Source organism: Rossellomorea aquimaris, assembly GCF_003315075.1.
Classification (GTDB): Bacteria; Bacillota; Bacilli; order Bacillales; family Bacillaceae_B; genus Rossellomorea; species Rossellomorea aquimaris_C.
Genome location: NZ_QNRJ01000010.1, coordinates 1 through 57671, shown reverse-complemented (window position 1 = coordinate 57671; position 57671 = coordinate 1). Strand labels below are relative to the sequence as shown.

Below are 57671 nucleotides of genomic sequence, written 5' to 3'. Positions count from 1 at the left end.
TCCTCCTGTGATGATCGTACCTCCCAAGAACAGATGAAACAATCCCAGGTGCACAAGAATGAGAAGCGTTTGGATAAACTGCTGCCCCCATATAATGAATAACCTTGGTGCCAGATGAGGAAATAGATGCGTCCACAATAAATGACGATTAGTTCCCCCTAAGAGCTTCGCCGACAGAACAAAATCCTGTTTTCCTAATAACTTCAGTTCATTCCCTATTAAAACCGTCGTTAACGGGAGCACAAGTATCGTTAACACGACAGCTTCAAAAACGAGTCTTTCAAAGATGGAGTGATCCCATCCTAACACGGGCAATCCCCAAAGTACCGGCCTTAATAGAAGATACGCAATGAGGCTCAGTGGCAGGAAATGAATGGAATCGACCATACGATCAAGCCAATTCTTCCTGTTCTCTTTCAAGTGAAAATGATAGACTATTCCAAGATAGAATCCACCTATCACCCTTAGGGACGCGACAACCAGTGCAAAGAGGAGGGTATATTTTGACCCGACAATCAATTGATCGAGAATGCTATACCCGAAGAAATCGGATCCCAATATCATCTCTCCAAATGGCTTATGTGGAGGTGCACTGATGATTCGTCCCTCATCGTTCTTCATGAACTGAATTTGTTTAATCGGATCTTCTTTCATCATTGGATAAAGGAAACTGACAGCAATCAAGAGAAAGATGACACTAAACCCTATGGCAAACTTCCCATTATGCATATGCTGCCACCAAAGCCGTCTAATAGTAGAAAGCCAGCTCCATATCTTCCATTCTCTCCACTTTATTTTATCCTTTTTATATTTGGTATGATCGACGCTTCCCTCCCGATTGATCCATAGATATACACCTTGATACACGACAAAAAAAGGCGTGTATATCATAATCAGTGAGATGGCTATGACCATTGGTCTGAAGTCCTGAACGATATAATACGTGATTCCTCTCATATTGAAAATCGTTTCAATGATGAATAAGCTCGAAAGCATCCCCCATATGATCAGCTTTCCATGATAAAACAGGCTGGGAGAAATATTTTTCAATACGTGAGCAAAGAGAATTCTGCCTTTCGACATTCCTTTACTTTGGGCAAATTCAATATGCGGTTTAAGCATTTCTTCTTCCATAATAAAAAGAAGAATTCGAAAGAAAGAGATCATGGGAATGATCGATAATGTGATGATTGGTGCAAGAAAGATCTTTTCCTCCCCATACTCCGTGAAATTCATCAGTTCCACGCCAAAATATTTAATGACATAGACAATGAGAAGCTGAAGCATAAACGCAAACATTAAGTCAGGCACCGTCTCAAAGAGGTTTAATACTTTCTTTAGAGAAGACGTGACCCATCGGGGCAAAAACACTGTGAATATGGTAAGGGTGAAGGCTATTCCCAGGCCTAAGCCCAATGCTCCACCGATAATCTGTAAAGAATACAGATAAGGTCCCCAAAGCATGTCCAGAAAATCGACGGTTATCCCTTTATAGGAATAGCTCCAATTTTCCCCGTCCATAAATACAAAAACAAACTTAAAAAACTCTTCCAAGAACCCGACAAAATTGTACAGACCCTTCTCCTTAAATACTTCAGGAGCAATACTCACGGCTAAAATACCGATTAATCCGAGAATATAATAGAACATAAATTTCAGCGGAAATGTGAGAAGCCTCATACCCTGATCCCCTTTTTTTCTCTTTTTCCTCAGTTTAATGGAAATGTTAAATATTTTCAATTTTATTTTAATTCGGACAATCTCGCAGCAGATGTCCACGAAAAAAGGTGACTCCTACATTTCAGAGTCACCCTTCCTGTTTAAGCTAATAATCGACTCGGCCTTCCCAGATAATAGCCTTGCCCGATTGTAATCCCAATATCCTTTGCCACTTGCATATCCTGTTTGGTTTCAATGCCTTCTAACACAATTAACGTATCCTTACCGTAGAATTGATTAAAAAAGGAAAGGAATCGTTGTTTCTTATCATCTTGCGCAAGATTCAAAGCAAAATAACGATCGAGTTTAATGATCTCCGGTTCATATTCAATGGATTTCTTGATGGAGGAGGTCCCTTGCCCGAAGTCATCAATCGCATACCAAACACCATATTGCTTAAGTTCTTTAAGAGACTCTTTTAATATTGGGTTCTGCCACAGCTCCTCCGCACTCGACTCATTAATCTCAAGCACTAGACGCCCCAATATGTCGGGATGTTTCTTCATCAGGTCATAAAAATAGGCATGAAAGCTTGGGTGAAGAATCGTTGTGATATAAATATTAAGAAATAACTTACAATTCTTCAGTCCATTCTCTGTAAAGCTTTCAAGAGCTTTTGAAATGGATAAGGTATCAAGCTTATACAAGATATTGGCTTTCATCGCAGACTGAAAAACATTTTCGGGATTTTCGTTATACTTGTTTCGTAACAGGCCCTCATATGCATAGAGGGATTGATGCTTGCCCATTTCATATAAGGGCTGAAAATCATGATAAATATAGTCGTTTTGAAAAATAGTAAAGATATTCATAGGACCCCTATACTCTCTATAGTTTATAAAAAAAACCACACAAAAACGTATTCCTACGTTCGTATGTGGCCGGTTGCGCTACTAGCTCCCCTAAATGTAAGCGCCCATCTATCATTTAGGTTCAAAGCTCCCATTCGAATTGTCAGTATATGATTTTATCTTATAAGAAAAATATACCACAAACATAGTACTTATGGGTTATTTTTTAATTGATTATTAGAAAATTCCTAAAAATGATTATCTTGATACATAAGGATTGCCTTTTACCCAGAACCTCCAAGGATAATCCCTGGCTTCTCCCGAGTTATCGATTCCAATTCGTTTTCCTTCCACGATGTCTTCAGGCTGGTATCCCTTTGAAATGATGAGAGGGGGTTCCAGAAAGCTGCCACCGTAATCCTCCATGGTAATGCCTAACGCTTTTGTCAGCTTTCCTGGACCACTTGTCCAATTTTTTCTCACATGACCCGGTCTTCTACTTTCCATTAGCTCCAAGCCTTCAAAGGGTTCGACCGCTCTAATGAGAATCGCTTCGGGTTTTTCTTTTTCCCCGCTCACTACATTGACCAGGCAGTGAGTATGCATAACATATGTATAGATCCTGCCGGCTTCCTGAAACATGACTTCCGTCCGCTTCGTCCGTCTATTTCCATAGCTGTGAGCCGCCCGATCCGTTGGCCCTAAGTACGCTTCCGTCTCCACAATATAACCTGAAGCTGTTCCCTCCTCCGTCTCTTTCACTAACACACATCCCAACAAAGACTTTGCAAGTTCCAAAGTGGGCTGTTGGAAAAACGAAAGAGGCATAGGGGTATCATTCATGACTGTCACTTCCTTCAACCAAATAATTCGTACGCATATGTATGGTATACCCCATTTATTTGATGGTTAAATAAATTTCCATTAAAGAAAAAATCCTGAATAGGTTACACAGTTTCTTATTTCGTCAGTCCATCCCTGAGCAAATCTAAAGATATCGCTTCCACTTTCCTTCCATTCCTGCCCGTTGTGGTTTCCGCTTTACAGAGAGAGTTCCATATGGCTTCTTCTACGCTATCGACTGTCATTTCAAATAGTGTAGAGATGATCGGTCCGTCTTCTTTAATGAAACTGTAAGGAACCGTGTTATCACTCGAAGGCTGATGTGGAATACGATGTGCAGTAGAAAACGCAAGAACAACATCACCACTCCCATGGGCTGCATATGAACCCGTTCTTGAAAGGCCGAATGAAGCACGTTTCGCCAGGCGTTTAAGCTGCCTTTCATTTAGGGGTGCATCTGTCGCCAGGATGATCATGATTGATCCATCCGGTGCATTCTCCTCCTCCCCGTTGTTAAGAATGGGACCCCTTAGATCTTTCCTCTGTCCGAAATTTGTTAACACGAGGGCACCCACCGTATACTTCTCACCTCCAAAAGCATACTCCCTGGAACTCGTCCCTATTCCACCTTTATAACCGAAACAAAGCATTCCCGTCCCCGCTCCAACGCACCCTTCATCGACTGGCCCCGACTGTGCATGAAGAATGGCTTCCCGGGCATCCTCAGGCTTCACATGAAGGCCACGGATATCATTGAGGAAGCCATCATTGCATTCTCCCACAACGACATTTACTGTCCCCGTTGTGTCTCCGATTTCAGGTGTCTCGTCCAGCATATATTGAACCGTCCCTTTCAACACATCCCCTACTGAAAGTGTATTCGTCAAGAGAATCGGACTTTCAAGGACACCCAGCTCCTCCATTTGAATCGTCCCGACTGTTTTTCCAAAGCCATTGATCACATGGCAACCCGCCCATACTTTATCACGAAACAGATTGCCGGAATGAGGTAAAATCGCCGTTACACCCGTTCGCACCACGGTATCGTCTAGCTCATAGTGAAGGGTTTTATGTCCGACCTTCACTCCCTCAATATCGGTTATGCTGTTATACTTCCCACTTGAATAAGAACCGATACTGCCTCCCATTTCCCGTAATCTCTTTCGTTCCATGGATGAATTACCCCCTTTTTTTCTTATCAATACTATTCGTGCCTAAATCACAAAACCCTCTTTAAGAAAGAAGCAAACCCTATTTTTAACAGGATAAAGAGCACCTGGAGAGTACATATTAAAGACTGTTAAATGCTTGTAAAAGGCAATTAAAAATATTGGAGGACCTGACATGAAAAAACGATTTTTTTCCATTACAGCATGCGCTGTCATCCCGTTTATGCTGATGACTGCCTGTAACAATAACGATGCAAACGATAACCTGATGGATACACAAAACGTGAATTACGATCCTGTTACTTATGATAACGATGGCAGAGATCGAATGAATGGAATGCAAGGAAACCAAACTCCCCTTCACCGTTTCATGGCTCCAATAGACCCAAATGGTGACTTACGCGAATTTACCCACTTAGACCCCGGTGAGGAAAATGCGCCAGGTAATGAAGAAGCACGTCAGCCGAATCAGCCTGCACAAGAGCCAAATACAGCACAACCGGAACCACCTGCAGAGGGTCAGCCCAAACAGGATGCACAGGCATCCGATGCAAGTGGATTTGTGAAGCAGGTAGTTGATTTAACCAACCAGGAACGTAAGAAGAATGGACTTGGTGCCTTGAAAATGGATGGAGAGTTAGCGAATGTGGCGGAGATGAAATCAGAGGACATGAAGGAAAATGACTATTTCTCTCATACATCCCCAACGTATGGATCTCCTTTTGAAATGATGGAAAACTTCGGGGTGGATTACTCCACGGCAGCGGAGAACATTGCCGTTGGACAAAAAACACCTGAATCTGTCGTTAACGCTTGGATGAACAGTCCCGGTCACCGCAAAAATATTTTAAACAAACAAGTCACTCATATTGGCGTGGGGACAGCGAAGGATCCCAGCCAGGGAATATATTGGACGCAGATGTTTATCGCAAAATAAAGGCTAAGACCGGTCACCTAAGACCGGTCTTTTTCTATTACATAACCCACACCGAACTCAGCCTCTGGTCTGATTCAAAAATAATCGCATGGCTCATTGTGATGAACCGGCAGCTGCTTTAAAATAAAACTATAAAATGGAAAAACAAACCAAAGCGAGGGATTTTAATGAAAAATGCTTTTGCCGTGATCATTGCACTGCTTGCACTTGGAACGCTATACGTCATCCTGAATGACAATACATCGTTGTTTGCTAAAGAAAGTAAGTCAGGGGAACGTATCGGGGTAACGGACAAAATCGATCACATCGATCTTAAAATGGAAAGCAGCGATACAGAAGTCATTCCTACAGACCAGAATGAAGTCAAAGTTGATATGAAAGGAAAAGGAACACTGACTTTAGCTGAAAAAGGTGACACCATTGAAGTGGCTGTAAAGCATAAATGGTATGAATGGGTAGCATTCAACCGCAAATCGAACGTAACCGTGTACATTCCAAAAGAATATGATCGAAGCATGGAAATCGAGATTGGTTCCGGTAACCTTCAATTTGCAGGAAAATCCGATGCGAATCGAATGAAGCTGGATGAGTTATCCGTGGAAATGGGTTCCGGAAACATGACTCTTGAAAACCTTGAGACGAATGTATTCGAACATGATGGTTCTTCCGGAGACTTGGTCGTGAATGCTCTCTCTACAAAAAAAGGTAATGTGGACATCAGCTCCGGGGAAGTAGAATTGTCGAACTACGAAGGTCCTCTGGAAGGTGACTTATCATCTGGTGAATTAACAGTCTCCATGGACACTCTAAAGGGAGACCTGAATTTTGATGTAAGCTCTGGAGGTGTCAACCTGGATCTGCCTGAAGACGCGAGCTTTAAGCTGAACGGAAAAGCAAGCAACGGAGATATCTCCTGCAACCTCCCATTAAAGAATCAGAAGGTAGACAATGGAGACCTTTCTGGTGTGGCAGGGTCTGGTAAATACAACATCAATGTTTCCGTTTCCAGTGGGAATGTCGATATTTATTAAGAAGAAGAGTGTCAGGCCGAGGCCTGACACTCTTTCTCTTATTTATGGTGAAAAGGGCATTTACCTTCAATCGGCTCCACATCGTCTCCAATGAAGTATTGCTTCCATTCACGGTGTTCAGGATCCCCGTAATGGCTGATATTCGGATGCTTCGGCAAGCCGTCCCACTTCTCGACCCGCTCCCTTACTTTCTCACGGGACATAATGCCACCCTTTGACGTTCCTTCCAACCCTTCAAAGATCCTTCTCGGCTGAAAGCCTAATACCAAACTATTCCCAAGGTCTCTCGTCTTTCGCTGCTTATAAGCAGGAGCATTCCCAAACACGAAAAACGGCTCCCCGGCAAACGAAAACGCCCACAAATGATGATCCGGATCCTCCGGATAATCCTCTGGCCAAGCCTCCTCATCCTCCTCATGAAGAAACTGCAGAATCTTCCAGAAATACTCACGATAATGAGGGACGGACCTCTCCTCACCCTCTGGTTCCACAAACAAAAAGAATCCGTGACGAATCAGCCGCTCTCCTTCTGGTACATCGAACAAGTCGATAAACTCTTGAATCGTTTCGGGCAGATGCTCCCAATTATCGTGACTTATATACGAATACCGAAGCTCTCCTTTTTTCTCTCCGGTCATGCCGAAGTAACAAGGAAACGTTCGGTCTGTTACTACCTCGTGAAAATTCTTATATTCTTCCATCACCCATTGGGGAACAAGATCAGGGTTCTTCATATCTTCTTTGGTCAGCAATAAGCTTTTGTCTGCCATTTCCTCCACCTCACCATCATATAAATGTATAGATGGTATGGTTTTCCCGAAGAGTGACGGGTTAAAACAATTTCTGACAAGAAGTTATCTAAAACGACTATCCCGACAGGTGAAATAAGCGCAATAAACAAAAGGGTAAAGCGGATTCGCTTTACCCTTTTGTTTGAGTTTCCTTCACTTCCGCCCCCAGTTCCTCTCCAAGTGCCACAATCGATTGATTGATTTTCCACACATAGTAGAGGTGATGAATCAGATCCATTTGTGACTTCAGTCTGCTCGGTGCCAGAGTTTCGATCTTTTCCCGTTCCTCACTTAAACTCCAAAAAACTCGTGCGCTCTCTTTTTCTTTTAGCAGCTCACGTAACGTTTCAATGTTATGAGTAATTTTCTCTTCTGTCTGCTGAAAAACGCTATTAAGTTCATCAGAAACCTTTGCAGGTACTTTTCTATGGGACGAAGCAAGCAAATGCTTTGCATAATAGTTTATGGCTGTCACCACCGTGACCCAACGTCCAATCCCCGATCGTGTCATGGAACCAGGTCGTTGCAAAAGCGATTGTGCTTCATCCTTTATACCCTGAAGCTTCTGATCGAGATCAAAGGCTTGATCTGTTAATGGTTTATCCTCAATATCCGTAAAGGTTTTTATATAGGAAGAAACATATCCTCCAAGCTCTTCAAGAAAATCATCAAAGGCATCTGCCACCTTGTCCTTTGTTTTCTTTGGAAATACAAACGCCGAGACAGAGAGGGCAATCGCCGCTCCAGCAATGGTATCAATGACCCGTGCCCCCATCAGCTGCATACTGATTCCGCCCAGGAGCAGGTCATACATAAAGGCGATGAGCATGGTTATGAACAAGCTCATAAGAGTATACGAAACCGTGAAAAGATAGAAGGCCAGGAACAGTACGACAAACAAGAGGAACACTTCAAGCTCAGAATTTCCTGAAACGAGCTTTGCCGCTCCGAATCCAAGTATGGCCCCGGTCACCGTTCCGACCGAGCGCTGAAAGGCCTTCATATAAGTTCTTCCTACTGACTCTGTACCAATTTGAATAATAAAGGTCGTTAACAGTACCCAGTAGGGCTGTGCAGGTGCAATCAGCTCCCCTACAATAATCGCTAACGTACCCGCAACAAGAGCTTGGATCGCCTTACGGGTAGAAGGGTTTAAACTCCTGGTCTCTTCTTCAGGCTTATCCTCTTTTTCCTCATCAAGGGACTCGTCATTACTCTCTATGTCCGTTTCCTTGCTTTCTGAAACCTTCAGCGACTCTTGAATGGTGATGGCTGCTTCCAGCACATGATTGGCAATGGACTCGATGCGCCTTAGAAGATACACCCAGCCTTCAGGCTTTTCTTCCTGATTCAACATCTCTGATAAAAGAAGGCGAAGGCCCTGTATGGCTATTTCTGCTTCTTCAAGAGAACGGGGATCATAATCCTGGGCCAGTACCTCGGCATCACGGAGCGAACGGAGAACCCAGACAAGCAAGCGTCTAAGCTCAGTAACCTCTAAGGCATCCAACTCCTTGAGCCGCTTCAAAGAATCGGTTAACGTCTGTATCAACATCTCTGTATCAAAAACATAGAGACGCAATTGGGAGGGCTCGATACCTGGCCAAAGCTTCTTCAAATCATTCTCATTGATATCACCGGCTACGATCCTCGCATACTCATTCAGCCTTCGAACATTTCGATCGAGAAGCTTCCTGCGTTTACTACTCGTGTCCGGATCCTCAATCATCTTCATCAAAATCGTAAACGTCAAGTTGGATTGAATATGAAACGAACGCATACTCCTTCTTAACACATGAACCGAGCCTTTAAAAATAATGAAGTTATAAAGAAAGGCGTACATGACACCAATCACAATCCCAATATAGAACCATGATAGATGCGCCACATCAAGCTGAAGAATCGACGAAATATAAATAGACATAAATCCTGCCATTCCCATGGAAAAATACCGGATGGCAAATCGGGAGAAGTAAAAAGCGCTGAATATCGCTCCCACCAGTAGGATATTCACCACGAGACTATAATGGGCAAAGGCGGAGCCCAATGTGATTCCAACCGCTACCGCCACACCGATCAACGGGGTCGTGACCTTCTTTTTAGCCGTTGTGTCATCCATAACGACGAAGATCCCGAGCATCCCTACCATCCCTGACACAATGGCCGGCGTAATCGCTGTGTGATCGAATAGTTTTAATAAAAAAAGCATCGTAAACACAGCCGATATTAAACTGATCGTTGCTTTACCGGCCTGCTGAAATCTCTTCCGGCCCGGGTCAGACGCGAGGATCCTCCCCAGCCATACATGCTGTCTATGTAACTGTTTCATTTATCATCATACCCTTACTTTCACACCGTTTTTCATTCTCTATTATCGTACCCGTTCCAATAAAAAAGTAACCTGGACTGCGGAAGCAGCAGGTTACTCTTTATTCGCTGGTGCACGAAGAGAACTTGAATCTATTTGTATGATTATAAGGGTTTTACGTGGTTGGGTAAAGGAAAGTGCTTGGTGCTAAGGCTGATTGGCACCTCTGACTAACAAATACGTTGCTTTCAATCCTTTTCCTATCCTTTCTTTATATAAGAAGAATATACTTTTTATATAGGAAGACCTTTGATACTCTACGTTTAATTCCGTATAAATGTCCGTCTTTCTAGGAAAGCACCAGCTGTACACCTCTCTCAAGCAATGTTGAAAAGTGTCATAGCTTAAAAATTGAAAATCGATAAAATCCAAGTAATGAAACAATCGTCCCTTTCTCCGCTTCTTCATACTTCGTTTAACAGGCAGTTTCATAACGTTCTCCAGGATCGGATACTCTTCATACACGATGGAAAGAGTACGAACCATTCTTTTCAAGGTCCCATCTTTTTTAGCTTGTTGAAATAATCGATGAAGATCTACTCGATTGTTCAACCTGAAAATCAACTGAATAATATCAAGGTAATATCGTGGAGAGTCTAAATTATGCCTCCACCCATGCAGACAAATCATATAAAAAGTATGTTCATCCGATAAACTTTTAATATAGGAGCTTCCCTTTACAGCTTCAGCCTCTTCCCAGAAGGTATCAATCTCCAAATGAGAGGTCTTTTCCTTCACAATACCCCAATGTATCTCCACTACTAGAGGCACGGGGGACCCAGGAATACGTTTACTAAAAGAACAGTGAAAATGCTCTGGTATCCATTCTTCCTCCTGTTCAAATCCTAAGGATTTAACTAGTTGAACCGTCTCTCCTACCGATTCTTTTTTAATGAGAATATCAATATCTGATGTCCCTCTGGCAGCCAGATGACCGAAATATTCTTGTGCAAAATATACACCTTTTAGAGGAATGGCTTCTATTTTCGCCTTTTCGAGCCTGTTAAGGATTTTGTCTGTTTCACTTTTGATAAGGATATTTTGAAATAGTGCCTCATCGTATTTTTGCTTTAGGCGTACTTGAAAGAATAGTGGTGTTCTTTCAAGGTCTCCCTTTTCTTTTAAAGAGTGATAGATCTGGGGGGAGATGGAGTGGGATTCTATTTGTTGGATGGCTTGGTGGTAATATGTGATTTTGTGAGGAAGACTGGTGTTTCTGTCATACAACGAGCTTATAAGTGGTGTGAGCATGTATTCCCCCCCTTTTTACTATGTTAGGCATTCATCACTAAAGTTTTTGAAATGGTTGTCTCTTTAAAAAATTGACGGTTGTTCAATTCCTTGTACAAGCCCTCTTCCCTTGTCAGCTCCTCATGATTGCCTTTTTGAACTACCTTACCTTCGTTCATAACATAAATGATATCTGCGTGTTTAATGGTAGATAAACGATGAGCAATGACTAAAGTCGTTTTATTTTGCATTAGCTTATAAAGAGCTTCCTGAACCAAGAATTCTGTTTCACTATCAAGAGCAGAAGTGGCCTCGTCTAAAAGAAGGATAGGGGCATCTTTCAATATCGCCCGTGCAATGGATAGCCTTTGTCTTTGACCTCCAGATAGCTTTAACCCTCTTTCGCCAATTTCTGTGTTATACCCATTGGGCAAACCTGAAATAAAATCATGTAGATTCGCTTTCAGGGATGCTTCAATCATTTCTTCATCGGAGATCTCCGGACGGGCAACTTTTAAATTCTCACCAATCGTTCCACTAAATAAAAAGGTCTCTTGCGGAACGTAGGCGATGGAATTTCTCCAATCAGAAATTTTGGTATCTCCTAATGTTTTTGAATCCATTGAAATCACACCAAACTGTGGAATGTAAAAACCTTGTAATAAATTAAATAAAGTGGACTTCCCTGCACCACTTGGCCCTACAAATGCGACTACCTTTCCAGAAGGAATATCCAGGCTGAAGTTCTTTAAGACGTTATGCTCTCCATCATAGCTAAAAGTCACATTTTGATACCTAATACCTTCATGGAGATTCTGGGTTGGTAAATAAGTGGGTAATTCTTGTGATTCTCTGGGCTGGTCCAATAAATTAGTAATACGATCTAATGCAGATATAGAACGTTGATACCCTGCCCATTGACCTGCAAGACCAGTCAGAGGATATACGAGGTGATTCACTAGATTAATGAACGACAATAAAGCACCTATCGTGATTACTTTATCTGAAACAAAAAAAGCGCCTATTAGTAAGCTTGCTAAAAAAGTGATGGATCCTACAGCTTCTCCTCCCGCATAAAAAGCCCCACGCAGTTTCGCGTCTTTCATTTCGAGAGAGAATAATTCTTCGTTCTGACGGGCGTATTTAGTAAAGAAAATCTTCTCCAACGTAAAAGAACGAATCACTATGAACCCTTGAAAAGTATCATTAAGGCCTCTATTAATACTGCCAATCAAATTATGAATGACTCGACTATTGTTCCGAAGCAGTAACCCAAATACTGCACCCCCTATTACCGCAACAGGAGCGATAAGAACACTGATTAACGAAAGCTTCCAACTGATCTGCACTAAGTAAGTAAAAGCGGCAATCGTAATAAGTGGAAAGCGTATTAAGTTAATAAGTCCACGTCCAACAACGGCATCTATATTGTGAAGATCATTTGTAAAATGAGATATTAGTTCTCCGGAATGGAGATTTGAGAGAGTGTCTCCTGGTAAAAGTAAAATATGTTTATATAAGTCCACATTAAAATCACGCTTCACTGCATTAACAGCAATCGTCTCAAGATATGTATCAATAAAATTTGTCACAATACTGATCATCGATAAGCTAATACCTATCACCATTAACCATTTCAAACGGGGAAAATCTCCCTGAATCGCTGCATCCGTAATATTTCCAAAGAACCAAGCAAAGGACAATGTCATAGTAATATCTATAAATAAAAGCAAAAAAAGACCGATATAGACTTTTTTATGCTTCAAAAGAAAAGGTCTCAACAACAAAAAAGTTTTCTTTAATTCCTTCAAAGAACCATATTGTTGAATATCCAACTTTTTTGTTAGTCTTCCAATCATTGTAAGCACCTGCGCTCATCTTTTATTTAATATAAGTTGTAAGAATGACGATAATACAGGGAAAAGAAGAATGAGTTTACTCCAGCCTTTAGCAATAGGGTGAGATAAAGATAACACCACATCTCCCTTGCGTATTTTCACTAACTTTCCGATCATCTGCTCGTCTGATATCGGCACGTCGAAGCCAACATTCGTATCTCCTTTAAATAGATACATTCCAACATTTTCACTGAATTGAATGCAAAGGAATCGATGAGCAACTAACTTACCCGATGAGTCTTGAAATAAAATGATGTCCCCTTTTCTCACTGTGACTTCCTTTAATGAAATAAACCGACACACATCTCCTTCTTTAATCAAAGGATACATGCTCATTCCTTCAGCGGGGACATCCATCCAGCCTTTCTTATCCATTACTCCCTTTATCAGCGTGGACGAAATCGAATTAGCCTGCATGTTTTTCAACAAGTCCGCATTGAAGCAAACACGATAAAAACGATATTACATCTTCTTCAATAGGCATTTCCTTTATATCATATTGATTCTGAATAGCATGGATCATTTCTTGCACAGAACATTTTGAGTCAAGCAAGGACCAACAAAACCCCCCTACCTCGTTCAAGACAGTGACCGTAAAATCAGCAGAATTTAAAATCATCCATTCATCATCCAGTTCAAAAACCTCGTATTCACCCTTACGGATATAATTTGTCATCAGGAAATCAACTCCCAAAATGTATTGTTCTTTTGAAAATGAAGTTCATAAGCTGGAACTTCTTTCACTAACGCCGTTAATAAATGAAAAATCCTGCTGCTCTCTTCAGGTTTATGACACCAAAAGAAAACCTTATCTGTTAACTCAACAAGAGCCACAGATTTCTTCAGATGTACTCTCTTATTGGTTAATGATTGGGTTAATAATTGAATACTCCTTAAAGGACATGGTTTCTGATTGTCTGCAGACTCCAATTCACTTCGAAAAGGAGAGTTGAAGACTTCCATAGCACCTTCAGTAACCTTCAAAATTGTCGCTTCATCTGATAAGAGATCTCTCGGTAAAGACAGCTTTGCTGCAGTCGATTTACCTGCTCCTGAGTTACCGGAGAAAATATGCGCCTTTCCATTTTCGATCACACAGGAGGAATGGATTAAGATGCCCCAATTATGATGAAGTATAAAAGCACTATATAAATTCATTAGGGCATGTTTGAGTGCTAGTTTGTCTTGAACATAGATGTTTGCACTTTTAAAATCATGACTCGTCTCTATTAAATAGTCCGCTCTTTGATAATAGATTTTGTCAGCTTTTTGGTTAATCGTCACATGATGATTGATAAATGAGGAACCGTAACCCTTTTCTATGTTTATTAATAAGTCTGACTGCTTGTAACCTCTGTAGATAAAAGGTTTATAGTCCCTCTTGAATTCACTAAAAAACTCGCTTTTCTTTCCTGTTATTTGTAAGAGATGTTCTCCAATAATTAAATGGAAGCCTTCCATAATAAACTCCTTAATAATAAAATTAAAAACTAATAAAGATACAATTAACTATTTATTCTTATGAGGCTTCTTAGGCTTATATGGATCATGAGGATAATTACCTCCATTACTGTTTCCATCATCTCCTGAGACAGGGCCACGCCCTTTATTCCAGCTTTGTGAGGTTTCAAAAGTAATAGGTTTATGATTTAATACTTCTGGTGCTTTGTAGGTCAATTTTTTCATGATATTATTCCACCTTTCGTTTTATATAACGAACAACTAGTTCAAAAAAATAATTATCTTTTATTAAATCACAAAGTCATGATCAATATCTCTCTTATTAAATATTTTAATACATTCGCTGTTCTTTTTGAAGAACAACATTTCGACAAATTTTATGTTTATAAAGAAGTTCCTGTTTGTTTCTCAAGGAGGTTTCTGAACATACTCTTTTTTTCCTTAGCCAGTTGAGTAAACGGCCCGGATTGAACGACCCGCCCTTTATCCAATACAATCACTTGATCTGCTTTCCTGATTGTTGATAGACGGTGGGCAATAACAATGATCGTCATTTTGCCTTTTAACTGTTCGATTGCCTTTTGGATTTTTGATTCGTTTTCACTGTCCAGTGCACTAGTCGCCTCGTCTAAAACGAGAATGGACGGTTTCCTTAATATCGCCCTGGCAAGTACTATTCTTTGCCTTTCGCCCCCGGATATACGGATTCCTCGATCGCCTATCAGTGTATCTAGTCCTTCTGGTAAGTTTTTTACGAATTCTGCGGCTGATGAAAATTCGAGGGATTCCCAAATATCCTGGTCACTTGCGGTTGGTTCAATCATCATGAGGTTTTCCCGTATGCTTGCATTGAATAGGAATGGATCTTGTGGAACATAGCTGATTGATTTTCTTAGTGACAGGAGGTTTTTGGCTGTAAGTGGTATCCCGTCTATCAGGACTTCTCCTTTTTCTGGGCGGTTTAGTCCCATCAAAATATCAATTAATGTGCTTTTACCTGCTCCGGATGGGCCTACTATTGCGGTCATTTGATTGGATGGTATGGAAATGTTGATATCTTTTAAAGAATAAGTATTTTCATATTTAAAAGACACATTCTTACAATCAATTCTATGGTTAAATCTTAAAGGCTTTCTTTCCGTATTGCTACCTTGCAAACTAAGTTCATGGGCAAGATTACATTCGTATTGAAGCTGAATAATGGAATGAAACGCTGGAATTGTAGAAGCAATTTGCTCTAAGTTAGATTGTATTCCAGTAAAACGCGGCCACAACCTGGAAAAAATTAAAATAATGATTAATAACTGTTGCGACTGACTTTTAAACAGGCTAACGGAAACAAAAAGAAAAACAGCAATCAAAATTGCAGATGTCACTTTGTATACCAGCTGAGAATTCGTTCGAACTATTAATTTTGCTTCTTGTTCTTTTTTTATCGTGTCACACCATTCTCTGAGCCATTCATGACGGGGCTCTTCCAAAGAATTGCTTTTTATATCTTTGATACCGTTAAAATGATCGGTTATTCCCGCTAAGTAATTTTTAGCGATTTCTGTGGTTTGATCTCCTATTTTTCTTGATTTCATGATGAACGAACGTGAGAAAAATGCCAGTATGATTCCTGCGGCTAGAACGAATAAGGTCATTGAAGGAGAAAGCCAAAAGGCCACGCCAATCTGAATGATTGTGAATACAGCTGAAGTTATAAGTTGGAGAAACATATTTGTCCCTCCGCTAACTCTTCCAAGCTCCGTTGTTAAAGAATTCACCAAGTCAGACTTTCTCTTCTTCATGAAAAATCCCCAGTTTGCCTGCAATAAACCTTTATACGTCTCCATACGTAAATGATTGATAAAATCTACTTGAATCATCATATTTTTTCTGGCGATCCTTCTCTGAAATAATGCCTGCCCGGCTACTAATAAAATGTATGTTCCAAGGATTACACTTAATCCTGCGATAGGAGAAATGGATTCCAAAAAAAATAAGTAATGTAAAAAAGGTATGTCTGCTGTATCAACCTGAAGAATCCCACTAATACTCAGCATTGGTATAAGTAATAATATTCCAATCCCTTCTAGTAAACTGACAAAAACCATGCCAATTAAATTTAAAATCAAAACATACCTGGAAAAAGAAAATAATTGCTTTGTAAAATACAAAAGAGCTTTCATTGGTTTCACTCCTATAAAACTGCTTGCTTCTTCGCTTTCCTCCAGAACCATAAGGCCGGTCTCAGTGGAAAATACAAATAGTGAAGCGATTTGGGTAATGGCAAGGTTTCAGCATCTTCAGGATATGGATGTAAGAAGCTTAAAATAAATATGACCTTTTGTTTTAGCGACTTCAGAGAGAATAAATAACTCTTGTGATAGCTGGATACTTCTAATGGTAGGGGCTCAGTATGCAGATTCACCAACCGCTCGAAGTAAAAAATCGTTCTTTTGGCCAACCTCACTGCTTCTTGTTTCCTGGCACAGCCCTCCATCTCTTGATTAAGTGGAGTATTAAACAGGTTTGAGCTGAGAAGAAGCGCCTGTCCCGTCAGATGAACCATTTCATATTTTTCCAGAATAGAATATAAACACTTCCAATTTTGACCTTGTAGAACTAGTTGATGAATATCAGCCAGCCACCGAAGCCTGGACCATCCATGCCTTGCCCCGTGTGAAATAAGAAACATAAATAAATCTTCTTTTCCCAACATATAAATAGGCACATTTGAGATAGTGCTATGCCTTTTTCGGTTCCACAGATCCATAAAGCTCGGTTCTACTCCAGGACCGGGGCTTAATCTCCAATGAATCTCCAGTTTTATTTGTTTTATGGGATGAAAATAGGTAACATGATGATGCCTCCATTTCCAATCATCTAAAATCGTTGAGAAATAGTCATCTTTCACGTAACCCTCTTCATACAGAAGACGGTCAACAGTCTCGATACTCTCCAGAGGAACCAGGACATCTATATCTCCGGAGGTTCTAATCGAGATATCTCCATAAAGTTCTTTTCCTAGAATTGGCCCTTTTAAAAAAATCGTCTTCACTTGATTGTGATAGAACAATTGACTGACTCTATTCATTTCTCCAGTTAAATGAAGCATGTGAAAAGTATTACGTTGATATAGTCGGAGTAAGCTTTTATTAACGGCAGTCGGAATAGATATATTCAGCTCTTTTATCTTAGAAAATAATTGAGGGTAAAGCCGGTGGTGTTTAGCTAGTTCCACAAACCGTTCCCAATTAAATGCTTGCGGGAAACTGAAAGATTCTGTACCCTTATCCATCTCAATAATCTCGAGTAATGTTATTAATTCATTTGGTATGTTGTTGAAATTAAGACTGGTATCTTTTATCAATAGATTCACCTTCATTTGTTAATTTGCAGTGTTTTGCAAACTTGCCAACCACCGTAAAATTCTCCATGCCCTCAGCTCCAGTCAAATAGAAGGAACCGCTTCTTAACCATGCATGGGCAATAAGTAAACCCTTCTCATCTCTGCCCGTGCCCAAATAAAGAGTACTTCCTATTTTTCTTCTCTTAAGCATTCTCATCGCTGCGATTGCCTTTACTAAACACTGACTTTCCCAAAAAGTATACCGGCTCACAATGTTTACAGCATTCGAGATATTCTTTAATGCTTTTTGATCATTCACTCCATTAATAAAAGATGTTTCTTCCATATGGCATCCAAGATGGGGGGAAAGCTTTGAAAAAGGGACCAACTTCATCACCCTTGCCACCCCCAATTCAATAAAAGCTTCACCTAGGAGGAGTTTCGTAGTTAAATCCATTGATAAAAACAGTCTAATACGTCTCATATACTCACCTAATGTAATTTGACATTTTATGAACGAATCAAGATGATCTCTTCTTCAAGTAACATTTCCAAAAACGTTAATACTTGTTGCTCGCAGGTCTCTCTATCTACCTGGTATTCATTTAGAAGGTTATCAATTAGTTCACTGAATGATAACGGCTGCTGAATAGCATCCCAAATGACGCCACCTATCTCACCTAAGTTATAATACTTCCCATTGGAAATACTAAGCATAACCTTCTCTCCACCCATATCGCTTACGATATTTCCTTCTACTTGACCAACGATACTTTCTACAGAAATCGTCTGACTATTAATCATGAACAAGCTCCTCCTTAAGCACTGTTTCTTCAATCAATGTAGCTAATTCATTTGCTGTGAATCTTGATGTAGGTCTGATTAATCTGTACATTTGTATGTCTTTAGCGAATCTTGCTGTGTAATTTAAATGCCATTCCATCAGCCCTAATCTTTTAACAATGAAATTCCGGTAAGTATGATAATACAAAATTTGTAAACGTTCTAAGTTTTCAAGCGAATGAATTTTCACTTCTTCCCCATCACTTTTAACCAACTCGAATACACCTGCTAGGGGCAATGGAGTATTCAGAAAATGGCTATTAACTGGTACTGCAAACTTTGCTTCTCGTTCAAAAAGAGGAAGGAGATTAGTGAAATCCACCCCAAATGCTTTCAAACTCTGGTCCCAAAGTTTTTGTTGTGGATAGGCTGGATAAACGTAAGGAGCTCCATTTGAGTCTATTGATAAAGCAATTACATCATCTGTGAGAATTTGATATCCTCTATTTATTAAAGATGAAGCTAGTGTAGATTTCCCCGCACCAGAGTCCCCAATGATGGCGTAAGCATTACCATTCATGGCTATTACACTTCCATGCAGGGGAAGAGTCTTTCTTTGAATTAATAAAGCACCCATACAGGTTCCAAGAATATAAAGTCGAAGTTGATTTTCATCAACATTTTTTATTGGTGAATATGTAATTCTTGTGCCATTCTGTATACAAAATTCCGCTACTCCTGGTATGTTAAAACTAATATTATTTTTTTCAATAATACTATTACTCTGCATCGAATTTAATTTTGTCGGTATATTTGTTATGTTACTTTTCTGGATAAGAACATCGCATTGATTTGAAAATTTAATTTTAGCGAGTTCAGGGAACGGGATATCACTCACTACATTTAGTCCAAAAGCATTATATTTTAACTGTTTCACTTGCTGTCTCACCTCAGTTCAATTGTAAGGGTAATATAAAGCCCTTATTCACTTAATCTAAATGGATAAGGGCAACAAGCTCATCAATATTAACTAGCTTAGTAATTAACTCTTATGAAGAAAACCAATTTCATCTTCATCTTTATAAGTAAAATCTACATCTCTAATCCCAGGTCCTTGCATTGTCATGTTAATATTTAGCACTTCTAATTTCGGCTCTTCCCAATTCTTTTTCATATTATCACCTCCTTTAAAATTGTTTTTTTATAAATCGGTATACAATTAAGCTTCTCATTAAAATTCTTAATTCAGGATTAAATGCTTGTTCTGGTAAAGGTTCACTACGATACTTAGATAATATTGATTTAATTTTTTCAACATTAAAATATTCATACATTAAAGGGTCTTTAACCAAACTATCCATATCATTATTAAATCTCCCCCAATCCGGAATCAGCCGGTAAAGCCAATCTGCCCCTTGTATACCTCTTTTTTGCTGATTCAATCTTACTTGATCAGGTAAAAACCCCTCTGTTGCATTCCTTATAAGAGAACGATCCATTCCATTTTGAACGTACTGCTCCTCTGGAACAGAAAGACAGTATTTAATGACCCTCATGTCATTCGTTGGATCACGATTCCAAATGGAATACCTTAGAGACAACTTTGAATTTGAAGTACCGGTGGTATTCCATACATAATTTTGTTCAAAGTGCTCTTTTCTTAACTCATATATATTCTTTGTACTATTTAATTCATACCCAAGACTATCTAGCTTCTCTTTTACTTTATGACGTGTTACAAAATCATTATTAATTACATCTGGAAAATTGTAGGGTTGACTGGAATCCAGGACCTTTTTCATGATTGGAAAAGCCTTTTTACTAATTAAGGAGTATATCCTCTTCTTATCCAAAACACCCACGTTTGTACTATATTGGTTGACCTCTCTGTTAAGGTGAACCCATTTAAACTTTTTAAGTAGAATTGCATAATAATCCAAAGCTGGCCCCCATGACACACCTAAATTCCCTCTAGCTCCATTCAACATTACCCCAATACCCTGTTCTTGCCCTTCTTCTAAAATGCCTTTTACCCAGAATGAGTTCTCAAAGAATTTATAAGGCATTTCCATTACATCAAGCCAATCATCAATTTCTTTTAAAGAATTTCTCCCTTTGAAGCTTAAAAATTCACTCTCTACATTACCTATGTGATTAATCGTTTCGCTAATTTGAGGGGTCTCATTTGCCACCCTGTATTTTGGTGTCCAATCAACAAAGTTATCCTCTGGTACATAGCTATATGTATATAATTTTTTATTTTCATTCTTTAATGAAGCTGCTGCGAAGCTAGCAACTGAACCTGAATCTATACCGCCACTTAAGTGTGAACCCACTTTACGAAACGTGCGTAATTTCGAATTGATTGACTCTTGAAATACTTCTTTGAACGCTTCTACGTATTCACTGGTATCCTTCAATTTTAATTTTCCTTTACCAACTACTCTACAATACCTTTCTAAATTTACTCTTCCCCCCTCAATTGTAAGGCTATATGCAGGGGGGATTTGCTTAATGTTTTTATGGATGGTTTTGGAGACGTCCACTACATCAATCATATCCTGTATAAAAAGAAATTCTGCCAGCCATTCCTCATCCATATCTCTCTTAATAAATGGAAGAGATAGTAACGGAGCCATTACTGTACAAAAAGCAAAACATTGCTGGTCGAAATAGTAATAAAGAGTTCTAGCTCCTGAAAAATCTCTTGCAGCAAATAATTTTCTTTTCCTTTCATCCCAAACAACAAATGCAAAATCACCCACCAAGTACTTTGGACAATCCTCTTCCCATTTTTCATATGCGAGAAGGATCAATTCACTGTCTGACATTTCTTTTCTAAAAGACTGCCTAACTCCTAAGGTATTAAACAAGTCTTTTCTGTTATCTATAATGGCATCAGCGGTTATCGCTAATTTTCTTTCATTGTCATAGAAAGGGAGAACTTCACCGATGGATTCAGGAGTGATCCACTGAGCGTGACAGCCCAGAAAGATATGATCTTTCTTGTAAACTCTCACGTCATCTGCTGGGAACTGTTCCAATGAACCCATCATTGCGTGTATATGCTCCCTAGATACGGGTTCATGGTTTTGATGATATATCCCAGCAATCGCACTCATAATTGACACCTCATATCCTTTTATATAATTCTTAATAAAGAACAACAAGGGTGTATTTTATTGTTTTTGAAGAAAATCCCCTTGTAATACTCTGCTTTTTCGTTTGTGTAAATATCGAACCAGCATCCACATCAGAAGGATGCCAATTACATTCTTAATGAGATCACCTATTGAGGAGGTGCGGAATGGAACATAAAACTGATGTATCTCATCAGTAAGTGAATATAAAAAAGAAAGGATGATTGCACTAATCTCTTTGCGTCGGTTAAGGTTACCAAAAGACAGCTGAAAAAGAACAATGAGTACATATAAAATGCCGAATTCAATTAAATGGAGTGATTCCAATATTAGGCCAGCAAATAATATAATACGTGGATCAAGAGTGAGACCGGTGTAATAGATAATTTCAGGATTAAAGTGACTTGATTGGTACCAGATGAGTATCATGTAGCCTAAAATGATTAATGCTAAAATTATTCTCTTTAGGAAAAGGGTCAAAATGTACTCATCCCCCAAACTGGTTATAAATACCTAATATGTACTATATAAAGAACAATACTACAGTTTTATAGAGAACGCAAGATGTATTTATGATTCTGTCAAAATAAATTAGGCTATCCTTTTTTCTCTATTCATTAACGATTTATTGATTCTTAGCTGCTGGATGATCCGGTATGATTTCTTAAATATGTAACGGATATAAAGGGGTATGACTATACCTCCAACTAAATAGACAAACCAAGGAAAAGCTACTCCTGGTAATATAAAATGATTGATGTAACTCACCAGGGGAAATGAAATTCCTGCATGCAGGATCAAAATATACGCAGACTCTCTTCCAATATGACTAATGGCTCTAAACCAGTGGTGTATTCCAGTTATTCCCTTTATAATTTCCAGACTAAGCAGACTACCCGAAACTCCGCTAATATAAAACAGTAAGAGGTTTCCATACTCTCTTAGCCCCATACTGACAGGCTCATTGATAAGAAAAGCTGAACACAGGACCAAGCTCAACCCAATGCCCCCAGGAAATCGCGATCCCTGTCTTAGGCGATCCCCTATAAAGATGAATAGTAGTGATACCATTGAAATATCCAGTCCCCATGGAAGGTGGACCACGCTTCCAATCACCGCCCCAATCCACCCAATAACCGCGTAAATAGCAAACTGCTGAGCTAATACGAACCTTTGCAAATACTTCTGGCTGGCGGCATACATTAATAAAGCCCCATATAAGCAAACCAAAAACCACAAAGGGTAATTGAGTAGCCCCTCAATGTTCCCCTCAAGCATTCCCACTAATGGCTTATACCAGAGAAAGCTTTCTTTAAAATCTCCTGTGAACTTCGTTACGATCCAATATGAATACGAAAGGAAACACCCCATTACATACGGTACCAACAAACTTACAGAGCGTTTTTTCACAAGTAGATAAAAGTTCCCCTTATATTTCTTTGAGTTGAATGTGTAGCCCGCTAGCATGAAAAATAAGGGCATTCCAAACGATTGTAGGAAGGCAGTGATCGGCTGCGGCATGTTGGAGTGGACTGCAACTACCATTATGATGCCGAATCCTTTTAAGAGATCAAGGTCGATTAGTCTTTTTTTCATTTTGAACTCCTTATAATAAGTACAGTATTTAAGACTAAGGTACAAATTACATCTTCAAAACTTCTTTATTGAATTTTTTTCTATTCTGTCTTCTTCCGAGTATGTTTTTCAACATACTATAAAGATACTTAAATTCGGTGGTACGATAAAATAATAATAAATAAACTAAATTTGGTATCATTAAGCATATTATCAATTTTAAAAATAGATTCATCAGACTATAACTACTACTTAAAAAGCTACATAAAATATTGGTTGAAATACACATAAGAAGGGTTAAAAAAGAATACAAACAATAATTTAAAAAATACTCTTTAGGAGATCTTTTAAAAACATTCTTATAGACAATGACAGGATGAGTCCAAAACAAAGTTAATAAAGTACTTAATGTAGTTCCAATAAAAATTCCTGCTAAACCCAAATATTTCACTAAGATGAATGAAGCAACCAAATTTATTAATCCTTCTATCAATGGTATATACTTATCTTGAACAAATAACCCTGCAGTGTTTTTAAAAGTAGCAATTGCGGTTCTCATCCCAGTTATATAAACATTTATTAAAATTACAATAAAAGCAACTTTATTTAGTAAATAGCCTTCCCCTAACCACCAATTAATAAAGGGCTCTAGTACGTTAAATAATGTAATAACAACAACAGAGTATATCCAGAAGTTCATTAAAAAAGAAACTTTGAAAATTAAGTAACTTTTACTGCTGTTTTCCGTAGCAATTAAATTCCCTACACTTGCACCAATCCCACCTAAAACTGGGCTCACCAAAGAGGATAACTGTTGTGTTATCATCGTATAGTTAGAATAAAGACCAACTGTTGTTACACCTATTAATGATGAAATCAGAATATTATCTGTACCAAAAACAAAAAAACCTCCTATGTTGTGGAGGAATAAGGCTTTCACATTACTAACAATATTTGTCTTAGTTTCTTTATCTAATGAGTATTTAATTTTTGTTTTAATATAAGGGTATCTCTTTTCAACGATTTTACCATTAACTATCATCTGAATTATATAGATTGATAATTCCAATAGTAAGTAAAGAATAAAATCCTTAGTCATTATTAAGATAATTATCTTTGAAATAGTTGTTAAAACTTGAAACAAAAGATTTAGTTTAGCCAAAACATATCCTCTTTGATCGGCATTGATTAATGACCATTTATGTGCATTTAAATACGAAACCATATTTTTACAAATAAATATAAAGTATATTATTGCAAGATTTGAAATAGAGTCACCGTTCTTCATAATGTTATCTAAGAAAGGGAATAGTACTATACTTACAATTAATATAATTATAGCTAAAATGCCATAAGCTTTTTTGTACAATTGAACTAAAGCAATAACAGTTCTTTGATCATTTTCAGCTAATGGTTTGTATAAATTATATACAATACTTAATCCAATACCTCCTTCAACCAATGCCATCATAGAAATAACATTTGTTAATAAACCATTTAAACCCAAATATTCAATTCCAAGACTATCTAAAAAAACTTTTCTAGAAATAAATCCCAAAATAACCATTACTAGTTGGGAAACAAGACTTATAGAAATATTTTTTAAAGAATGCTCAGTTCTCATAATTTTAAATTCCTTTTTTATAAAATTAGATCACCATGTCAATTATTTGACTCCTATACTGTTGGTCTTCTAGTTCTTCCACTGTAGAACCCCCAGGTACTTCCCCAATGTACTTATTCTTCACAGGAACCTTATCAGTAACTTTCTGTAAAAACCATTCATATTCAATATCAATATGCCCAATGTCTAATGCTTGATAACCATTTAGATATAAGTCATATGATAAAATTGTAGCAGTTGGTCCAAGTGCAATTAAAATTAAATCTGTACTATCTTGTCTTTTTATAGAGTTTAATATTTCATGATATTCAGAAAAAGCATCTTGGGCTGGGCAGATAATTCTCTTTATTGATAAAGTATTATTAAATAAATCGTTTCCAATACCAAGCCTACTTTCTTTTCCTTCTACAATTACAACATTTCTGTTAGTCCATATTTTTTTAATCTTATTGAACCTTTCTTCAGCTTTACTTTTATCTTTATGGTCAATATACAACCTGGTAACTAAAGAATCACAGTACAATTTGTTCCTATTCAATAATTTATAAATTTTAATTTGATTCAAGTTTAGGTACCTAATCCAATATCTTCGTGCTCTATCAGTACACCAATTTAGATTATTAAAGATATTTGGAATACAAACAAGATGATTCTCATTACTACTTTTAATAACCTCATGTAGCCTGTCATGTAACTCCTTTGAAAAAGGCTGGAACAGTAAATCTTTCCCATTCATAATTGCAAACTCACCATCACCGTACCTACTAATAGAGTTTTGAGCATGTAATAATTTTTCAATAGTTAAATCTAGTGATAGAACAATTGGAGGCGTCATTATCTTTGACCCCAACTTATTATATACAATCACTAACTTTTCCTTGATTCTAATAAATTTCGAGTAGAAATATGATATAACTTTCTTCATACAGCTTTTCTCCTTGAAATTATATTAATTATTAGCTTATAAGAACTAGGGTGAACCTTAGCTGCTGAGAGCAGTAACTTTACAGTTAAGGGATATTCTCTAAGTCGAATAGTTTCTTTATAATATTTATTTAATATAGAGACAACTAAGTCATATTGCTTTTTATAATTCTTCTTAAAATCTTTTTTAATTGACATTAAATTTAGCAAGACCATTGCATTATTTGCCAATTTTAAAGTAACTAGCTGACTCATTCCTTTGTAATTTTTATCAATAAATTTATACATCTCATCGTAAATAATGACACCATCAACTCTTATATCTTTTATAGCTTGATCCATAGTACTGTTCTCTCTTTTAATGTAATGATATTTTGCTTGACCAATACAACAAACTTTTTCTGCCTTGTGTATAAGTTTATAGGTAAACGCAGTATCTTCATAAATTAATCCAACTGGAAATCGAATATCCCTTATTAAATCTCTCTTAATTAATTTAGTCCATACAACTTCATCATATAATTTTCCGATAAGCATTGTTTTAAGAGCCTCTTCTTTGTTATAAATCGTTAATGGATGTAAACCGTTTTTTACAACTTTATCATTATAGTGGATTATACTTGTACAACTCGCTATATCACATTTATTGTTCTCAGATATACTATGAAGTAGCTCATACATGTCAGGCTCAATCCAATCATCACTGTCAACAAAGCCAATATAATTACCCCTCGCTGTATCTAATCCTACATTCCTCGCTTCAGACAGTCCGCCGTTTTCTTTATGAATTACCTTGATCCTACTATCTTTATTTGCATATTCATCACAAATTCTTCCACAGTTATCTGGTGACCCGTCATTAACTAAAATAAGCTCAAAATCAGTAAATGTTTGAGCTAAAATAGAATCTATACACTTATTAATATAGGGTTCAACGTTATACACTGGAACGATAATACTAATCTCAGGGCACACTTTATCTCCTTCTTTCTAATCAATATAATTGAATAATTTATTTATTTCAGAGATTGTATCCAAATTGTCACCTTCTAAATTTTTAGAGAGAAAATTTCTCTTCTCATTATTATCTAATAGTGATTTTATTTTCATATACATTTCCTCTTCATTAAAAGTCGAAATTAGACCATTATATTTATTTATTATTTGTTCACTTACACCTGTAAACTGAGTAGTAACTATCGGTCTGTTTAAAGACCTTGCTTCAGCAAGTGAAAGACAATACCCTTCATGTCTGGAAGTTTGAACATAAATGTCTGCAGCCGCAATATATGGGTATGGGTTTGCTTTAGCACCTAATAATATAAAATCATTCTTCAGATCATATTTGTCTATCATACCTTCAAATAGACCTCTATCCCTCCCTTCTCCTATACAGTACCATTTCACTTTATACCCCTCTTCTTTTAGCTTTTGTAATACTTTAATCGCAAGATCTTGGCCTTTTTCCAATGAAAGTCGACCAACAGTAACAATTTTCAATCCTTTATAATTCTTATCAAAATTTATTCTTTCTTTAGCCATTTCAGAAATATAATTACTAGAAATAATATTCAAAAAAACCTCTGATTTTTCTTTATTATTGGGGAACTTTTCTAATAAATTTTTCCTTGCTTCTTCTGAAACAACATAAATCTTATTAAAATTACAATGTAATTTTTCATATAACTTTTGGTTGATATTATGTTTAGCTACATCAAAATGAATCCAGGCTATTTTTTTTTTGGCCTTTACTTTTTTCACAATATAATAATCTATAATATCAGTTGGTCCTTGATAAGAAATAGCTATATCGAACTCATCCGCATTAAAGGGGATCTGGTTAAAAACGTGTTTATAATAGAAGTACCTATTATCAGTTTTTTTTGAAATGAAATATGTGCTAATAAAACCTGGAATTCTTTTAATTTCATTATTTAAATAATAATTTTTTACAATTTGGTGGGGAGATTGCATAATAATCGGCTTAATTTTTTTATACCAATCTACCTCAATAACTCTTATCCAACTCGGAATAAAATCTAAAAACCCTCCTTTTTTTTCTAACAAATAAAGTGTGATATCATATTTACCTTTAGGAACTTCTGATAATAATGATAATAGTGATTTCTCCACTCCGCCTACATTCATATTAGTTGCCATGATTAATATCTTCTTCATCATTTCCCCTCATTTCAACACCTGGAGCATTGTTATATTTTATTTGCTATGGAATAAAGTTTATTTAACTCTTTCTTAGTATTTATTGTTTCCTTTTTAAGATTCGAACTAATAACGTCAGCAAGTTCAGTATTATCTATTATTGATTTAATTGCATGAAACATTTGCATTTCATCAAACTCTACAATTAAGCCAGTTTCTTTATATTTAATTTGCTCGCTTGCCCCAGTGAAATTTGTAGTAATTATTGGCTTATTAAAACATCTTGCTTCAGCTAATGTAATGCAATACCCCTCATGTCGAGAAGGTTGAACATAAATATTACATTCTTTCATAAAAGGGTAAGGGTTTAACTTTGATCCCAATAAAATAAAATCATGTTCTACTTTAAATTCATGCGCAAGTTTTTCGTATTTCTTTTTTTCTTTACCTTCCCCAACACAGTACCATCTCACATTAGCGCCATTTGCTTTTAATCGGGATAAAACTGGCACTATCAAATCTTGTCCTTTTTCTTTACTAAGTCTCCCTACCGTAAGTATTCTAACTCCCTGAAACGCATCATTAAATCCTTCATCTTTGTTCGAAAGGTCTCTAACTAAATCTTGAGATAATATGTTTAAAAAACAATCAATTTTTCTTCGTAGTTTTGGAATGACATTTACTAACTTATCTTTTCCCTCTTTAGAGACTACAAATATCTGATCAAATTTGTTATAAAACTTTGTTGCAAAGGTCTTATTAAAGTTTATCTTGTTAATATCAAAATGAATCCACTGAATTCTTTTTTTAGCTTTAATTTTCTTTATAACAAAATAGCTTATGAAGTCCATAGGACCTGCATAAGCTATAGCAATATCATATTCTTCATTTAACATTGGAAAATTTTTTAAAACATATTTATAAAGTAAGCCTTTATTTTTTCTAACACGGGTCCAAGCATATACTACGGTTATTATTAGTGAATTAAAATATTTCCCATCCTTCAAGTATTGAAGTGATAACAAGTGCAGCGGTGTATTAATGAGGTCCTTGATTTTATGATAGTCTTTAATATATTTCACATTAACATCGCATGGAATTGACTGTAGTAATTCACCATACTTTTCTAACATAAGAATCGTAATCTCGAATTTCCCTCTTGGGATTTCGGCTATCATATTTAGTAAAGCTTTTTCAGTTCCTCCGAGATTCATGTTGATCACCATAAATAATAATTTCTTCTTCATAAATCCCTCCACAAATTATTTATATTAACTTTCTATTAAGCTATACAGCTTATATATTTCATTTTCAGTTCCCATAGATTCATGTTTTAAGTTATATATAATTTTTTCATTCAGTTCCTTATTCGTTATTATCTTTTTGATTCCCTGAGAAATTTCTTTTGGATTCATACTAACAATTATGCCGTTTTTCCCATCTTCAATCTGATTATAAACTACAGGGAAGTTAGTGGAGATAATTGGTTTATGTAATATCTTTGCTTCTGCAATAGCCATTCCAAAGCCTTCAAATCTAGATGGTTGAACATATATATCACACATCTTCAAATAATTATAAGGGTTTTGATGAGGTCCAAGAAAAATAAAAGTATCTTCTAAACCATAATCCTTCACTAGTTTTTCTAGTTTAGGTTTTAATTCACCTTCACCAATTGAATACCACTTAAAATTTAGTCCTTCCTTCTTCAATTGATAACATGCTTTGATTGCAAGATCATATCCTTTAACGTCAACTAATCTACCTATTGTAAGTATCTTCAAGCCTTTATAGTTATCTCGATAAGCGACTGGTTGTTTTGACATGGTTCTTACTAATTTTGGAGATATAATATCATATATTACTAATGTCTTATCTTTGGCTAAAGGCATCTCTTTGATGAAAATTTCTTTATTACTTTCAGATACAGCTACAATATTATTATATTGATAATAAAATTGTGTATCAAATTTTTTATTATAGGAGGCTTTTTTATAATCAGTATTTATCCAACAGTATTTTTTCGTTGATTCTACTTTTTCTGCTACAAAGTATGTTGGAAATCCTTGACTATAAGCTATTGCAATATCATATTTTTCATCTAATTGTTTTATACCTTGTGATTTCCATTTCCAATTAATTTGTGAAGAATGCAAAAATTTCTTATAAAAGGGATTTCTTAATGACAAAGAATTGCCTAATTTAAGATACAAATGTTTTAAATTTATTCGTTGGTGTTTTCCTAAAGTTTCTGGTGCCTTTAAAACATTTACTTCTTTAGGTAATAATGAAAGATATAACCCCTTACGTGAAAACATTAGCAAGTCTACATCATACTTATCGTAATCAAATAATGAAAGTAAGGATATCAGACTTTTCTCTGCTCCACCGCTATTTAAAGAATCTATAACAAACAAAATTTTCAACTTCATTGGACCTTTTTCAACCTTTTGTTTATTGATAAAGCTTCTTCTAAATATTTCTTTGAGATATTAACTTTTTTATCTAATATCTTTTTTCTTTCATCGTAGTTAATATCATTAAGCAAATACTTAAAACTGTTACTATCAATTACTAATCTATCTTCGAGATTTAAATCCTCAAGAAAGTCCTTCATTCTTGTATTAATTGCCTCTTTTCTATTTACAATAATAAAGTTCTTTTCGAAGATCACTGAAAATACGGCTGCGTGAAATGAATTAGAAATAATGAATTTTGAGTCTCTAACCAGAGAGAGAAAAGTATCAGGTCCTACGAATTTAAAATATTTGTTGGCATAATCAACTTTCCCTGTATTCACCGTATATATTTTGCACCCTTTTTTTTCAGCTATTTCCATTGCCAAATCCCTTATAAGGCTACTATTGTCAAAATCATATACTAGAATATAATCTTCTTTATATTTTTTTTGAGCGAGGTTATTCCATTCTTCTTTTGGTAACAATAGTGTCGGGTCTACTACGTTCACTCCATTTTTTATATTTAATCTTTTTAATATTTCAATTCCGCTCTTTTCTCTGACCCCTATTCTATCCAAGCTTACTATCTTCTCTTTAACAAATTCTTTATATTTATCATCAATTTCATTTATTGCAAAACTTGCTGCATATGATGCCTTTATTTTATCATTTGGAACAAAATCTAAATAAAATGCAGGATCTCTTCCGTTTTGGTGTAAACTATTCCATATTTGATCACTTCCACAAATAAACGCATCGGCTTCTGGTAGTTTTTCTCTTAATTCACTATTTGATTTATACCGAAAATTAGTTAAATGTAGGTATCTAGATTTAAAACGATCAAATGCCTTTTTTCTTTGTAATTCTCGTAACCTCAAAGGGAATTTGAGTAACAAATATAATAATTTTGTCAACATATTCTTTTCCCAATTTTGGTTGTCAATACTTAACAAATTATAATGATTACTTAAATAATCAGGTTTATAATCTATAATTTTTACATCATGACCACATTTTTGTAAATACTTCATTAAACTGTATGCTTGTAATGAAGCTCCATGATTATAAACATCGTGACAGGTTATTGTTAAAACTTTCATTTTTCACTCTCCTTTCAGTTCACTATATAATTTTGTATAATTTTTCCAACTCTAACCTGTTATCGAATATAGTATTCGAGCAATTTCTTTCTAACTTACTTCTTTCCTCTTTATTTTTATACAACTTTTCAATACCATCAGCTAAGCCTTCAGGAGTTAAATCACAAATTGAACCATCAACTCCATTATGCACCTGACTGTTTGCGGTCATATAATTTGTTATTAGAACAGGTTTTCCAATTATCTGAGCCTCACTGACTGTAACAGCTTTACCTTCATAACGAGAAGGTTGAACGTAAATATCTGCTATTTTCATATACGGGTAAGGATTTATTTTTTTTCCTAATAAGATAAATGAGTCCTCTAATTTGTTCTCTCGAATTAATTCTCTAATGTTATTTTCCTCTCCACCATAACCAACAACATACCAAGAAATATTGTTATAGCCCTTGTTTTTAAGTATTTCCAATGCTTTTACAGCGATATCAATACCTTTTGCGTACGATAATCTCCCTACTGAAAGCAATTTAAACCTTCTATCTTGGGTTATAAAATCTTCAACTAATTCATTCGATAAATCCCTAACAAATTCTGGAGATGTTATGTTTTCAATAACTAATACTTTCTTATGAAGTGAAGGATGAGTTAATAAGAAAGCTCTTTTACATTCTTCAGATACAGCCACAATATAATCAAATTCACTCCATAATTCCAGGTCTAATTTCACATCTATCTCTACAGTTGAATAGTCCGTATGAATCCATGCTATCTTAGTCTTAGCTTTTACTTTTTCCGCTACAAAAAAATGCGGCCATAAATAACTGATGGCAATATCATACTCTTTCTCCATCTTTGGTAAGAAAGGGAGGGCATACTTCCACATGTATTGCATTTGCTTATATCCTGTTTCAGCGTTTTTTTGGAGATTTGCCTTATATCTCGCAAGCATCCTTGTTACACCAATGGCCCAGTTTCCCTTCTTCAACACCGCTGAAACAGGCATTCGAAACGTTTTGTATATGTTATTCTCTGGTAGCAGAGTTGGTCCTGCAGGCAGAAGTTCCATAAAGTCACCAGTATGACTATATAGCATTAAATCAACTTTGTAATTTTTATAGTCAAAATTATTTAACATACTAACTAAACTTCTTTCAACTCCACCCACCTCCATATCAAAGGAGGCAATCAGTATATTTTTCATCTATTTTTATCCACCTAATTAGTTAGACGTTAGCTTTCTTAGTTTTTCAACACTATCTCCGCCAATAATTTTACAAATTGATTTCTTAACACTGTTTTTAATTCTAGCCCTAAACGGTAACCAACTTTTATAAAAGTGATGTATAGCATACGTATTTTCATTTTTAAAGGTTCTAAAATTAATGTAATCGTAGGGAGAAAAAAAAGTTTGAGGATAAAATGCTCCTATATCTTTAATCTCTTGATATTTCCCATTACACTTCAGTCCCATGTCATTTAAAATGCTTGTAACGGTTGCCACATTAGTCAACTCATCCAGACTTCCGTCATCTTTAATAAATGTTCTTGATTCATATGAATCTAAAAACGATTTGATGAAAGTGTTCTCTTTTGCTGCTCCAATTGTGCTGGTTGCAATAAAGTTTCCTTGCTCGAATCCCCAGAAAGATTCATGGTGTAATAGATCGTTGAATGATTTAAAAACTTCTACATCTGTATCTAAATATATCCCCCCGAAGTGGTACAGCGCATACACTCTTACATAGTCACTGACAAATGCATATTTCCCAAAGTCATAAGCTTGTTTTACATATGCATTTTGATCAATGTTAAAATTATTTTCATTCCACTCAATTATTTCGTAATCTTGTAAGTGTTTTCCCCAACTATCCAAACATCTTTTTACTATGTCCGGCTTTTCCTTTCCTCCAAACCAGCAATAGTGTATCGTATTAGGTATGTTATTTCTCACCAGAGCATTCTCCTCCTCCCAACATATTATTTCTCTTCTACCTTATGATTCTGCCACTTTATAAATTCAATCACTGCTTTATATTGTTGTAATTGCTCTTTCTCAATCCCTGAATCCTTCAATTCATTGATAAAGTCCAGCCACTCGCTCTCAAGGAGTTCCCTATTTTCTTCAGGTGCATTGAATTGAAGAAGGGTCATTAATTCCACGTCCAATACAGTCGAGATTTTCTCTATGACTTGAATCGAGGGATTCTTATTTAAGTTCCTCTCTAAATTACTCAGATAGGATTTAGAAACATTTGCCCGATCTGCAAGTTCGGATAAAGTGAGTCCTCTGCGTTTTCGAATCGTACTTATATTTGAACCTATCATTCATCATTACCTCATATTTTTTGACATCATATTATATCCTGCCTTGCGTACACACCCTCAATCGTATTCACTACACACTCAACAGTTCTCATTTGTTCTTCTTCCGTCATGATTGACCCTGATGGAAGACAAACACCTCTGGAAAACAGTTGCTGTGCGACATCTTCATCTTCACTATGAGAGAAGTAAGTTGCCTCCTTAAATAACGGCTGCATATGGAGAGGTTTCCATACTGGACGTGCTTCAATATTCTCTTTTGCCATTGCTTCAATTAACTCGGATGATGTTATTCCTGTTTCTATCTCATCAATGGTAAAGGTTGTAAGCCACCTATTTGTCATACTATTATCCAATTCTGGCATGAATGAGATACCCGGGATATGGGATAGGGATTGCAGGTAACGTTCAAAAATGAGCCTTCTGGCTTTTACCCTTTCATCGATTACTTCTAATTGAGCTCTCCCAACACCAGCTAAGATATTACTTAATCGGTAATTGTGACCTACCTGGCTATGCTGATAATATGGCGCCGGGTCTCTTGCCTGGGTAGCTAGGAACCGTGCTTTTTGCAGGGACTCAACATCGTTCGAAACGAGCATGCCTCCTCCAGATGTGGTAATAATTTTATTTCCGTTAAATGAGTAGACTCCAAAATGACCAAATGTCCCGCTCGGTTTTCCCTTATAAGTAGAGCCCAGTGACTCGGCTGCATCTTCTATAACTGGGACCTGATAGTGGTCACAAAGAGTAAGAAGTTCATCCATTTTCGCACTTTGACCGTATAAATTCACAATGATGATGGCTTTTGGAAGCTTTCCTTGAAGGGCAGCGTCTTTTAATGCCCGTTGAAGCGCCTGGGGTGACATATTCCAGGAATCATAGTCCGAGTCTATAAAAACCGGATCTGCTCCTTGATATAGTATGGGATTGGCGCTCGCCACAAAGGTCAGTGTTGAACAGAAAACGGTATCTCCCCGGGTAACTCCCAATAAAGAAAGAGCCAAGTGGATGGCGGCTGTTCCCGAATTAACGGCCACCGCTTCACTGGCTCCTACGTATGAGGCTAACTCTTGTTCAAATGCATCCACATTCGGTCCTAATGGGGCAATCCAATTGGTCCGGAAGGCTTCTTTAATATATTCTTGTTCCCTTCCACTCATATGAGGGGGGGAAAGGTAGATTCTCGGCTTCTTCATCTAACAACCACCTTTTCTCTACATGATATCTTTCACTACTCCAAGGCTCCTATTGATGATCCTGGCTGGTGTCCCCACTGCCTTACTATGGGCAGGGAAAGATCGAATGACTGTCGCTCCGGCTCCAATGATCGACCATTCCCCTATTTTCACACCAGGAATGATTGTAACACCAGCCCCTATATGTACACCTTCGTCGATCGTTACGTTCCCTGTTAATGTTGCTTGAGGGGAAATATGTGAGTAATCCCCTACTGAGTTATCATGTTCAATGACAGCTCCGGTGTTGATGATACAGTGATCATGGATTTGGGCATCTGCATTGATCACAGCTTTTGGCATAACAACTGTTCCATATCCAACTTCTGCCGAATTGCTTACTACTGCAGTAGGATCAATGACGGTTAAATACCGCTCACTAGGAAGCTTTAACTTACTTACCACATGCTTTCTAACCATATTTTCGCCAATCGCTACGACCACTTTCATCTCTTCATCCAGTATTTTATGAATGGAAGTCAATGGAGCATAAACAATACCGTCAATGTTTTGCTCACTTTCATATTTGTCATCTAATATGCCATGAACACTGCACCCCTGTCTTATTACCATCTCCTGAACGACTTTACTATGACCACCATTTCCGATCATTACGACCTTCATATCAGACCACTTCTTTCGACCCTTTGAACTTTTCCATCGTGACATGATTCTGACCAGTGATTCCCTCTTTTTTGATCACTTTGATGAGGGTTTTGGCAAGGATTTTCATATCGAGAAGGAAACTTTGATTCTTGACGTACCAAATATCCAATAAGAATTTTTCTTCCCATGAGATTGCATTCCTCCCGTTCACCTGAGCCCATCCGGTTATTCCGGGCTTCGCGAAATGCCGAATGTATTGTTCTTTAGAATAAAGTGGCAGATACTCCATTAACAATGGCCTTGGACCCACTAAACTCATGTCACCCTTCAGCACATTGATTAACTGGGGAAATTCATCAAAACTATACTTTCTAAGAAATCTTCCAAGGGGAGTCAATCTCAGTTCATCCGCTATACCATCACCATTTAACATGGTTCTGAATTTATATAGGATGAATGGTTTTCCGTGTAACCCTGGCCTTTGCTGACAAAACAATAGAGGTGATCCCATTTTAATCTTGATACATAACATGATCGGAACCATTAACGGAACCAAAATCAAAAGTAAAATCGATGAAATACTAATATCCATTATTCGTTTGATCATTTGAAATCACTTCCTTGATGATCAGTTATCGATCTCATTTGTAGTACAGAGGGAGATGATGCTTTCCTTTATTTCGTCTAGAAATTCACTTGTATTCACTTCTTCTGATTGAATTCCCTTTTGATACATTGTTTTTAAAAGCTCCTGAAGATCTTCGACAGTTAGATTTTCAGTTATATTCATATTTCTTCTCCTTACATTGAACATAAAAAAAGCAGCTGCTATGTGTAGCACCTGTACCTAGTTCTTCACTAACAATTTGGATTGTTTCTCGTAACCAAACGGATTATGTTGTTGCCATCTCCAGGAATCCTTACAGATCTCATCAATCCCTTTAACCGCTTCCCAGTTTAGTTTCTCTTTCGCTTTTGATGTATCAGCATAACAAACGGCCACATCTCCCGGCCGCTTTTCCACTACCGTATATGGAATGGTTTTCCCAGTTGCTCTTTCATATGCTGATAAGACTTCAAGCACACTGTATCCTCTTCCGGTACCTAAATTATATGCATCGATTCCGCTAGTAGTAAGCAGTCTTTCCAAAGCTTTGACATGACCAAGGGCCAGGTCGACCACATGAATATAATCTCTTACCCCGGTGCCGTCTACTGTTGGGTAATCGTCTCCGAACACTTGAAGTTTTTTCAATTTCCCAATTGCCACTTGAGAAATATATGGCATGAGGTTATTGGGGATTCCATTAGGATCCTCACCAATCCGGCCACTTTCATGAGCCCCCACAGGGTTGAAATAACGAAGCAGGGCAATGCTCCATTCACGGTCAGAATTATAAAGGTCCTGCAATAACTCTTCAATCATCTGCTTTGTACGACCGTATGGATTTGTCGCCTTTAAAGGAGTCTCTTCTGTAATCGGTACCGTATTCGTCGCACCATATACAGTGGCTGATGAACTGAATACGAGTTTATTTACATTGAACTTTTTCATGACTTTACAAAGAGTGATGGTGCTGTTCATATTATTTTCATAATATTTAAGTGGAAAATGAACCGACTCCCCAACCGCCTTGGAGCCGGCAAAATGAATCACCGCCTCAATCTCGTTATCTGCAAATACCTTTTCCAGACCTTCCCGATTTTGTAAATCCAGACAATAAGTACGAAAGTATTTTCTCGTGATCTCTGAAACTCTCTTAAGTGCTTCAGGTTTACTGTTTGAAAAATTGTCTACCACGATAAGGTCATAACCTGCATTTAGTAGTTCAATGCATGTGTGGCTTCCGATATAACCTGCGCCACCAGTAATCAATATAGCCATATTCATCCTCCGTTCTTACCAATTAATATAGTCACTCTTGTAAAAAATGTTTAAACTTATAATATTTTCATAGAAAAAATACAGAAAATAACAACTGACAATGCCAAGATAAATGATTTTTCGATCCTTTTTTTCAAACAATTTAACGATCCATGATATTAGGATCAGCTGGTATAAACTAAAATAGATGGAGAACCTGGCAAAGATCCAATTCTGAGTAGAAATCAACATAAACACCAATCCCAGGAGAGCCATATTAACAATCACATCACTTTCAGGGAAGATTTCTCTTAGCTTATCCCTCCCAAGATAGGCAATGACAATTGGAACCATCTCAACGACTACTCTCACGATGTTCGCTCCACCTTCCGCAAAGTCTTTGTAGTGCCCGTATTGGGTGTCCTCAATGGCTGAAAACAAGAAAGAGGTAAACTGGTCAAACCCCACTACAATGATGAGAGCGAAAATGATGAGTACAACCGTTGATTTGGACCATGCCTTTGACCGAACTAAGAAATAAATAGGAAGTAATATGAGTGCGCTTTGATGAAAGAAGGAAGCGGTGATGACAATGGCAAAATATTTAATCCAGTTACCATCTATTAAATATTTTGTGGCGGTGAATATGATTGCCGCCGCAAGGAGCTGTCTGATCCCATTCATTGATATAAGAAATAATCCCCCTGCTATATACACATATAAGCTGAGCTCGAGCATTCTTGAATAGTTGTATAATACGATAAAAATCAGAGTATTAGTCAATAATGCTGCTGTAAATAATAGCACTTGAGGATCTTCAGAGACATAATTTTTTAGTACCATTTGAAGGATGCCAAAACCAATATCCTTTTGGCTTAAGATATAGTCCCAGGTAAACTGACTTACTTCATATGCATGCTTATAGAAGTAAGTATCACCGATATTAGAGCGAAGACCCGATACAAGTACAAGGGATAATAGCGCACCAATAGCTATCAGCTTATTCGGTCTGATTGTAACCCGACTCGTCATTGTCATCGTTCCTGTTGAGGCGGCATACCTGGAGAAAAAGGAAAAAAGGAATACCAGGAAAAGATTCATCCATAATATGGTCATTAATAGGATCCTTTCAAAAGAAAATCAATTCATGCTATTTTTGTTTTCTGATTAATGTAGAGATATAGGGTGATTCCAAAGGGGAGTGCCAATAATGTTAATCGTTTATCAGGCGTCTCACTCATAAAATTCCAATTCCGACTGATTAAACTGCTTGAAACATAATGAATCGCCTGCCTAAATTTAAATGTAGTACTGGCGAATGGCAGTTTCATCAGTTCCTTCCTATAAAAGGAAAATCCTTTCGGATTCTTCCGATACTGATTCAACATATTGACGGAAGATCCGTCAGCTAAATATTCCACACGGCAGATCACTTCATTCATCAGGAGCATTTTATATTCCTTATCAAGCATGTAATACTTATAGGCAAGACCGACATATTTTTCCTGATGAAAGATTGGATAAGGGTATTTCTTCGTTAACTCTGTACGGTAGACTAATTTTTTATCCCCTGTTACTCCGTATTTATTATATAAATCAAATAGGGTGGAAGAGCCGATTGTGTCTGGTAACTTTGTTCCGATGACACCCCCATCATGATAGGCATCTAATCCAATCATTCCACTTACTTTAGAACTTCCATGATCATTCCAAAATGATAGGATCTTTTCAACCGCATCATCTGGCATATAATCATCAGAATCTATACATACGTTAAGCTCTGTATGTATTAACTGGTAGGCAGTATTGTGAGCTCCATGCATGCCCTGATTTTCCTGCCAGTGATAGATAATGTGAACTTGTTCTTCCTTCACCCATTTCGCCACTAGTTCATTTGTATGATCCGTTGACCCGTCATCAATGATCATCCATGTGAAATTTTTATTCGTTTGCCTTTTAAGACTTTCATAACACTGACCCAGACAATACGCCCGGTTATAGGTTGGAGTGAAGACCGTTAATTGCTTCATCCCGTTTTCCCTCCCAGCGTTATGTATGATCTCTCAGTATCTTGTGCTGTTTTACGAATGTCATAACCTTTAAGAGTAAAGGCAGCATGAGAGACATTCCTTGCTAATTGTGTATTTTCACTATCTAATATCTGTTCCACCCAAACCTTCATATTTGTAATGGGTAAGAAACGAACTAAACCATTTCCCATATCTACTTCTTCTGTAATCGTTTCTGAAATATAACAAGGCAATCCTGCACCTTGTGCTTCAATCAGTGTCACTGGAAGACCCTCGTGAAAAGATGGGAATAAGAAAGCATCAAATGCTTGGAGTAATAAAGGGATATCATCCCTCACGCCCAGAACCAAAACAGCGTGTTGTAAATTCAGGTTTCTTATTTTATCTTTTATTTTCCCTTTTAAAGGTCCGTCCCCTACTAGAACTAATTTCGAATCAGGCACTCTTTTGTGAATCTCGGCAAAGGTTTCGAGTAAAAACATATGATTTTTTTGTTCACAAAACCTTCCAACGTGACCTAAAACCAGCGTGTCGTTATTTAGTTGAAGTTCAGCTCTAACCTGATTTCGAATATAGAAGGAAAATTGAAATTTTTCGAACTCGATTCCGTTTTTTATAAGGTGTGCTTTATCTGCCTGATTTCCGAATAACCACTCAGAGGCAGCATTTGAACAAGCAAACAAGTGAGTAGCACTCCGTTTTATCTGCTGGCCGACTAACCATTTATAAAACTTAGCCCCTGCGCCTCCCTCACTTTGAGTATTATGACTATGAGCAATTCTCACAGGAACATCCGCTTTCTTGGCAGCCCTCAACACCAATCCACTCATCTTATCCAGATGTGAGTGAACAATCTGATAAGATGAGTGTTCCTTAAAGAACATATCCAATTCCTCCACATACCCTGAGTGCCCAACTTCTGTCACGTAGGAAATCCTATGAATCTTTCCGCCCATCTCAAGAATTTCAGAATCGAAAACACCTTCTTTACATGTTAAAAAATCGAATTGAACCTTCGTTCGATCGATATTCCGGTACAGATTCATAATCAGTGTCTCTGCTCCGCCCCGGTTCATATTCACGACCACATGCAGAACTCTTAATGGACTGCCCATTTCTCCACCTCCTTTTCTTTCATATAAGATTGGTAAACTCGACTTTTTTCATTTATTATTTGTTGGACACTAAATGTACTCTCAACCATGCCTCTTCCGGTCATTCCCATTTGCCTTCTGATGTCTTCTGACGCGGCAAGGAGTTTAAGCTTATTCGTAAAGCCTTCAACGTCTGTTGAGGATACAACCCAACCATTGTGATGCTCCTTCACCAACTCCCGATGTCCGCGATTCAAACTTGCCACTATTGGCAACCCACAAGCCATTGCTTCCATCATATTTACCGGAAGTCCTTCACGCAGACTTGATGCAACCGCCACATCGCACATTGGAAGGAGTTCAGGTATATCCTTTCGAAATCCCAGAAAATGGACCATGTGTTCAACTTCTAACCTATTTGCCAGTTCCTTGCATGGAGCCTGCAGGGTTCCTTCTCCTGCAAGCAACAGCTTAGCATTTGGAACCTCTTCTTTGATGAATGCTAACGATTTAATCAGCATTTGTTGGTTTTTATTCTCGTTGAATTCGGCAGCATAAAATAATAAAAAGTCATCCGGTTCATAACCAAATGACTTTTTTCTCGCAGCTTTTTCACATTCAGGAATCGGCTTAAAGATTTCTGTGTTTACGCCCACTCCATGAACATGCTCGATGATCGGAACATTGAAATGTTGTTTTGCTAACGTGTAGTCTTCTTCGTTAATCGTAATGAGACAGTCTGTATAGCGTGACAACATCTTTTCAATAGGATAATAAAGCATCCAGTTTTGGATGGGGGCACCTTTACAAAAATGAAATCCATGTGCCGTATAGATTACCTTTGTACCACTCTTTCTTGCCCCACGAGCCGCTAGTCGGGCAAGCACTCCACCCATGGGTGTGTGGCAATGGATGATCCTATACTGATTTCCATTAATAATATCTTTTAACTCCCTATAGGCTGTCATGTTTTTCAAAGAGAACGGTGAACGCTCTATTGGAATGGTGAACTTTCTATCTACATATGGAAGCTCGATTTCACCACTGGCTGCAACATGAACGTCCCAGCCTTGTTCCTTGAACCATTTCATATAGGGTAAATGAAAGGCTTTAAAGTGGTAGTCGACGGTTGCACAAAACAGGATCGAATTAACCATTTCCATCACCTTATTTCACTTTCTTTGCTAATTCCCGATCCATGACGGTTGAAAGATAATCCAACAAATTGTCTTTTAAATCGTCCCGCTGTAACGCGAATTCAATGGTGGTTTGAATAAAGCCCATCTTCTCCCCCACATCATAACGAGTTCCCTCAAAGTCATAGGCGTACACCGCTTCGTGCTTGTTCAGTTCGGCAATGGCATCCGTCAGCTGGATTTCCCCTCCCGCTCCAGGTGGCTGAGTTTCCAGCACATCAAAGATTCGGGGGCTAAGGATATACCGCCCCATAATGGCCAGATTTGAAGGAGCTTCTTCTCTAGCCGGTTTTTCCACAAGTCCGTTCACCCCATAGAACCGATCTCCGATTTGATTAGAGTCTACAATCCCGTACCGGGATACTTCTTCTTCATTCACGGTTTGAACTCCCAGAATAGAAGATTGGTATCGATTGTATTGACTGATCATTTGTTTAAGGCAAGGGGTTTCAGCTCTGACGATGTCATCGCCAAGTAAGACGGCGAATGGTTCGTCCCCCACAAATTTGCGGGCGCACCAGATGGCATGACCTAATCCTTTTGGTTCCTTCTGGCGAATATAGTGGATGTCTACTAGTTTAGAAGACTTTTGAACTTCAGATAGCAATTCAAATTTACCTTTATCAAGCAGATTCTGTTCGAGCTCAAAGGAATGATCAAAATGATCCTCGATGGCTCTCTTTCCTTTTCCAGTGACGATGATGATATCTTCAATTCCCGACTCAATGGCTTCTTCGATTATGTATTGAATCGTTGGCTTATCTACAATCGGCAGCATTTCCTTTGGCATGGCTTTCGTTGCTGGAAGAAATCTTGTTCCAAGTCCAGCAGCAGGGATGATTGCTTTTCTTACCTTCATTGATTCTCACTCCTATTAGCTTGATATAGACATGACTGGCTTTGGTTCGATTAATTCTTTTGTATTGGCTAAAGTAACTAATTTTCCTCTCAGTGTACCTCTATCCATATCATGAAAGGTTTCAATAATTTCATCGATTTCTTCTAAATAAAGATGTGCGGTTTTTCCTATATAGATGTTCGGGTAGATTTGTTCTTCGTGGATCTCTTCATCCTTCAGAAGTTCTTCGTATAGCTTCTCCCCTGGCCTCATCCCTGTAAACTTCAGTCCAACTTCCTCAATGGAATGACCTGAGAGTTTGATCAGATTTTTGGCCAAATCGACTATTTTCACCGGTTCTCCCATGTCCAATACGAAGATTTCCCCGCCTTGAGCTAGGGCCCCTGCTTGAATGACAAGTCTTGATGCTTCAGGAATGGTCATGAAGTACCTGACCATATCGGGATGGGTAACCGTAACGGGTCCACCTTTTTCAATCTGTTTCTTGAATAAAGGGATGACGCTCCCCCTGCTGCCTAATACATTTCCAAATCGAACGGCGACAAAACGCGTTGAACTTGTTTGGTCCATGCTTTGAATGACCATTTCAGACAATCGTTTCGTCGCACCCATGACACTTGTCGGATTCACCGCCTTGTCGGAGGAAATCATGACAAAGGTTTTGACTCCGCTCCAGCTTGCCGCTTTGGCTATATTTGTTGTACCGATAAGATTATTTTTGACAGCTTCTTCTGGATTTCGCTCCATGAGAGGTACATGCTTATGGGCCGCTGCATGATAGACGACATCCGGAGTGTGTTCATTCATCACTTGAATCATCTTCTTCTCATCCTGGAGATCCGCAATGACAGGGATGAATTCAATACCCTTTCCGGCAAATACTTCTTTCAGCTCCATCTCAATGGAATAGATACTGTTTTCCCCATGTCCAAGAAGGATTAATTGTTTCGGATTGAATTGAGATATTTGACGGGAGATTTCAGAACCTATAGAGCCTCCTGCACCTGATACAAGGACCACTTTGTTTGTTACATATTCAGTGATGCTGGACATATCGATTTCCACTGTATCTCTGCCTAATAAGTCCTCTACCTGTACATCACGGAATTGATTGACCGATATTTTCCCTGTAATCAAATCCTCCAGCATCGGAAGGGTTTGAGTCTTCGCTTTGGTTTTCAAGCATTCCTGAAAGATTGTATTCAGCTCTTGTTTGCTAAGAGAGGGAATAGCAATAATGATATGTTCGATATCATATTGGGCTACCGCTTTTTCAATACGATCTACCCCTCCAACTACTGGAATTCCTAATATGTCCAGTTTCTGCTTTCTAATATTGTCATCAATGAATGCAACCGGGACCAGATCCCCATCATTTTTAAGAAGTTGTCTCGCTACCATCGTGCCGGCAGCCCCGGCTCCCACCACTAATGTCCGTTTTCGATTATCTACCTTGGATATAAAGGTATCACGGTAGACTCTCCATACAAATCTTGAACCTCCAATGAGCATTAAGTGAAGCATCCAAGTAACGGCAAGAAGTCTGAATTGGATCTCCTGCAGGGCTACTTGTTGGATGATCGCTCCTGAAAGAACCGAATAGCTTACTACTTTAAAAATGATTAATAATTCCCCTATGCTTGCATATTCCCAGGCTTTCTTATAAAGATTTAACTTAAGTGAAAAGATTTGATGGCTTATGAGCATTGTGATAGAGCTGATGATAACAGGAAGGGTTATGACCTGGATAGTGGAGCTGGTCAGCATTTTGCTAACGAAGACAGCGGTCAGGACAATAAGTGAATCTACTAGAATAAATAGGGATAATCTCTGTCGATATGTCATACTATGCCTCCTTTCCTTAGTTCGTTGCTTTGTTATTATTCGGGTCAAGAACTCTCATTCTCTTATATATAGCGTAATCCAATAGCTTTCTGATTTCTTCCAGCTGTTCCTTCGAGGCATCCTGCTTTATGTACCTGATCGCTTTCTTAATCGATTTCAGCTGCTCATCTAATTGAATCATGTCTTCATAACATCTCCTTTTTTCAATTAATGTCCTTATGTACTCTATCTTTCGAAAAAGATTTCCTACATAAAAACATTAAAAATGCGGGCATCCAACCCATCCTCACACCACACCATCGACGACTTAGCGTCTAAGGTTTATTCAACCCACAGCATGACCGAGTGCCTCCATGGATAACGGTAAGGAGACATCACCAATAGATATTAACCTTTAACGCACTCTAAATTCTTAATAACGAACATCCAGATTAAAATTTTTTATCCTTCATTTAAAATAGCCCCAACTATCTTAGCATGAGCTAGCTCCAACACTTTTTTCGTTTCTATCGCTTGTTCAATTTCAGTCTTTCCTTTATGCAGGACTAACACCACTCCATCACATTGATTCGCAATCACTCTCGTCTCTGTCGACTTTATCGCAGAGGGAGCATCGATTAGCACAACATCATATAAATCAGTCAGTGACTTAAGAAGTTCCTTCATCCTTTTCGTTTCTAATAGTTCAGCAGGGTTAAAGGAATGAGATCCGCTTGTTAATACTTCTAATCGACTAACCTCAGTTTGATACAGTGCTTCCTCTAACGCTGCATGGCCAGTCAATACATTCGTCAGTCCCTTTTCATTCGGAATTTTAAAGATCGAATGAATAATCGGCTCCCTCAAGTTGGCATCGATCACTAGTATCTTTTCTTTCTGTTGTGCCATGGAAACGGCTAAGTTGGCAACCATGGTTGACTTCCCTTCCCCATCCTTGGGTGATGTGATGAGGAAGATTTTGTTCTCACTTTTATTGATGAATTTCATATTCGTTCTAATTTCGCGAAACTGTTCAGAAATAATCGATTCTGGATGGGAATAAGTGACGAGATGTCTTCTTTTCGTCTTACTTAATTGTTTCTTCCTATTTAATGCCAACTGTGTCACCCCTTAACTCCATTTCAGGTTGAGATTTCCGCTTTATAACAAACTTCTTCTTATTCATATTGGACACCTTGCCAAGAACGGTAATATCCAAGTATTCTTCGATATCCTTATTCGTTTTAATTGTCTGATCCAGGGAATCTAATAGGAACACCAGTCCGATAGCTGTAATCATTCCTAAGACAAAAGCAATGATCGTGATCCGGTTCCCTGGTGGATTGATCGGATATGGATTTTCTTTCGCTTCAGATAATAATTGAACCTCTTTGAAATCCAAAATAGTAGCGATTTCACTCTTAAAAAGTTTGGCTGTCGAATTCACAATTGCCATGGCAACTTTAGGATTGGCATCAATGGCTGAGATTTTTATTACTTGCGAATCATCAATTTGAGCCACCGTAATTTGATTGGCTATTCCTTCCGGAGATCGAGAAAGATTCAATTCATTTCTGACCTTCTCCATAATGATCGGGTCCTTTATCATAACCATTAACGTACTCATGTTTCCGCTGTCTGAACCAATGATCACCCGTGTTGATGATTCATAGAGGTTGGTTTGTGTATAGGAGTTGTAAAAATAGCCTGCTACAGTGGTTACAAATGTGATCAGGATAATAAGCCAAGCTCTTTTTTTAATGACCTCATAATATTCCTTTAAGTTTATTTCTCTAGCGACATTGTTCACAATATAATTCGGTTGTTTAGAACTTCCCATGGAAACCACCTTTATTGAAGTTATTTTGAGAAACACTTATAAGAGAATGCTTAATTCTTTATAACGAACAACAGGACCAAAAAAAATTCTATGCAAGAAAAGCCGTTTTGAAAAAATTATCATCCGAGCTATTATACCTATTTTTTCTACATTAAATCTATTCTTCTTCCATTCTAGTTCTGTATAAAGAACATGTCAATACATATTTTATAAATTAATATGACCATTGACTCATTATATATACTTCGATATCACATTTGTATACTTATGTTCTTTGTCCTTGACTTTATGTTAAAGGTAACTCCACCAATTGAATAAACAAAATAAGCTATTCATTTAGAAAACATACAAAAATCGAGAAAAAAATTCAAATTCTATAAAAAGTATAGACTATACTTATAAAATATAATATCCTTAATAAAGAACGAAGTAAAATTATATTAAGAACAATAACCTTTTATCAATTTTACAATGAAGGTATGGTTCTGGGGGGAGACGCGTATGTCAAAACACATTGTAAAAGAGATATTCTTATTGAGAGGGTTAGCTTGTTTAGCAGTTGTAATAATTCATTCAATTAATTCAGTATTTGCTAACTACGGAATTCGTAAAGTACCTGAGTATATGGAAATTAACAATATCCTTTTTGTCATACAAATTTTACTAATGTTTGGTACCCCTATGTTTGTATTTATTTCTGAATTTATTTTAGCAAATTCATATAAAAATAAGGTGCCAAAAGGTTTCTTTGTTAAACGTTTTAAGTACATACTTATCCCTTATCTAATAATTGGGATACTAAGTAGTTTGATAGTTACTCTTCAAAATAAAACTTTTTCAATTGAATTCTTTCTTACTACGCTTTATCAGCAGTTTATTTTGGGTTACTTTCATGGATACTTTGTTATTATTATTTTCCAATTCTATTTTTTACACATTTTATTCAAAAAATATGTAGAAGGCAGATTTTCAACTAAAGTAGTTATAGCCTTCTCTATATTGGTTAATTTTTCTTACCTTACATACTTTAACTTTATTGAACCAAGTCCGAAATTCCCATTTCATCTACTTTTCTTCGCCTGGATTGGGTACTTTACATTGGCCTTTTACTGTGGAGGTAACCTTGATCGGTTTAAGATTGAGTTAAATAAATATAAAGGGTTAGTTTTATCATCACCTGCATTTACCAGCTTAATCGTTTTAATTTTATGTTATAGTGGCTCATTAACATATATACAATCTAAAAGAATTGATATCATTTTTTATACAATTACTTTAGCATTCTTCTTTTTTTATATCGGTATGAAATTAAAAGAAATACCAAATTTCCTAGTTAAAATAAGTCAATATTCTTTTGGTATATATTTATTACATCCATTTTTCCAATTAATTATTGAAAAGCTTTTCACAAATAATTATTCGATAACAAACTTAGTTTCCTATATTTTAGTTGCTACATTTATTGGGATTTTTGGTCCCATAGTTTGTACAATCCTCCTAAATAAGTATGAGTTTGGTTCATATATTATAGGGAAAATCGGAATAGGGATTAACAACAAAAAACTAAGAAACATATCAAATAACACTGAGCTCAAGAAAAGTATTATTTAAGAACTTTTTTCTCTATAGTTAAAAATCACTTCATATATCTCTTTTAACTAAAGTAATTCTTATAATAAGCTGCTACAAAAAATTCATAATGAAAAACCTCTACCGTCATTGGTAGAGGTTTTTCATTATGAATTTTACTACTTACTCAACCGTAACCGACTTTGCCAGGTTACGCGGCTTATCTACATCACAATCGCGATGCAGGGCAGCATAGTAAGAAATTAATTGTAATGGGATGACAGAGATAAGAGGTGTTAACAATGGGTTAACCTCCGGGATGACGAAGCGATCTTCTTCGTCTTCTAAGCCTTTCATGGAAATGATACAAGGGTTTGCTCCACGAGCGACTACCTCTTTCACATTTCCTCTGATGCCTAGGTTCACTTCTTCTTGAGTTGCAAGGGCAACGATCGGTGTTCCTTCTTCAATCAGAGCGATCGTACCGTGTTTAAGCTCTCCTCCGGCAAATCCTTCTGCCTGGATGTAAGAGATTTCTTTCAACTTCAATGCGCCTTCCAGACCTACATAGAAGTCCAATGAGCGGCCGATGAAGAAACAGTTGCGAGTCGTTGACAGATATTCGCGTGCGATATCTTCAAACTCTTCTTTCGTATCGCAAAGTGCTTCCATCGCAGTGGCAACAATACCAAGCTCTTGAACAAGGTCAAAGTCCTGGTTGTTTCCACATGCCTGCCCTGCAACGTGTGCAAGGATCGCAAGTACTGCCAGCTGAGCTGTGTACGCTTTAGTTGAAGCTACAGCGATTTCAGGTCCTGCATGAAGAAGCAATGTGTAATCCGCTTCTCGGGACAGCGTAGAACCCGCTACGTTTGTGATCGTTAATGATTTATGACCAAGCTCTTTGACTTGAACCAGTACGGCACGACTATCTGCCGTTTCACCACTTTGAGAAATAAAGATAAATAATGGTTTCTGAGAAAGCAATGGCATATTGTAGCTGAATTCGCTTGCTACATGAACTTCTACAGGAATTCCTGCACTCTTCTCGATGAATTGCTTTCCAACAAGACCAGCGTGGTAGCTCGTTCCACATGCAATGATGTAGACACGGTCCGCTTCTTTCATCGCGCCGACGATCGGCTCATCGATGTGAAGCTCGTTGCTCTCGTTTTGGTAAGCTTGAATGATTTTACGCATCACTAGTGGCTGCTCATCGATTTCTTTAAGCATATAGTGAGGGTATGTTCCTTTTTCGATATCACTCGCATCGATTTCAGCGGTGTAAGGAGCACGTTCCATTACTTCACCGATCAGATTTTGAATTTCAACCTTTTCTTTCGTTACGATGACCATTTCTTTATCCATAAGCTCAACGTATTGGTCTGTTACTTGAATCATCGCCATAGCATCACTTGCTACAACGTTAAAGTCTTCTCCAAGACCAACAAGCAGTGGACTTTTGTTTTTCGCTACAAAGATTGTCTCATCATTTTCAGCGTCTAGAAGAGCAATGGCATAAGAACCTTTAAGAAGCATGAGCGTTTGACGGAAAGCTTCCTCTACCGTGTTTCCTTCTTCTACAATCTTATCAATCAGCTGAACGATAACTTCCGTATCCGTGTCACTCTTGAACGTTACTTCCGTTAAATATTCTCGCTTAAGTTGAGAGTAATTTTCGATTACTCCGTTATGAACGATTGTAAAACGGCCTGAATTGCTTTGATGAGGGTGAGCATTCACCTTGCTTGGTACACCGTGGGTAGCCCAACGGGTGTGACCGATTCCTGTGTTGCTTGATACACTCTCATCAACGATACCGCGAAGGTCGGCAATACGACCCTTCTCTTTAAACACATGGATGCCTTCATCATTTTGAACGGCAATACCTGCAGAGTCATAACCGCGGTACTCAAGCTTTTCAAGACCTTTTAAAAGAATTTCCTTTGTATCTGAATTTCCAATATATCCAACAATTCCACACATAATTAATATATCCTCCCTGAACATGCAAGGGGGCAAGTACTCTTTTGGGGACAACTTGCCCCCTTATCTCTGTTTGTCATTAGTATTTACATTAGCCACTTCTTTCTTCCCTTTGTCCATTAAGTTGCCTCAACGATTTAAGGAAGAAACTTTCGGTCCGGTGACACATGCGAACCGGGAGGCATCCGCCGAATGCTCGATAAACCTCCACCTCGTCAACTAAACGATCCTTGCCGTATCCATCGTTTAGCCCTGGCGCTTTATAAGGATGATTACTTACTATCCACCTTTCCTTCTTGACTCATTTCCATATAATTTGAAAACGAAAACAAAATCATCATACACTAGCATGTTTCCCTTAGTCAATATAAATCTTACAAGAACAAGAAGTTGTTATCCCATTGTCATGTTCCCGAAACAGAGCAGTGTTAAACCCTTAAGGATCAACTTGGGTTTTCAGAACGGTGGTTCGATGATACTCAAAAGCACTCTCTTTATTAAATATGCATAAGAGGCACGTATTGACCCCTTATGCATATTAATTCCACTATTCGTTCAGACCCATTTCTTCATCAACAACTTGTACGATTTCATTTACATATCGATCACAAAGTTCTTCAGTAGGAGCTTCTGCCATCACACGCACTAACGGCTCCGTTCCAGAAGGACGAACAAGGATACGGCCATTTCCGTTCATTTCTTCTTCAACCTTTTGAATCACTTTTTTAACCGTTTCATTATCCGTTACATGGTGCTTGTCTGTCACTCGTACATTCACAAGTTTTTGTGGGAACTTTTGCATTTCTCCCGCTAGTTCAGATAATGATTTATCCGTCATTTTCATAATGTTTACAAGTTGGATACCCGTTAACAGACCGTCTCCTGTTGTATTGTACTCCAGGAAGATGATGTGGCCTGATTGCTCACCGCCAAGAGTATAGCCGTGTTTCTTCATTTCTTCCACTACATAACGATCTCCAACCGCCGTTTGAATGCTTTGGATCCCATTCTCTTCAAGCCCTTTATGGAAGCCAAGATTACTCATGACTGTAGATACGACTGTAGACTGTTTTAACTGACCTTGTGACTTCAAGTATTTACCGCAGATGTACATGATCTGGTCACCATCGACGATTTGTCCATGCTCATCGATTGCGATAATACGGTCCCCATCACCATCAAAGGCAAGCCCCAGGTCTGCCCCTTTTTCTTTCACCATCTCAGCAAGTGTTTCAGGGTGGGTAGATCCAACTCCTTCATTGATGTTCAACCCGTTTGGTGATGCTCCCATCGTCGAGATGTCAGCGTCCAAATCAGCAAACAGATGAGTAGCCAGAGCGGATGTTGCACCATGTGCACAATCTAACGCAATATGTAAACCATCGAAATCTTCGTCTACTGACTGCTTTAAATACTGCAGATATTTTTGTCCGCCTTCGAAATAGTCACTTACTTGTCCTAAATCAGCACCAATTGGACGAGGAAGCTGATCAACTGTTTGATCTAATAGATCTTCAATTTCATTTTCCTGGTCATCCGATAACTTGAAACCATCCGGTCCGAAGAATTTAATTCCGTTATCCCCTACAGGATTATGAGAAGCTGAAATCATGACACCAGCTTGAGCCCCTAACGCTTTTGTTAAGTAAGCTACCCCTGGAGTTGAAATGACACCTAAGCGCATCACTTCAGCACCAATTGATAGAAGTCCGGCTACAAGAGCTCCTTCCAGCATATGTCCGGAAATTCGAGTATCTCTTCCAATCAATATTTTGGGGCGCGTAGCATCCTTTGTCAGAACATAACCACCAAAACGTCCAAGCTTAAATGCTAATTCCGGTGTTAATTCTGTGTTCGCTACACCTCTTACTCCATCAGTTCCAAAATACTTACCCATTGTCATTCTCTCCTTTTTACAGCTCTTATGCTGATGTGTTCTTTTCTTTAATTTCTACTTTCACTGTTTGCTGAGACAGGGTCCATTCAATATCTTCCGGTCCTTCTGCCTCTATTTCCACCTCATGTTCACCGGGCTCGAGCCCTGAAAGATCAAGAGCAAGTGAGAAGTCTTCTTTCGTCACTTTGCTCACCTGTGCATTCTGACCTTTCATCGCTACATCGACGACACCTTCTTCAGGTGACATGATGGTATATTCATATTCTTCGGCTAATCCTTGTGGGGTGATTTCAAGACCTGATAGGCTCTTTTCCTCGGTTGTGTTGACATCAACCTTCACCTTAACTTCTTCAGGAGCCACTTTATTTAAGCCATCTTGCAGGGCGAGTGGTACCGTAATGGTTGAATCCTTCGTAATCTTAGAAAGGTCTATTTCTGCAAGCAGCTCTTCTACTGTGTCCAGTACATCCTGTCTGCCGAAAATGGTTGCCTCTTTAGGATCAATTGAAATCGACTCCAGCGTCGTCCCTTCTGGAAGACTGCCTTTTTGCTTAATCGTCACGGGTACACTCTTACTTTTGTTTACAACCGAAACGGTCACATCGACCACTTCCGGATCAATTTGAACATCTAATTTATTATACTCACGGTCTAAGACTTGCACCCTGGCTTCCCTTGTCACATTCTCATTGATTTCCTCATCAAGATCAAGGGTGGCTATGACATAGGCAATCCGTTCCACTTCATCCTTAGAGCCCGTCACTTTCACCGTTTTCGGATCGACAGCCAGTCCTTCTGCTTCATATCCATTGGATAAAATACTCTCATTGAATTGAGGTTCAATCGCAAATTCTTCGGTTACCTTTTCTTGAACCGATATATTGACAGTATCTGGATCGAGTTTCACATCGAGTTTTTCAGAAATATTATCTATCTTTATTTTCACCTGATGCTCACCGATACCGATCTCATTTAAGTCTACATAGACCCTGAAATCCTTCACTTGTTTGGCTTGTTGCACAATCGCTTTAGATCCTTCTACAGTCACATTCACCGTATCAGGCAAGCCGCTCACTTCTAAATTCTCACGATCATAGAAAACTTCAAGCGGGACGTCCTGGATCGTTTCAATCGCATCTTGAGAGTTGCCGTTATTGTTGTTAGCCGTCTTCTGAATATCATCAAAGTTGACGGACAGATAGAGAATGAATGCTAACATCAGCCCCACAATTCGCATGAACCAACGACTTTCCATGAATTTATCCATTTTCTTTCTTCCCCCTAAAACTCCATTTCGTCGAGGAAGCATTTGTCTTATCGCCAATGAGCTCTACCATAAGAATTTCTGTGAAGCGCTCCAAAGAGAGGTCGCGATGTAACTCTCCATTTTTTGTAATGGAGATAGCTCCCGTTTCTTCTGATACCACAATCGTAATACTATCTGTTACCTCACTGACACCAAGTGCTGCCCGGTGTCTTGTTCCCAATTCTTTCGAAATGAACGGGCTTTCCGATAAGGGAAGATAACAAGCCGCTGCAGCAATTTGATTCTTTTGAAGGATAACAGCTCCATCATGAAGAGGCGTATTGGGAATAAAGATATTAATGAGCAACTGGGACGTAATCTTGGCATCGAGTGGGATACCTGTTTCAATATAATCACTCATCCCTGTTTCCCGTTCGAGAGTAAGGAGGGCACCAATTCGACGTTTTGCCATATAGCTTACGGCTTTCGTCATTGCTTCGATCATCTGCTCCTGCTCTTCTTCTTCCTGCAGCCCCGTCCTTGAGAATAAACGGCCCCTTCCCAATTGTTCAAGGGCTCTGCGGAGTTCTGGCTGGAAGATGATGATAATCGCCAGGAACCCCCAAGTGAGGGCTTGCTCCATCATCCACCCCAGTGTATCCAATCCAAAGATACTACTAAGTCCTCTTACAATGATAATGACAAAAATACCTTTTAATAATTGTACTGCTTTCGTTCCTTTTATCAGCATGATCAGTTTATAGATTACAAACCATACTACGAGTATATCTACTATATCCGAGACATAATCCAGCGCGGAGTAATCCGAAAAAATATCGATAAACGGCATATTACATCCTCCAATAGCTTAATCGAAAGCGTAAGCCGCCATGTGTGGCTTCTCCATTTTCGTAACGTTCCTATTATAGCATATTTTATTACTGTCAAATGAAAGACACCCACGGCTTCATGATTCTTTCTCTTCTATTCATGAACTCACGTTTATACATAAAAAAACCGACATGGATTCATACATGTCAGTCCTTCTTAGGGACGGACCTTACTTCCATCCCCTCTATTTTATCCTACTTTTCTTCAAGTTGCGAATTTCCCCAATCCACCGTGTCTTTAGCCCCTTTTTTGATCTGGTACCAAAGCCACCCAAAGGCCGCATCGATTTCATGGATTTCTCCAGTCACGCTTCCCGCTGAAGCCAGATACTGCTTTCCGTTAATGACCGTGACATTCCCCGTTACTTTTCCTTCAATTTTCACATCACCATTCCGGACCGTCAGATCTCCATTCACGACTTCCCCCTCAGGCACCACAACCGTATGATCCTGAACCACTAACTTCGCATTCTTTGTAAATGAAAAATCCTGATCGTCATTCCATGAAGTTAAGAAGCTGCCGGTCATAAAGAAAAGGAATAGGGCCGCAGCCGTAAGTAGCGGATGGTGGCGGAACCACCTCTCAACGCCCACTTTCTTCTTCTCTTTCGGCAATCTTGACATGACTTTATCCGTAAAGTCTGCAGAAGCACTAATATGAGACGTGCTCTGTACAAACGCAATCGCTTTTTTCAGCTCATGAAAATGATGCTGACACTCACTGCATTCCTGTAAATGATGCTTCAGCATTTCTTCTTTTTCTCTATTTAAATCTCCATCTAAATAATCGTGCATATACTCGATGATTTCTTCAGGACAAGGTTTCATATTCACTCACCCTCTCTACAGTGATCTTAATTGTTTACGGAGAGCTTCACGCCCCCTATGTACTCTCGTTTTAACCGTTCCCAGGGGTAGATCCAATATCTCGCTGATTTCTTGAAGAGGAAGCTCCTCGATATATTTTAAAACAATGACCGACCGATACTTCTCGGGCAACTTGGAAATTTCCTTCTGAATGGTTTCCTGAAGCTCCATATTCTCCACTTCTTCTTCCGGCAACTGAACATCCGCAGCCACTTGCGAGTACATCGTCAATCCCTCAGTCCCCGCTACCTCAGCATCTAAGAAATAATCCGGTTTCTTCTTACGGATCCTGTCGATACAAAGATTCGTCGCTATCCTGAATAGCCAGGTCGAAAACTTTCTCTTCTGATTAAAGGTTTCAATATTGACATATGCCCTGATAAAAGCCTCTTGGGCAATATCCTCTGCTTCATGACGATTTCCAAGCATCCGGTAGCAGATTTGGAACACTTTATCCTTATAAAGCTCGACTAATTCGGCAAAGGCGTTCTGATCACCTTTCAATACTTGCTTAATCCGCTTTTTCACTAACGCTTCCATTTCACAACCTCCGCTCTATGCGGCTATATTTATATACGTAACTTCCTATCAAAAGGTTTCAAATTTTTTATATTACTATCCTAACAAATTTTCCAGGAAAAATGTTTACAATTATTAGAAAAAGGGTATAAAGGAACTAATTATTTCTATTGTGGGAGGATCTCGAAATGAGGGGAAAGATGAATGATTTATTATTTCAAATTGAAGACTGCCGTCGCCAAATGGTCGAACTAGCATTAAAGTCATCCTTTGCCGACGAGCAAGTAGTCGATTTGAGTACTCGTCTTGACGATCTATTGAATCAATACCAAGTGGTCAAGCACTATTGAAGGGAAATAGATGAAGGCTGAGAACCTTGAAGGGTTCCCAGCCTTATTTTTTTGCTTTAGATTATAGTAATTTTTCTCCAAATAGTGATCCCATCAACGCTACAGCAACAGTAGCCGTTTTATTCTTCTCATCGAGGATAGGATTTACCTCAACAAATTCTGCAGATGTAATCAATCCTGACTCTTCCAGCATCTCCATCGCTAAGTGACTCTCACGGTAGCTTATTCCACCAAGAACAGGAGTTCCTACCCCAGGAGCATCGCTTGGATCCAATCCATCTAAATCAAGTGATAAATGGACTCCATCCGTTCTGTCCTTCAAGTAGTCAATGGACTCTTCCATTACCTTCGTCATACCAAGGCGATCGATTTCATGCATCGTATATACTTTAATGCCTTTTTCTTTAATTAACTCTCTTTCTCCTTCATCTAAAGAACGAGCTCCAATAATGACAATATTCTCAGGCTTGATCTTTGGTGAACTCTGCCCGATACCTGTCAACTCTTCATGGCCGATGCCCAGGCTTACCGCAAGAGGCATTCCATGGATGTTCCCTGACGGAGACGTATCCCCTGTATTCAAATCACCGTGTGCATCATACCAAATCACACCTAGGTTTTCATAGTGAGGAGACACACCAGCCAATGTTCCGATCGCAATACTGTGGTCTCCGCCAAAGATTAATGGGAAATCTCCACTCCCGATTACATCGTTCACCTTACCAGCCAACGTCTCGCTAGCTTCAGCAACCGCTTTCAAATTACGCAGATTCGTATCAGGATTATTATGTACTCGCTCAGCCTGGCCAATCTCGATATCACCCAAGTCTTTAATGTCATATCCAAGGTTCTCAAGACGCTCAACAATCCCGGCGTAACGGATCGCACTCGGCCCCATATCCACGCCTCTACGCATTTGCCCTAAATCCATCGGTACACCAATAATAGAAATATTTTTCTTCATGAAAAATTCCCCCAATTCGAAATTTATTTACATCTCTATTCTATCCATACTATGAGCCATGGTTCAACTGGACAGGATTGTGTATATATATGCGTGTGTAGAGGGGTTTTCTGTGGATTGGTGTAAGATTATGTAGGCGGGTTTTAGAAGAAAGTGCTAGTGTAAAATTGATTGTGGATGGCGGTCCGTGGTAAAAAGCGATTGAAAAATAAAATCTTAGATTTGAAAACAAATGTGGGAAATTTGAAATGATTTTCCTGAGGATAAGACGATTTTTGTACCTACTTGTCTACCACAAACAAAAAAACCTCAAATCTCCTAAAAGATTCAAGGTTTAATCATGTCGTATGTATGGTTACTTTACTCCGCTGACGCTTCGTAAGCGGATAGATATTTTGCTTTTGCAAAAAAAAATCAATGAAGATTATTTTGCTCTCGCAAAAAATCTAATTATTTTGCTCTCGCAAAAAATCTTGGTGGAGCCTAGCGGGATCGAACCGCTGACCTCCTGCGTGCAAAGCAGGCGCTCTCCCAGCTGAGCTAAGGCCCCATATGTTTTAGATTATAGAGAAATTCCCACACCTTGCGATGTGAGAAAATGTGTGATGAGCCATGAAGGATTCGAACCTTCGACCCTCTGATTAAAAGTCAGATGCTCTACCAACTGAGCTAATGGCTCGTAATGGCTGGGCTAGCTGGATTCGAACCAACGCATGTCGCAGTCAAAGTGCGATGCCTTACCGCTTGGCTATAGCCCAATAATTACTTTAATGGCATAAAAAAGGGACATTTATAGGATGTCCATTTTACACTTGAATATACAATGGTGGAGGGGGGCAGATTCGAACTGCCGAACCCGAAGGAGCGGATTTACAGTCCGCCGCGTTTAGCCACTTCGCTACCCCTCCAGCTAAAAAAAAATGGTGCCGGCAAGAGGACTTGAACCCCCAACCTACTGATTACAAGTCAGTTGCTCTACCAGTTGAGCTACACCGGCGTATATACTTGTGATGAATACTGCGTAATGAAAGCAGTTCATGGAAAGATATTTTGCTGACGCAAAAACCTTTGGTTTTTTTACTTGCGTAAAAAAACTTGGTGGAGGATGACGGGATCGAACCGCCGACCCTCTGCTTGTAAGGCAGATGCTCTCCCAGCTGAGCTAATCCT

General features: G+C 38.2%; 56 protein-coding genes, 5 tRNA genes and 1 riboswitch (1 of these 62 running past the window's edge). Of the genes, 4 read left to right on the top strand and 57 right to left on the bottom strand.

Features of this window, described 5'->3' with window-relative positions; all coding sequences use genetic code 11:
• The 4 genes from DET59_RS13640 to DET59_RS13625 form a co-directional block, all read right to left on the bottom strand.
• On the bottom strand, positions 1–1680 hold the 5' portion of the coding sequence (locus DET59_RS13640) for an ABC transporter permease subunit (protein WP_142675591.1). Its footprint begins 300 nt before the window's first position; 1680 of the gene's 1980 nt are visible here — the first part of the coding sequence; the start codon lies at positions 1678–1680; the stop codon falls past the left edge of the window.
• 140 nt (positions 1681–1820) lie between these two features.
• A complete protein-coding gene (locus DET59_RS13635; RefSeq protein WP_113970206.1) occupies positions 1821–2531 on the bottom strand; it encodes an EAL domain-containing protein in 711 nt (236 codons plus the stop codon).
• Positions 2532–2589: 58 nt separating this feature from the next.
• Positions 2590–2670: riboswitch (cyclic di-GMP riboswitch) on the bottom strand.
• 98 nt (positions 2671–2768) lie between these two features.
• Positions 2769–3353, bottom strand: a complete 585-nt coding sequence (locus DET59_RS13630; RefSeq protein WP_113970205.1) for a DNA-3-methyladenine glycosylase — start codon at positions 3351–3353, stop codon at positions 2769–2771.
• Between the two features lie 116 nt (positions 3354–3469).
• On the bottom strand, positions 3470–4525 hold the full coding sequence (locus DET59_RS13625; protein WP_113970204.1) for a DmpA family aminopeptidase: 1056 nt from the start codon (positions 4523–4525) through the stop codon (positions 3470–3472).
• 172 nt (positions 4526–4697) lie between these two features.
• Between DET59_RS13625 and DET59_RS13620 the strand changes: the two genes are divergently transcribed.
• A complete protein-coding gene (locus DET59_RS13620; protein ID WP_258549671.1) occupies positions 4698–5459 on the top strand; it encodes a CAP domain-containing protein in 762 nt (253 codons plus the stop codon).
• A gap of 167 nt (positions 5460–5626) precedes the next feature.
• Complete coding sequence (liaG, locus tag DET59_RS13615; protein WP_113970203.1) at positions 5627–6490, top strand: LiaG family protein; 864 nt, start codon at positions 5627–5629, stop codon at positions 6488–6490.
• Between the two features lie 38 nt (positions 6491–6528).
• Here liaG and DET59_RS13610 read toward each other — a convergent pair whose 3' ends face one another.
• The 41 genes from DET59_RS13610 to DET59_RS13425 form a co-directional block, all read right to left on the bottom strand.
• Complete coding sequence (locus DET59_RS13610; protein WP_113970202.1) at positions 6529–7260, bottom strand: YqcI/YcgG family protein; 732 nt, start codon at positions 7258–7260, stop codon at positions 6529–6531.
• 151 nt (positions 7261–7411) lie between these two features.
• Entirely contained in the window at positions 7412–9610 is a 2199-nt protein-coding gene (locus DET59_RS13605; protein WP_113970201.1) for an FUSC family protein, read from the bottom strand.
• A gap of 186 nt (positions 9611–9796) precedes the next feature.
• Positions 9797–10900 (bottom strand): nucleotidyltransferase domain-containing protein, encoded by a 1104-nt coding sequence (locus tag DET59_RS13600; RefSeq protein ID WP_113970200.1) that lies wholly within the window; start codon positions 10898–10900, stop codon positions 9797–9799.
• A gap of 23 nt (positions 10901–10923) precedes the next feature.
• Positions 10924–12738, bottom strand: a complete 1815-nt coding sequence (locus DET59_RS13595; protein WP_113970199.1) for an ABC transporter ATP-binding protein — start codon at positions 12736–12738, stop codon at positions 10924–10926.
• Positions 12739–12753: 15 nt separating this feature from the next.
• On the bottom strand, positions 12754–13152 hold the full coding sequence (locus DET59_RS13590; RefSeq protein WP_181778159.1) for a signal peptidase I: 399 nt from the start codon (positions 13150–13152) through the stop codon (positions 12754–12756).
• A gap of 31 nt (positions 13153–13183) precedes the next feature.
• A complete protein-coding gene (locus DET59_RS13585) occupies positions 13184–13453 on the bottom strand; it encodes a PqqD family protein (RefSeq protein WP_113970197.1) in 270 nt (89 codons plus the stop codon).
• Positions 13453–14238 carry a hypothetical protein gene (locus DET59_RS13580; protein WP_181778158.1) on the bottom strand — a complete coding sequence of 262 codons (786 nt, stop codon included), beginning with the start codon at positions 14236–14238 and terminating at the stop codon, positions 13453–13455. Before DET59_RS13580 ends, DET59_RS13585 begins: the two co-directional genes overlap by 1 nt.
• Before the next feature lie 48 nt (positions 14239–14286).
• The gene (locus DET59_RS21695) at positions 14287–14463 is read right to left on the bottom strand and encodes a hypothetical protein (protein ID WP_181778157.1); all 177 of its coding nucleotides are present in this window, start codon (positions 14461–14463) and stop codon (positions 14287–14289) included.
• 158 nt (positions 14464–14621) lie between these two features.
• Positions 14622–16412 carry an ABC transporter ATP-binding protein gene (locus DET59_RS13575; RefSeq protein ID WP_113970195.1) on the bottom strand — a complete coding sequence of 597 codons (1791 nt, stop codon included), beginning with the start codon at positions 16410–16412 and terminating at the stop codon, positions 14622–14624.
• Positions 16413–16423: 11 nt separating this feature from the next.
• Positions 16424–17596 (bottom strand): nucleotidyltransferase domain-containing protein, encoded by a 1173-nt coding sequence (locus tag DET59_RS13570; RefSeq protein ID WP_397540946.1) that lies wholly within the window; start codon positions 17594–17596, stop codon positions 16424–16426.
• Positions 17574–18059 carry a lasso peptide biosynthesis B2 protein gene (locus tag DET59_RS13565; RefSeq protein ID WP_113970193.1) on the bottom strand — a complete coding sequence of 162 codons (486 nt, stop codon included), beginning with the start codon at positions 18057–18059 and terminating at the stop codon, positions 17574–17576. Before DET59_RS13565 ends, DET59_RS13570 begins: the two co-directional genes overlap by 23 nt.
• 26 nt (positions 18060–18085) lie before the next feature.
• Positions 18086–18379: a lasso peptide biosynthesis PqqD family chaperone gene (locus DET59_RS13560; RefSeq protein WP_113970192.1), complete on the bottom strand. Its 294-nt coding sequence runs from the start codon at positions 18377–18379 to the stop codon at positions 18086–18088.
• The gene (locus DET59_RS13555) at positions 18372–19295 is read right to left on the bottom strand and encodes an aldolase (RefSeq protein ID WP_397540945.1); all 924 of its coding nucleotides are present in this window, start codon (positions 19293–19295) and stop codon (positions 18372–18374) included. Before DET59_RS13555 ends, DET59_RS13560 begins: the two co-directional genes overlap by 8 nt.
• 105 nt (positions 19296–19400) lie before the next feature.
• Entirely contained in the window at positions 19401–19532 is a 132-nt protein-coding gene (locus DET59_RS13550) for a paeninodin family lasso peptide (protein WP_113970190.1), read from the bottom strand.
• A gap of 13 nt (positions 19533–19545) precedes the next feature.
• On the bottom strand, positions 19546–21480 hold the full coding sequence (locus tag DET59_RS13545) for an asparagine synthase-related protein (protein ID WP_113970189.1): 1935 nt from the start codon (positions 21478–21480) through the stop codon (positions 19546–19548).
• Positions 21481–21537: 57 nt separating this feature from the next.
• The gene (locus DET59_RS22325; protein WP_142675590.1) at positions 21538–21927 is read right to left on the bottom strand and encodes a VanZ family protein; all 390 of its coding nucleotides are present in this window, start codon (positions 21925–21927) and stop codon (positions 21538–21540) included.
• Between the two features lie 162 nt (positions 21928–22089).
• Positions 22090–23094, bottom strand: coding sequence for an acyltransferase family protein (locus DET59_RS13535; protein WP_113970187.1), 1005 nt, complete (start codon positions 23092–23094; stop codon positions 22090–22092).
• A gap of 46 nt (positions 23095–23140) precedes the next feature.
• A complete protein-coding gene (locus DET59_RS13530; protein WP_113970186.1) occupies positions 23141–24697 on the bottom strand; it encodes a lipopolysaccharide biosynthesis protein in 1557 nt (518 codons plus the stop codon).
• 25 nt (positions 24698–24722) lie between these two features.
• Positions 24723–25622: an SP_1767 family glycosyltransferase gene (locus DET59_RS13525; protein ID WP_113970185.1), complete on the bottom strand. Its 900-nt coding sequence runs from the start codon at positions 25620–25622 to the stop codon at positions 24723–24725.
• Positions 25619–26596 (bottom strand): glycosyltransferase, encoded by a 978-nt coding sequence (locus DET59_RS13520; RefSeq protein WP_113970184.1) that lies wholly within the window; start codon positions 26594–26596, stop codon positions 25619–25621. The genes DET59_RS13525 and DET59_RS13520 overlap by 4 nt, the downstream gene beginning before the upstream one ends.
• Positions 26597–26611: 15 nt before the next feature.
• Complete coding sequence (locus DET59_RS13515; protein WP_113970183.1) at positions 26612–27799, bottom strand: glycosyltransferase; 1188 nt, start codon at positions 27797–27799, stop codon at positions 26612–26614.
• Between the two features lie 32 nt (positions 27800–27831).
• Positions 27832–29028 (bottom strand): glycosyltransferase, encoded by a 1197-nt coding sequence (locus DET59_RS13510; RefSeq protein ID WP_113970182.1) that lies wholly within the window; start codon positions 29026–29028, stop codon positions 27832–27834.
• Positions 29029–29052: 24 nt separating this feature from the next.
• Positions 29053–30213 (bottom strand): glycosyltransferase, encoded by a 1161-nt coding sequence (locus DET59_RS13505; RefSeq protein WP_113970181.1) that lies wholly within the window; start codon positions 30211–30213, stop codon positions 29053–29055.
• Positions 30210–31340, bottom strand: a complete 1131-nt coding sequence (locus tag DET59_RS13500; protein ID WP_113970180.1) for a polysaccharide pyruvyl transferase family protein — start codon at positions 31338–31340, stop codon at positions 30210–30212. Before DET59_RS13500 ends, DET59_RS13505 begins: the two co-directional genes overlap by 4 nt.
• 22 nt (positions 31341–31362) lie before the next feature.
• Positions 31363–32541, bottom strand: a complete 1179-nt coding sequence (locus tag DET59_RS13495) for a glycosyltransferase (protein ID WP_113970179.1) — start codon at positions 32539–32541, stop codon at positions 31363–31365.
• Between the two features lie 18 nt (positions 32542–32559).
• Positions 32560–33291, bottom strand: coding sequence for a glycosyltransferase family 32 protein (locus tag DET59_RS13490; protein WP_258549670.1), 732 nt, complete (start codon positions 33289–33291; stop codon positions 32560–32562).
• A 26-nt stretch (positions 33292–33317) separates the two neighbouring features.
• Positions 33318–33665 carry a helix-turn-helix domain-containing protein gene (locus DET59_RS13485; RefSeq protein ID WP_113970177.1) on the bottom strand — a complete coding sequence of 116 codons (348 nt, stop codon included), beginning with the start codon at positions 33663–33665 and terminating at the stop codon, positions 33318–33320.
• 26 nt (positions 33666–33691) lie between these two features.
• The gene (locus DET59_RS13480; protein WP_113970176.1) at positions 33692–34861 is read right to left on the bottom strand and encodes an aminotransferase class I/II-fold pyridoxal phosphate-dependent enzyme; all 1170 of its coding nucleotides are present in this window, start codon (positions 34859–34861) and stop codon (positions 33692–33694) included.
• 18 nt (positions 34862–34879) lie between these two features.
• Complete coding sequence (locus DET59_RS13475) at positions 34880–35524, bottom strand: acetyltransferase (protein ID WP_113970175.1); 645 nt, start codon at positions 35522–35524, stop codon at positions 34880–34882.
• A gap of 1 nt (position 35525) precedes the next feature.
• Entirely contained in the window at positions 35526–36110 is a 585-nt protein-coding gene (locus DET59_RS13470; RefSeq protein ID WP_309472479.1) for a sugar transferase, read from the bottom strand.
• Positions 36111–36134: 24 nt separating this feature from the next.
• Entirely contained in the window at positions 36135–36296 is a 162-nt protein-coding gene (locus DET59_RS21690; protein WP_181778156.1) for a YwzD family small protein, read from the bottom strand.
• A gap of 57 nt (positions 36297–36353) precedes the next feature.
• Positions 36354–37391: a UDP-glucose 4-epimerase GalE gene (galE, locus tag DET59_RS13465; protein ID WP_113970173.1), complete on the bottom strand. Its 1038-nt coding sequence runs from the start codon at positions 37389–37391 to the stop codon at positions 36354–36356.
• A 15-nt stretch (positions 37392–37406) separates the two neighbouring features.
• Entirely contained in the window at positions 37407–38486 is a 1080-nt protein-coding gene (locus DET59_RS13460) for an EpsG family protein (protein ID WP_113970172.1), read from the bottom strand.
• 29 nt (positions 38487–38515) lie between these two features.
• Positions 38516–39400, bottom strand: coding sequence for a glycosyltransferase family 2 protein (locus tag DET59_RS13455; protein ID WP_113970171.1), 885 nt, complete (start codon positions 39398–39400; stop codon positions 38516–38518).
• Complete coding sequence (locus DET59_RS13450; protein ID WP_113970170.1) at positions 39397–40515, bottom strand: glycosyltransferase family 1 protein; 1119 nt, start codon at positions 40513–40515, stop codon at positions 39397–39399. Before DET59_RS13450 ends, DET59_RS13455 begins: the two co-directional genes overlap by 4 nt.
• The gene (locus DET59_RS13445; protein ID WP_113970169.1) at positions 40500–41651 is read right to left on the bottom strand and encodes a glycosyltransferase family 4 protein; all 1152 of its coding nucleotides are present in this window, start codon (positions 41649–41651) and stop codon (positions 40500–40502) included. Before DET59_RS13445 ends, DET59_RS13450 begins: the two co-directional genes overlap by 16 nt.
• A 10-nt stretch (positions 41652–41661) precedes the next feature.
• Entirely contained in the window at positions 41662–42549 is an 888-nt protein-coding gene (gene galU / locus DET59_RS13440) for a UTP--glucose-1-phosphate uridylyltransferase GalU (protein WP_113970168.1), read from the bottom strand.
• 15 nt (positions 42550–42564) lie between these two features.
• On the bottom strand, positions 42565–44394 hold the full coding sequence (locus DET59_RS13435) for a polysaccharide biosynthesis protein (RefSeq protein ID WP_113970167.1): 1830 nt from the start codon (positions 44392–44394) through the stop codon (positions 42565–42567).
• Between the two features lie 16 nt (positions 44395–44410).
• Positions 44411–44575, bottom strand: a complete 165-nt coding sequence (locus DET59_RS21685; protein ID WP_181778155.1) for a hypothetical protein — start codon at positions 44573–44575, stop codon at positions 44411–44413.
• A gap of 260 nt (positions 44576–44835) precedes the next feature.
• A complete protein-coding gene (locus DET59_RS13430) occupies positions 44836–45492 on the bottom strand; it encodes a CpsD/CapB family tyrosine-protein kinase (RefSeq protein ID WP_113970166.1) in 657 nt (218 codons plus the stop codon).
• Positions 45479–46213, bottom strand: coding sequence for a YveK family protein (locus DET59_RS13425; RefSeq protein WP_113970165.1), 735 nt, complete (start codon positions 46211–46213; stop codon positions 45479–45481). The genes DET59_RS13430 and DET59_RS13425 overlap by 14 nt, the downstream gene beginning before the upstream one ends.
• 501 nt (positions 46214–46714) lie before the next feature.
• Here DET59_RS13425 and DET59_RS13420 point away from each other — a divergent pair.
• Positions 46715–47824: an acyltransferase family protein gene (locus DET59_RS13420; protein ID WP_181778154.1), complete on the top strand. Its 1110-nt coding sequence runs from the start codon at positions 46715–46717 to the stop codon at positions 47822–47824.
• Positions 47825–47965: 141 nt separating this feature from the next.
• Here DET59_RS13420 and glmS read toward each other — a convergent pair whose 3' ends face one another.
• The 6 genes from glmS to sigW all read right to left on the bottom strand — a co-directional run bounded on the left by glmS (position 47966) and on the right by sigW (position 55208).
• On the bottom strand, positions 47966–49768 hold the full coding sequence (gene glmS / locus DET59_RS13415; RefSeq protein ID WP_113970163.1) for a glutamine--fructose-6-phosphate transaminase (isomerizing): 1803 nt from the start codon (positions 49766–49768) through the stop codon (positions 47966–47968).
• A gap of 547 nt (positions 49769–50315) precedes the next feature.
• On the bottom strand, positions 50316–51665 hold the full coding sequence (gene glmM / locus DET59_RS13410) for a phosphoglucosamine mutase (protein ID WP_113970162.1): 1350 nt from the start codon (positions 51663–51665) through the stop codon (positions 50316–50318).
• Between the two features lie 25 nt (positions 51666–51690).
• Positions 51691–52932, bottom strand: coding sequence for a CdaR family protein (locus DET59_RS13405; protein WP_181778153.1), 1242 nt, complete (start codon positions 52930–52932; stop codon positions 51691–51693).
• The gene (gene cdaA / locus DET59_RS13400; protein ID WP_113970160.1) at positions 52925–53761 is read right to left on the bottom strand and encodes a diadenylate cyclase CdaA; all 837 of its coding nucleotides are present in this window, start codon (positions 53759–53761) and stop codon (positions 52925–52927) included. Before cdaA ends, DET59_RS13405 begins: the two co-directional genes overlap by 8 nt.
• 235 nt (positions 53762–53996) lie before the next feature.
• The gene (locus DET59_RS13395) at positions 53997–54629 is read right to left on the bottom strand and encodes an anti-sigma factor family protein (RefSeq protein WP_113970159.1); all 633 of its coding nucleotides are present in this window, start codon (positions 54627–54629) and stop codon (positions 53997–53999) included.
• A 15-nt stretch (positions 54630–54644) separates the two neighbouring features.
• A complete protein-coding gene (gene sigW / locus DET59_RS13390; protein WP_113970158.1) occupies positions 54645–55208 on the bottom strand; it encodes an RNA polymerase sigma factor SigW in 564 nt (187 codons plus the stop codon).
• A gap of 167 nt (positions 55209–55375) precedes the next feature.
• On the opposite strand from sigW, the gene DET59_RS13385 reads away from it, so the two are divergent.
• A complete protein-coding gene (locus DET59_RS13385; RefSeq protein WP_113970157.1) occupies positions 55376–55537 on the top strand; it encodes an aspartyl-phosphate phosphatase Spo0E family protein in 162 nt (53 codons plus the stop codon).
• A 61-nt stretch (positions 55538–55598) separates the two neighbouring features.
• Here the strand turns inward: DET59_RS13385 and rocF are convergent, their stop codons facing one another.
• From rocF to DET59_RS13355, 6 genes are all read right to left on the bottom strand, one after another.
• Positions 55599–56501 (bottom strand): arginase, encoded by a 903-nt coding sequence (rocF, locus tag DET59_RS13380; protein ID WP_113970156.1) that lies wholly within the window; start codon positions 56499–56501, stop codon positions 55599–55601.
• Between the two features lie 474 nt (positions 56502–56975).
• A tRNA-Ala gene (locus tag DET59_RS13375) sits at positions 56976–57051 on the bottom strand.
• A gap of 56 nt (positions 57052–57107) precedes the next feature.
• Positions 57108–57180, bottom strand: a tRNA-Lys gene (locus tag DET59_RS13370).
• Positions 57181–57184: 4 nt separating this feature from the next.
• Positions 57185–57259: transfer RNA gene (locus DET59_RS13365), tRNA-Gln, on the bottom strand.
• Positions 57260–57325: 66 nt separating this feature from the next.
• Positions 57326–57409: transfer RNA gene (locus DET59_RS13360), tRNA-Tyr, on the bottom strand.
• A 13-nt stretch (positions 57410–57422) separates the two neighbouring features.
• Positions 57423–57498: transfer RNA gene (locus DET59_RS13355), tRNA-Thr, on the bottom strand.
• Between the last annotated feature and the right edge of the window lie 173 nt (positions 57499–57671).

Coding starts and splice junctions, on each gene's coding strand:
- DET59_RS13620 (WP_258549671.1), top strand. CDS start 4,698: ATGAAAAAACGATTTTTTTCCATTACAGCATGCGCTGTCATCCCGTTT.
- DET59_RS13630 (WP_113970205.1), bottom strand. CDS start 3,353: ATGAATGATACCCCTATGCCTCTTTCGTTTTTCCAACAGCCCACTTTG.
- DET59_RS13500 (WP_113970180.1), bottom strand. CDS start 31,340: ATGAAAGTTTTAACAATAACCTGTCACGATGTTTATAATCATGGAGCT.
- glmM (WP_113970162.1), bottom strand. CDS start 51,665: ATGGGTAAGTATTTTGGAACTGATGGAGTAAGAGGTGTAGCGAACACA.
- DET59_RS13515 (WP_113970183.1), bottom strand. CDS start 27,799: ATGAAGAAGATATTAATCATGGCAACTAATATGAATGTAGGCGGAGTG.
- glmS (WP_113970163.1), bottom strand. CDS start 49,768: ATGTGTGGAATTGTTGGATATATTGGAAATTCAGATACAAAGGAAATT.
- DET59_RS13480 (WP_113970176.1), bottom strand. CDS start 34,861: ATGAAGAAGCCGAGAATCTACCTTTCCCCCCCTCATATGAGTGGAAGG.
- liaG (WP_113970203.1), top strand. CDS start 5,627: ATGAAAAATGCTTTTGCCGTGATCATTGCACTGCTTGCACTTGGAACG.
- DET59_RS13385 (WP_113970157.1), top strand. CDS start 55,376: ATGAGGGGAAAGATGAATGATTTATTATTTCAAATTGAAGACTGCCGT.
- DET59_RS13445 (WP_113970169.1), bottom strand. CDS start 41,651: ATGGTTAATTCGATCCTGTTTTGTGCAACCGTCGACTACCACTTTAAA.
- DET59_RS13495 (WP_113970179.1), bottom strand. CDS start 32,541: ATGAAAAATATACTGATTGCCTCCTTTGATATGGAGGTGGGTGGAGTT.
- DET59_RS13535 (WP_113970187.1), bottom strand. CDS start 23,094: ATGAAAAAAAGACTAATCGACCTTGATCTCTTAAAAGGATTCGGCATC.
- DET59_RS13635 (WP_113970206.1), bottom strand. CDS start 2,531: ATGAATATCTTTACTATTTTTCAAAACGACTATATTTATCATGATTTT.
- DET59_RS13545 (WP_113970189.1), bottom strand. CDS start 21,480: ATGAGTGCGATTGCTGGGATATATCATCAAAACCATGAACCCGTATCT.
- DET59_RS13550 (WP_113970190.1), bottom strand. CDS start 19,532: ATGAAAAAGAATTGGGAAGAGCCGAAATTAGAAGTGCTAAATATTAAC.
- DET59_RS13560 (WP_113970192.1), bottom strand. CDS start 18,379: ATGATTAATAGTCAGACGATTTCTGTAGAAAGTATCGTTGGTCAAGTA.
- DET59_RS13405 (WP_181778153.1), bottom strand. CDS start 52,932: ATGGATAAATTCATGGAAAGTCGTTGGTTCATGCGAATTGTGGGGCTG.
- galU (WP_113970168.1), bottom strand. CDS start 42,549: ATGAAGGTAAGAAAAGCAATCATCCCTGCTGCTGGACTTGGAACAAGA.
- DET59_RS21690 (WP_181778156.1), bottom strand. CDS start 36,296: ATGAATATAACTGAAAATCTAACTGTCGAAGATCTTCAGGAGCTTTTA.
- galE (WP_113970173.1), bottom strand. CDS start 37,391: ATGGCTATATTGATTACTGGTGGCGCAGGTTATATCGGAAGCCACACA.
- DET59_RS13455 (WP_113970171.1), bottom strand. CDS start 39,400: ATGAAGCAATTAACGGTCTTCACTCCAACCTATAACCGGGCGTATTGT.
- DET59_RS13425 (WP_113970165.1), bottom strand. CDS start 46,213: ATGGGAAGTTCTAAACAACCGAATTATATTGTGAACAATGTCGCTAGA.
- DET59_RS21695 (WP_181778157.1), bottom strand. CDS start 14,463: ATGAAAAAATTGACCTACAAAGCACCAGAAGTATTAAATCATAAACCT.
- DET59_RS13510 (WP_113970182.1), bottom strand. CDS start 29,028: ATGAAGAAGAAATTATTATTTATGGTGATCAACATGAATCTCGGAGGA.
- DET59_RS13420 (WP_181778154.1), top strand. CDS start 46,715: ATGTCAAAACACATTGTAAAAGAGATATTCTTATTGAGAGGGTTAGCT.
- DET59_RS13475 (WP_113970175.1), bottom strand. CDS start 35,524: ATGAAGGTCGTAATGATCGGAAATGGTGGTCATAGTAAAGTCGTTCAG.
- DET59_RS13580 (WP_181778158.1), bottom strand. CDS start 14,238: ATGGAAGGCTTCCATTTAATTATTGGAGAACATCTCTTACAAATAACA.
- DET59_RS21685 (WP_181778155.1), bottom strand. CDS start 44,575: ATGATTCAATTAGATGAGCAGCTGAAATCGATTAAGAAAGCGATCAGG.
- rocF (WP_113970156.1), bottom strand. CDS start 56,501: ATGAAGAAAAATATTTCTATTATTGGTGTACCGATGGATTTAGGGCAA.
- DET59_RS13435 (WP_113970167.1), bottom strand. CDS start 44,394: ATGACATATCGACAGAGATTATCCCTATTTATTCTAGTAGATTCACTT.
- cdaA (WP_113970160.1), bottom strand. CDS start 53,761: ATGCCGTTTATCGATATTTTTTCGGATTACTCCGCGCTGGATTATGTC.
- DET59_RS13485 (WP_113970177.1), bottom strand. CDS start 33,665: ATGATAGGTTCAAATATAAGTACGATTCGAAAACGCAGAGGACTCACT.
- DET59_RS13525 (WP_113970185.1), bottom strand. CDS start 25,622: ATGAAGAAAGTTATATCATATTTCTACTCGAAATTTATTAGAATCAAG.
- DET59_RS13460 (WP_113970172.1), bottom strand. CDS start 38,486: ATGACCATATTATGGATGAATCTTTTCCTGGTATTCCTTTTTTCCTTT.
- sigW (WP_113970158.1), bottom strand. CDS start 55,208: ATGGAAGCGTTAGTGAAAAAGCGGATTAAGCAAGTATTGAAAGGTGAT.
- DET59_RS13505 (WP_113970181.1), bottom strand. CDS start 30,213: ATGAAGTTGAAAATTTTGTTTGTTATAGATTCTTTAAATAGCGGTGGA.
- DET59_RS13610 (WP_113970202.1), bottom strand. CDS start 7,260: ATGGCAGACAAAAGCTTATTGCTGACCAAAGAAGATATGAAGAACCCT.
- DET59_RS13395 (WP_113970159.1), bottom strand. CDS start 54,629: ATGAAACCTTGTCCTGAAGAAATCATCGAGTATATGCACGATTATTTA.
- DET59_RS13585 (WP_113970197.1), bottom strand. CDS start 13,453: ATGACAAATTATATCCGTAAGGGTGAATACGAGGTTTTTGAACTGGAT.
- DET59_RS13590 (WP_181778159.1), bottom strand. CDS start 13,152: ATGGATAAGAAAGGCTGGATGGATGTCCCCGCTGAAGGAATGAGCATG.
- DET59_RS13625 (WP_113970204.1), bottom strand. CDS start 4,525: ATGGAACGAAAGAGATTACGGGAAATGGGAGGCAGTATCGGTTCTTAT.
- DET59_RS13605 (WP_113970201.1), bottom strand. CDS start 9,610: ATGAAACAGTTACATAGACAGCATGTATGGCTGGGGAGGATCCTCGCG.
- DET59_RS13595 (WP_113970199.1), bottom strand. CDS start 12,738: ATGATTGGAAGACTAACAAAAAAGTTGGATATTCAACAATATGGTTCT.
- DET59_RS13600 (WP_113970200.1), bottom strand. CDS start 10,900: ATGCTCACACCACTTATAAGCTCGTTGTATGACAGAAACACCAGTCTT.
- DET59_RS13530 (WP_113970186.1), bottom strand. CDS start 24,697: ATGAGAACTGAGCATTCTTTAAAAAATATTTCTATAAGTCTTGTTTCC.
- DET59_RS13565 (WP_113970193.1), bottom strand. CDS start 18,059: ATGAGACGTATTAGACTGTTTTTATCAATGGATTTAACTACGAAACTC.
- DET59_RS13450 (WP_113970170.1), bottom strand. CDS start 40,515: ATGGGCAGTCCATTAAGAGTTCTGCATGTGGTCGTGAATATGAACCGG.
- DET59_RS22325 (WP_142675590.1), bottom strand. CDS start 21,927: ATGATACTCATCTGGTACCAATCAAGTCACTTTAATCCTGAAATTATC.
- DET59_RS13575 (WP_113970195.1), bottom strand. CDS start 16,412: ATGAAAGCTCTTTTGTATTTTACAAAGCAATTATTTTCTTTTTCCAGG.